The organism is Enhygromyxa salina, assembly GCF_002994615.1.
GTDB classification, from domain to species: domain Bacteria; phylum Myxococcota_A; class Polyangia; order Nannocystales; family Nannocystaceae; genus Plesiocystis; species Plesiocystis salina_A.
In genome coordinates this window covers 1-57,671 of sequence record NZ_PVNK01000148.1, presented here as the reverse complement: position 1 = coordinate 57,671, position 57,671 = coordinate 1, and the positions used below count along the sequence as shown (strand labels likewise).

Sequence of the window (57,671 nt, the reverse complement as noted above, 5' to 3'; positions counted from 1 at the left end):
GGGATGACGCAGCGAAGCAAGCCCGTCGACATCGTGCTGTGGCTCGCCACGATCTTCGTGGCCATGCTGTTCTTCACGCTCGGCGCCTACAAGCTCGGCGACGGGATGCAGGCGCAATTCGAGGAGTGGGGCTACCCGCCCGGGGTTGACGCCGGGATCGGCATCCTCGAGATGGCCGGCGCGGTCGGCTTGCTGTTCAAGCGCACCGCTGGCTGGTCGGCGGTCGGCTTGATGGTCATCATGCTCGGCGCGGCCGCGACCCATCTGTGGTTCTACGATGGCCTGGGCATGATCGCGCCCCTGGGCATGCTCGTCGTCCTCGGGCTGATCGCGTGGGGCCGCGGGCTGCCGGTGAGGACCCGGGCTCCAAGCTCGCCGGGCACCGCCGACGCCCGAGGCCAGCTGCGGAGGATCCCGCACAATTGAGCGCGCGGCGGGTAGCTTTCCCCGCCCGCACCACGGGCTGCTCGCACCCCGGGCTGCTAGGAGCCCGCCCGCACGAAGCTCCACTCGCCGAGGCCCTCGGTTGCGACTCCGTAGCCAAAGGATCCGGTCAGCGCCGTGTCTTCGCGGTTGATCAGCAGCCAGCCCTTGCCGCGGCTGCCGAGGCCGTCTTGCCAGGTGAAGGTCGCGCGGTTGCTCGGGACCTCGCCGCCCTCGTCGGTGTCGACGTGGGTGTGCGCGAGCAGCAGCGTGTACTCGGTCGCGCCGTCGTCGGTCACGAAGGAGCCGAACAGCGCGCGCTCGTCGAGCTCGCCGATGTTGAGCGTGCCCCGGAGCCCGTCGACGTCGCCGGTCCACTCGCCCGAGAATTGCGGATCGATCTCGTAGACCGAGGCCGGGGGATACTTGGTCGCCTCCGCGGCGCCGCCCCCCGTGCCGCTCGGGCCCGGGCAGCCGAGCGCGAGCGCGGTGGCGACCAAGACCACCGGGCGTGAGGTCCTCGTCCTCAGTAGCCTACTCGCTGCGTGCGCTCGGCCCACGGGTAGGTGCATAGCATTTGTGAGCTGCGACGGACACGCGTGGGGGCTTTGCCGCGCCCGAGCGGGCCGCTATTCTCCCGCCGGCATGCTCGCCCCGCCGATCGAAGGCCCCAGGGTCCTGGGCGCCGCCGGCCCGCTCCGACGCCGACGAGCGCGTGTCGCTGTCGCGGCGCTCGCGTTGGCGGTGGCCATGGCCCCGCTGCCGTCGGTGGCTGCGCCCGCCGCGGACCCGGCCGCGGATGGGTCACAGCCCGAGGCCGAGCCGGGCGCGGGCGACCCCGCGAGCGGGGCCGAGCCGGGCGCCGAGGGGGACACCCCGGGCGACCTCCAGCCGACGGTCACCGAGCTCGAGCCGAGCGGGGTCCCGACCGGCGGCGGCGTGGCCGGAGCCGTCGTCGATCCCGACGACCCCAACGCCGCGCGAGCCCAGTCCGACCTCGAGGGCGAGAGCCTCGACAGCGATCTCGCTGGTGTGCCCGAGCGCGTGCCCAAGCTCCAGGCGGCGGGCTGGTGGACGACCTTCTCGGCGGTCGCGCTCGCGACGACCGGCGGGATCTTGGCCGGCATCGCCGAGACCCGGCAGGACGAGGCCGAGCGCATGGCCTACAGCTTCGACCTCGACACCGGCCGCACGACCCTCTACGGCCCCGTGGCCGCCGATTACGAGGGTCTGCTCAGCCAGGGCCAGACCTACCAGTGGATCGCGCGGGGCTTCATCATCGCGGGCGGGGCCACGCTGATCGCAGGCATCGCCCTGTTCTCGGTCGACGGGGTCCGCCGCCGCCGAGCCGCCCGCTCCGAGAGCGCGCGCGTGCGGCTCGACCCGGGCCTCGGAGGGCTCGGCCTCCGCTTTTGACATGGCCATGTTCGTCATCGCACGCAGCTCACGGTCGACGCGCGCGCGCCTGGGATCGGGCCTCGGGCTGGGCCTGGGCCTGGGCCTCGCGCTTGGCCTGGGCCTCGCGGCCTGCTTCACGCCGCCGTCCGACGACGTGCTGTTCTCCTGCGAGTTTGACGGCGACGACAGCTGCCCGCCGGACTACAAGTGCGAGGCCGACAACTGCTGCCACCGGATTGGCTCCGACATCGAGGCCGCGCTCGGGAGCTGCGCGCTCGGCGGGAACTCGGCCGGCACCGAGACCACGGGCGCGACGGGGTCCGAAACGGACACCACGGACACCACAGAGGGCGGCACGGACACCGGGACCGAGACTGGCACGGACGCCGGGACCGAGACCGGCTGATGCTTGCCGGGCCGGGGTCCAAGAGGTAAAAGCCGAGAATTCGGCACGAGAGCTCCGTCCGACGCATCCGCGCCCGAGGGGCATCCAAGCAATCGACGCAGCGAGGCAGCCGTGGGACTCAAAGACATGTTGTTCGGATCCGGTCGCGGTAAGACTCGGGTCGAGAAGCTGACCAAGCGCATCACGAACCAGTACAACCAGTCCGTCGATCGCTACGGCGCGATGGAAGACCTGCTCAAGCTCGGCGCCCAGAGCTGGGAGAAGGCCGAGAAGCTGGCCGAGGGGTCACCCGAGCGCGAGGCGCTCGAGCGCCAGAGCGAGGACGCCTACGTCGCGCTGCTCAAGCGCTTCGAGATGAACGCGAGCAAGAGCATCGACGACGAGGAGGAGAAGGGCTGGCTCTACAACCGGCTCTCGGCGATCGGCAAGCCCTTGCTCGGGCCGATCAAGCGCTTTTGCAAGGACGCCGACGGCATCGCCTGGGCCCTGCGCATCGTCGAGGACGTCGCCAACGAGCGCGAAGAGTGGGAGATCCTCGACGCGCTGCTCGAGTTCCACCCGCCGGTCTACGAGCGAGACCCCAGCGCCAAGCTCCAGATGCTGACCCACATCAAGGAGATCGAGGACGAGCGCGTCCGCGAGATCCTCAGCTCCTACCTCGACGACCCCGACGAGAACGTGCGCTTCTTCTGCGTCGACGCGCTGATCACCAACGCCGAGGAGCAGGCCAAGGGCGCGCTCATCAAACACCTCGACGCCGCGGGCGAGGACTCGGTCCGGCTGTGCTCGCGGATCCTCGACGGGTTCGCGGATCTGGGCTGGGACCTGTCGGAGCACGCGGCGGTGATCCGCAAGCACCTCGACGACGACCACGCCTTCGACGGCAAGATGCTCACGCGGCGCTAGCAGCCCGGGGTGCAATGCGCCACAGGCTGCTCGCGGACACGGAGGTAGCGCCGTTGCGCGTGGTCCTTTGACCAGGTAAGTAGCGCGCGATCGAGCGAGCCTCCATGCCCCGTCGCGCCGACATCAAGCGAATCTGCGTCCTTGGCTCCGGCCCGATCGTCATCGGTCAGGCCTGCGAGTTCGACTACTCTGGCACTCAGGCGATCAAGGCCCTCCGCGAAGAGGGCTACGAGGTCGTGCTGATCAATTCCAACCCGGCCACGATCATGACCGATCCGGAGCTGGCCGACGAGACCTACATCCGGCCGCTGACGCCCGAGGATCTCGATCAGGTCCTGCGCAAGGCCAAGCCCGACGCGGTCCTGCCGACCGTCGGGGGCCAGACCGCGCTCAACCTCGCGCTCGAGGCCGGGCGCCGGGGGATCTTCGAGCACCACGGCGTCGAGCTGCTCGGGGCCCCGCTCGAGGTGATCGAGAAGGCCGAAGACCGCGATCGCTTCAAGGCCGCGATGATCGAGATCGGCCTCGACGTGCCGCGCTCGGCCTACGTCCACACGATGCAGGAGGCGCGCGCGGCCCTCGACGAGATCGGCTTCCCGGCGATCATCCGCCCGAGCTTCACGATGGGCGGGGCCGGGGCCGCGATCGCCTACAACCGCGAGGAGTTCGAGCACATGGCCGGGCACGCGCTGTCGGAGTCGCTCCGGTCCGAGGCCCTGATCGAGGAGTCGGTCCTCGGCTGGAAGGAGTACGAGCTCGAGGTCATGCGCGACCAAAGCGGCAATTTCGTCGTCATCTGCGCGATCGAGAACCTCGACCCGATGGGCGTCCACACCGGCGACTCGATCACGATGGCGCCGGCCCTGACCCTGACCGACAAGGAGTACCAGGCCATGCGCGACGCGGCCCGGGCCGTGGTCGACGAGATCGGGGTGACGACCGGGGGCTGCAACATCCAGTTCGCGCTCGAGCCGAGCTCGGGCCGGATGATCGTGATCGAGATGAACCCCCGGGTCAGCCGCTCGTCGGCGCTCGCGTCGAAGGCGACCGGGTTCCCGATCGCCAAGTTCGCGGCCAAGCTCGCCGTCGGCTACACCCTCGACGAGCTCGACAACGACATCACCAAGGTCACGCCGGCCAGCTTCGAGCCGAGCATCGACTACATCGTGACCAAGATCCCGCGCTTCACCTTCGAGAAGTTCAAGGGCGCCGACGACACCCTCACGATCCAGATGAAGTCCGTCGGCGAGGCCATGGCGATCGGCCGCACGGTCCGCGAGTCGCTCGGCAAGGCCATGCGGAGCATGGAGACCGAGACCTGGGGCTTTGACGTCGAGCTCGGCTCGCGCGACCTCGATCGGCTCGAGTCGCTGATCAGCCGGCCGACGCCGCAGCGCCTGTGGCTGATCGGCGAGGCCCTGCGCCAGGGCATGAGCATCGACACCGTCCACGAGCGGACCGGCATCGACCCGTGGTTCCTGCATCACGTCGCCGCGATCGTCGAGCTCGAGCAGCGCATCGCAAGGGGCAAGCGCGGGCAGGTCTGCAGGGCCGAGCTGCTGCTCGAGGCCAAGCGCGCGGGCCTGGCCGATCCGCGGATCGCCGCGCTGTGCCAGACCTCCGAAGACGCGGTCCGCGAGCGCCGGCTGCAGGTTGGGATCCGCCCGGTCTACAAGGTCATCGACACCTGCGCGGCCGAGTTCGAGGCCCACACGCCCTATCTGTACTCGTGCTACGAAGACGAGGACGAGTCGGCGGTCTCGGATCGCAAGAAGGTCGTGATCCTCGGCGGCGGGCCCAACCGCATCGGTCAGGGCATCGAGTTCGACTACTGCTGCTGTCACGCCGCGTTCGCCCTGCGCGACGCCGGGTTCGAGACCATCATGGTCAACTGCAACCCCGAGACGGTCTCGACCGACTACGACACCAGCGACCGGCTCTACTTCGAGCCGCTCACGCGCGAGAACGTGCTCGACATCCTCGACACCGAGCGCGCGCGCGGTGAGATCGTCGGGGTGCTCGTGCAATTCGGCGGCCAGACCCCGCTCAAGCTGGCCTCGGCGATCGAGCGCGCCGGCTACCGCCTGCTCGGGACCGCCGCCGACTCGATCGACCGGGCCGAGGATCGCGGCCGCTTCGGCGAGCTCGTCAGCCGCCTCGGCCTCCACGCGCCGCGCTGGGGCGTCGCGCGCTCGTCCGACGAGGCGTTCACGATCGCCCACCAGATCGGCTACCCGGTCCTCGTCCGGCCCAGCTACGTGCTCGGCGGCCGGGCCATGGAGATCGTCCACTCCGACGCGCAGCTGACCAACTACATGAACCTCGCGGTCCGGGCCTCGCCCGATCACCCGGTCCTGATCGACGAGTTCTTGGCCAACGCGATCGAGTTTGACGTCGACGCGGTCGCCGACGGCAAGGACGTGGTCATCGCCGGGGTCATGGAGCACGTCGAGGAGGCCGGGATCCACTCGGGCGACTCGACCTGCTGCATGCCGCCCGTCTCGGTCTCGGCCGCGATCGTCACGGCGATCCGCGAGACGACCGTGGCCCTCGCCCGCGAGCTCGGCGTCGTCGGCCTGATGAACGTTCAATACGCCCTCAAGGGCGAGCGCCTCTACATCATCGAGGTCAACCCGCGTGGGTCACGGACGGTGCCGTTCGTGTCGAAGGCGACCGGCACGCCCTTCGCCAAGATCGCCGCGTTGGTCGGGACCGGGGCGACCCTCGCCGAGCTCGGCGTCCGCGAGCGCGTGCCCGAGCACGTCTCGGTCAAGGTCCCGGTGTTCCCATTCATGAAGTTCCCCGGCGTCGACGTGTTGCTGTCGCCGGAGATGCGCAGCACCGGTGAGGTCATGGGCATCGCCATGGACTTCGGCGCGGCCTTTCACGCGGGCATGGCCGGGGCCGGGGTCAACTTGCCCCAAGCGGGGGTCGTGTTCGTGAGCGTGGGCGATCCCCACAAGCAGGCCGTGATCCCGGTGACCAAGCACCTGCGCCGCCTCGGCTTCTCGCTCCTGGCCACGCGCGGGACCGCGGCCGAGCTGCGTGGGGCCGGGATCGAGTGCGAGACCGTCAACAAGGTGCTCGAGGGCCGGCCGCACATCGTCGATTGCATGGTCAACGGCGAGGTCGCGCTGGTCATCAACACCAGCCAGGGTGAGCAGGCGATCCGCGACTCGCTGTCGATTCGGCGCACGGCCCTGGGCGCGAACATCCCCTACTTCACGACGATCGCCGGGGCCCACGCGGCGACCTACGCGATCGAGTCGGCCCGCGTCGGCGGCCGCGTGCTCGAGGCGGTCTCGCTTCAGGAGTATCACCAGCGGCCCCAGTTTCTGGCCGGCGAGGAGCCGAGCGAGCGCGAGGTCTACCGGCCGATGTCCTGATCGTCTGGCCGCGACCCGAAGAGCTCGGCCGTGCTCGACGCTGTGAGCGCTCGGTCGAGCCAAGTCTCCAGGGTTGATAGATCGCTGGCGGTCTCGATCCGGTGGCGTTGGTCCTCGTCGAGGGCTACGCTCCGGCGCTCGAGCACGCGCAAGATCAGCTTGCGTGCCTCCGCACAGCGGCCTTCTTCGCGGCCTTCGCGGTGACCCCGGACGTAGTAGGCGCCGGTCAACTCCATCGGGCCGAGCGGGGCCTCGTCGTCGATCTCGAACAGGCGCTCGGGGATCTGTTCGAGTTGTTCCTCGGTCATCATCGCGCGCATGAGGTCACCATAGACCCTTCGGTGTTTGTGCGCCACTTTCCTCATGGCCTCGAGGGTGGCCCGAATACAGGCCACCCCGAGTTCGGAGCGCGCATGAAAGACCGCGGTGAGCACCGCCCGGTCGATGTCTTTGGCCGCCTGCTCCACGTCGTGGATCGGCGGGAGCATGTGAGGCTCCACGAACCACGGTGATGCGCGTGGTTCGGCTGCGAACATGTTCTGGGCGCGCCGCCGGACGTCGGCGTCGGGCGCGAACACGATCGTCCAGCCACGGCACCTGAACACGTTGCGGACGCCAGCGGCGTAGCTGAGCCAGCTGTAGAGCTTGAGCACGTCGTCGGTGGTTTGAACCTCGACCGCGAGACCCGCGACGCGGCGGAGGGCGGGCTGTTTCTCGCATACAGCGGCGACGAGCCAGTCGGCATGAAGAATGTTCCCATCTTTTGCTGGGCTGGGTATCTCGTTGGATGCAATTTCGAATTTGTTGTGTTGGGGAGGGATTTGGGTGTCGAAGTCATGGGCGAGATCGAATACCAGATATGGGTTTTGTTTGAGGAGAAAAAGGAGACCTTGGTGGATGGGGCCGGGCATGTTGATCCAATGCCATTTGAAGGGGAGTGCGGCAATGTTCTGAGGGTCCAATTGGGGTCTCGAGAGTGGCCGGGATTCGGGCCATTGTGGGGGTGGCCGGGGTTCGGGCCACGGTGGAGACCGTCGGTGTAGTGCACTCCGGGCATGTCGCTGACGCGCCTGCTCCTAGCAGCCCGGGGTGCAATGCCTCGCGCCGCCTCGCTTGGCCTTTTCGCCGAGGGCTTTGTCGCCAAAACTTGCAGTACGCCCGGTACAGCGGCGTTTTGGCTTCGCGCTCTCGGCGAAAATTCCGGCGCGAGGCGACACGATGCATTGCACCCCGGGCTGCTGGGCCTGGTCGCCTGCAACCCCAACGAGGGCGCGGCCCCGCCCGACACCGGCGACGGCGCTGCCGAGCACGCGGACGCCGTCGACCGCGAACTCGAGAGCGAGCTCGGACCGAGCGAGTGTGCGGCCGGGCGCGCGAGCGCGAACTTCGGCGAGCGGTGCGTGGTCGGCCGGACCCACTGCCACTGCACCAGCCCGTGCACGGGCGTCGAGCTGCTGCCCGAGGAAAGCTACCCGCGCTGGGCCTGCCGCGAGGTCGACCCCAAGTGCCCGGAGGCGGTCCCCGAGGACGGCACGCGCTGCAAGCCCGAGGGGCAGCGCTGCGGCTGGGGGACCTGTGGCGGGAGCTCGGCGGTGGGCGAGAACCGGAAGTGGTCGGTCGATCACCACCACGGACCGCGGCCCTGAGCCTCCGCGACGGCGTGGGCCAGGCCCCGTGACCCGGGGCGCCGCCAGGCGGTACGCTCCGGGCATGCGAATGCCTGTGATCTTCTCGAGCCCGAGCCTCAACCTGTGCTTCGGTCTGGCCGTCGCGTGCGCGGTCGCCGCCTGCGGTGACGACGGCGTCCAAGCTGACGAGGCCGGCGAGGGGACCGGCCTGACCACGGTCGGCGTGACCGCGGGCACCGAGGACTCGGGCAGCGCCGACGCCGAGACCTCGGACACCAGCGAGGACGACACCTCGGGCCCGATGTGCACCGAGGAGCAGCTCGAGTGCGGCGACGAGTGCTGCGAGGGCGGGCAGGTCTGCTTCGAGGGCGCCTGCGCCGACGACTGCGGCGGCGTGCCTGCTTGCGGGCCGGCCGACATCTGCTGCGAGGGCGACCAGGTCTGCTACCTCGGCGAGTGCGTGATCCCGGATGGACCGTGCGAGGAGTTCTCGTGCGCGACCAAGGAGGCGATGTCGACCTGCGAGCCCGGCTACACCTGCGACGGTGAGCTCGAGCTGTGCGTGCCCTCGCTGGCCGACCCCAACTGTCAGTACATCCCGCCGCCCAGCCAGTTCGCGCCGCGGCCCGAGTTCACCTGGGGCGAGCGCAAGCAGGTCGCGTGCGACGACGACGACGCGTGTCAGACCGCAGAGGTCTGCATGGACGGCACTTGCACGGTCACCTGGCCCCACCTGCCACCGGCCGACGCGCCGGCCAACGTCCACGTCTCGTCGATCCCCGTCGTCGCCGATCTCGACGGCGACTGCGTGCCCGAGATCATCTTCAACACCTACATCGCGAACACGATCAGCAGCCAGGGCGTGGTCCGGGCGATCAACGGCGCCACCGGTGAGCAGCTGTGGTCGGTGACCGACCCCGCCTTCCACAGCGACTCGACCGCCAACCCCGCCGTCGGCGACATCGACGAGGACGGGCTCCCCGAGGTCGTGGTGCAGGGCGCGGGCGGCTACCTCGTGGCGATCGACAACGACGGCACGCCGATGTGGACCTCCGACGCCTTCGTCGGCGGAGAGAACAGCGGCGCGGTAGCGATCGCCAACATGGACGGCTTCGGGCCGCCCGAGATCATCTTTGGCGCGGCGGTCTACTCGAACAACGGCGCGCTGCTGTGGGAGGGCGGGGCTGGGATCGGCCGCGACGGCCAGGGCCCGATCTCTTGCGTCGCCGACCTCGACGGCGACTTCCGGCCCGAGCTGATCGGCGGCAACACGGCCTACAAGACCACGGGCACGGTCGAAGGCGGCGACTTCAGCGGCTCGATCTGGTGGGAGGCGCAGGTCGGCGACGGTCGCTGCGGGGTCGCCGACTTCGACGACGACGGCATGGCCGAGGTCATCCTCGTCCGCGGCGGCAACATCTACGCGCTCGACGGCCAGACTGGGGCGACGATCGATCAGGCCAACATCCCTGGCTCCTCCGATCGCGGCGGCGCGCCCAACATCGCCGACTTCAACGGTGACGGCCAGCCCGACGTCGCGACCGCGGGCTCGACCAACTACATCGTCATGGAGTTCGACGGCGTGACCTTCACCGAGCTGTGGCGGGCCGCGACCGAGGACGACTCCTCGCGGGTGACCGGCTCCTCGGTGTTCGACTTCGACGGCGACGGCCGCAACGAGGTCATCTACAACGACGAGAAATTCATCCGCATCTACCCCGGCGTCGAGCCCGACTGCGAGCTCGATCCCCCGGGCCCGAACTGCGACGGGGTCATGGACGACTCCGAGGTCTTGTTTAAGGATCCCAACACTTCGCGCACGCGGACCGAGTACCCGGTCGTCGCCGACGTCGACGGCGACTTCAAGGCCGAGCTGGTGTTCTCGACCAACTCCGACGTCTCCTGGGGCCTCGACGCTGGCATCGAGATCTGGGGCGACGCGCTCGACAACTGGGTCAGCACCCGCCCGGTCTGGAACCAGCACAGCTACCACATCACCAATGTTGGGATCGACGGCTCGATCCCGGTGCACGAGGAGAGCTCGTGGCTGTTCCCGATGGACGATCCCTACAATGGCTACCGCCGCAACGTGCAGGGCGCCTCGGACTTCTGCGCGCCGAACCTCGTGCTCTTCGACATGCGCGCGGAGCTGCTGATGTGCCCCAACCTCGTGCTCTCGGTCGACGTCGCCAACCTCGGCTGCCTCGGCGTCGGGGCCGGGGTCAACGTCTCGTTCTATGAGGAGACCCTCGGCTACCTCGGCACGGTCGAGACCCAAAACCAGCTCCCGGCCGGGGCCAAGGAGACCGTGACCCTCGACAGCGGGCAGGCCCTCGAGGGCGCGGTCGTGTGGGCGGTCGTCGACGACGACGGCATGGGCCAGGGCGAGCTCAACGAGTGCGACGAGGCCAACGACTCCGACAAAGCGCCGGTCTGCATCCCGATCAGGTGAGGACCCCCTTCGCGGGCAGGCCAGGCGTGGGTAGGCGTCGACCACGCGATTGTGGTTGATCGGTCATAGCTGTACGAATCGGGACAGTTGCGGCTGTACGGTGGTACAGGCGCGGCGCGATTTCGCACACGGTATCCAGTGCTAACAGAATTGTAATTCCAGCATTTGTGGAATCTGGCTGGGTGTGGAGGTCGGCGTGATGTGCTCATTATCGAGCTCGTGGTGAGCTGATCGTCAAATCCGGTTTATTTAGCGGCATATGTGCAAGATCGCGCGATGTGCACGTACAAAAATCCATAAATCCTGGATTTATTACCGCAAAAGTGTTGACCGGGGTGTCTCCTCAGATTACAGTGTCACTGGAATCACTCCTCTTGTACGGAAAGGGACGCCATGTCGGTTCATGTAAAGATTGCGCGCTCAGCCACGGATATCGACCAACTGTTCCGCCTGCGGCACAAGGTGTACGTCGACGAGGGGGGCTACATGGAGCCCCGTCCCCACGGACGCTTGTACGACCACTTCGACGCGCTCCCGGGCACGATCCTCATGCTTGCTGAGGTCGACGGGCGGGCGGTCGGGACCGTGCGCTTCGGCCGTGATCTGGGAGCCGGCACCCACGCCAACGAGTACTTCGACTTTGCGCCCTACCTGCCCGCCGACGCCCAGGTCGGCAGCGGCTCGATGCTGGCTGTCGAGCGCGAGTGGCAAGGGATGCCGCGCCTGACCACCTCCTTGCTGGGGATGTGCATCTACCAAGCCGTTCACAGCGGGCTGACCCACCTGCTCGGTACGGTCAACCCGGAGGTCCTCGACGGTTTCCTCGAGCTGGGTTTTCAGCCCCTCGCCGGGGTCCTGACCCACGAGCCGACCAACATTCCCTTCGTCCCGGTCATCCTGAAGCTGGACAAGCTCGCGGGTCGCCTCGGCGCCTTCGTCGACCGCCACACCGCGTGGTCGGTCCTTCCTGGCTGCGAACGCGTGTTCTTGTGTCCGGGGGAGCGCGTCCCCGAGCCCCGGCAAGCCGAGGCCCACATCGTGGTCCGCGGCGAGGTCGAGGTGTTCGGTGACCGGGGCTCGCTGACCGTGTTTGGCCCCGGAGACCTCGTCCACCTCGGTGCGTGGCCGGCCGTCACCCGTGCGACCGCGATCGCCACGTCCAAAGTGGATCTGTTGGTCGTGCCCATGCACAGCGACGCGCCCGGGCTGGGCGCGGTCGCGCCCGCGCGTCCGCGCTCGCTCTACGCCGTCGGCGGCGGATCCATGGCGGCGTCATGAGCGAGGGTCAGGTGATGAAGGTGATGACCCCCAGGACTTCGGATGACGCGTGGCTGCGGGCGTGCGCAGGGTGGACGGAGCTGCTCGGCCCCGAGCAGGTGCTGACGGATCCCGACCAACGCCGCGCGGCCCAGACGGCGACCTTCGCGACCGATCAGCGCGTCCCGGTCATCCTGAGGCCGGCCACCCGAGCCGAGGTTCAGGGCTGCCTGCGCGTCGCGACCGCGTGCGGCGTTGCGCTCTACCCGAGCAGCCGCGGGTGCAACTGGGGCCTCGGCAGCAGGGTCCCGGTCGAGGATCGATGCGGCGTGCTCGACCTCGGCCGGATGAACCGAATCGTCGACTTCTGCGAAGACATGGGGACGCTCACGATCGAGCCGGGCGTCACCTTCGAGCAGGTCGTCGAGTTCTTGGATCAGCAGGGCTCGCGCTACTTCTTCAACATCACGGGATCGTCGCCGTGGTCGAGTCCGCTGGCCAACGCCCTCGAGCGTGGCGACGGGGTCGGCCCCTACGGAGACCGCGTCGCCCACACCTGCGGTCTGGAGGTCGTGCTGCCCGACGGTCGGGTGGTCCACACGGGGATGTCGCGCTTCGATCGGGCGGCCACCGCCACGCTCCATCGCTGGGGGGTCGGGCCGAGCCTCGACGGCCTCTTCGCCCAGTCGAACCTGGGGGTCGTCACGCGCATGACCTTCTGGCTCAAGCCCCGGCCCGGGGTCTTGCAGATCGCTCGCTTCCGCGTGGATGACCCCGCTGGCCTGGCGCCGCTCATCGATGCGATGCGCCAGCTCCGGCTCGAGGGGACGCTCGGCGCAGGGGCTGGAATTTGGAACGATTTTCGAGCGTTCTCCGCCCGCGGTCTGTTCCCATGGGAACACCAAACCCCACCTCTGACGCGGGAGGACCTCGGCGCGCTCATGCCCGAAGGCGGCGCATGGTTCGGGTTGACGACGCTCTACTCCGCCCACATCAAGCAGGCCGAGGGCAACGCCGCGCGACTTCACGAGGTCCTCGGACCCGTCACCGACACCCTGGCCGTGGCCTTCCAGACCCAGGGCAGCGAGGAGATCCGCGACCTGCTGCTCGAGGGATCGCCCTCGACCCTCGCGCCCTTCGGCGACGTGAGCACGGCCTTCGCGATGATGAGCGGTCGGCCTTCGGTCGCGAGCCAGCGCAGCATGTATTGGCGCAAGCGGGACGCGACGCCGGGCTTTCAGAGCCCCGAACGCGACCGCTGCGGGGTGATCTGGGCGTGCCCGCTGATCCCGCTTCACGGCCCGCAGGTCGCCGAGGCGTCCAGGATCGTCGAGCAGCTCATCAGCGCGCACGGCTTCGAGCCGCTGTTTAGCTGGGTCGTCCAGCACGAGCGCGTCGCCTACTTCATCATCTTGCTCATCTACGACCGCGACGTCGAGGGCGATGACGCCCGCGCCATGGCGTGCCACGACGCGATCCTCGACGCGTGTATCGCCCGCGGTTGGATCCCGTGGCGGCTCGGCATCCACTCCATGGACGCCCTGCCCGAAGGTCGTGGCGACACCGATGCGCTCGTCCGCGAGCTCAAGCAGCTGCTCGATCCGAGCGGTGTGCTCGCCCCGGGACGCTACATCGGCGGCTGAGGGGGGCAGCTTCGCTCCGCGTCTTTGGCGCGGTTTCGCCGGGGGGCCCCTTCCCCGTTTCGTCGTCGGGTGCGATGCTGGATCCACTCATGACGATCGAATACGCATCGCCGAGGCTCGCGTGCGCGGTCGTGGACGACGTACACCTCGCGGTCCACGGTCCCGATGACCCCGACGCTACCGACTGGGAGGGCTACCTCGGCGCGGCGAGGAAGATCCTCGAGACCTACGAGACGCCCCGAGTGCTGGTCTACACCCTCGGCGGCGGCCCGAGCGGGACCCAGCGCAGCATGCTCAACAAGATCAATGAGGGGCTGTCACCGCGGGTGGCGGTGATGCTCGAGTCGCGCATGGCTCGGGGGACGGTGACGGCGCTGTCGTGGTTCAACCCGAGCATCAAGGCCTTCTCCCTGACCGAAATTGACAAGGCCTTGGCTCACCTCGAGTTGACCGGGGACGTCGCTGGCCGGGTGAAGCGACAGTTGGACAGGCTCAAGATCGCGCTGAACGAGTCGTCGCGGGGTTGAGCTCGGGCCCAAGGCTCTGGCGCGGCTCGTGACGCGCTCGCGTCGCGCGAGGAGCCGCGCAGCGCCGCGCAGCCGTGGCCGGAGGTCAGCGGCGAGGCCCCGAGCGTCCAATGATGTGATGATGTGCTGGCTGCATGTGGAGGGGCGCGCGAAAACCTTGTGTCGTCGCGCCAATCTCGTGGGGTCGATGAGGCGTATTGGTGTCGCGGCATTGTGGTGATGTTGCCGAGGCTCAGTCATCGCGGAGGGCGAAGCTGGGCGCCACCCGAGCATTTTCGCGCCCGCTGAATGCGTCGGCAATCCGTTCACGGCCAATTGGGTCGCGCTGAATTTTCTGCGGCTTCGAACATGGGGCCGGGTCCCGGCCTCCTGGGTCCCGGCTGATACGTTAGGTAGCGTGGATGCCGCTGATGTCGACACCAAGGTCATCCGGACCTCGGGCTCGAGGGACACGACCTCGGCGAGCGGGAGCCAGGCCGGCAGCATCGGCGGGTTGGTCGGTCTGATCGATCGCCTCGGCCGCTACGTGCTCCTCGATTGTCTCGGTCGTGGGGGCTTCGGGACGGTGTGGACGGCCTACGACCCCCAGCTCGATCGCCGCGTGGCGATCAAGGTCGTCCACGGTCGCGCGCGGCCAGGAGACGCGGACGAGGCGACCCGCGACGAGCTCCTGTCCGAGGCCCAGCTCCTCGCTCAGCTGTCCCATCCGAACGTCGTTGCGATCCACGATGTCGGCCGCCTCGAAGACACGCTGGGCTCGGCCAACGCGGGGCTGCTCGGGGCCGAGGATGAGGCCGAGGCCGACCGGGCCGCGGTCGTCGGGGTGTTCATCGTCATGGAGCATCTCGCTGGCCCGACGGTCGCCGAGTGGATCGCGAGCGAGCCGAGGCCGGCGGCAAAAGAGGTGCTGCGGGTGTTCACCGAGGCCGGCCGCGGGATCGCGGCCGCCCACGCGCGCGGGCTCATCCACCTCGACTTCAAGCCCCGCAACCTGATGTTCGGCGCCGACGGCCGGGTCCGGGTGCTCGATTTTGGCCTCGCCGAGGTCGGCCGGGGGCTCGGCGGAGGCGCGGACAGCCAGGCCAGCGCGCGCGTGGTCGGGACGCCTGCGTACATGGCTCCGGAGCAGCACCAGGGCCTCGGCGCCGACGGCCGGGCCGACCAGTACGCGTTTTGCGTGTCGCTGTGGGAGGCGCTCCACGGGAGCCGCCCCTTCGAGGGCAAGGACTCCAAGAGCCTGTTCGTGGCCAAGTACGCCGGGCCGCCCCGCTTCGCGCCAGCGCCGACCCGCTACCCGCACGTGCACGCGGCGCTCGTGCGGGGGCTGGCCTTCGACGCCGAGCGGCGCTTTGCGAGCATGGACGAGCTGCTCGCGGTGTTGAACGACGACCCCCGCGTGCGCCGGCGCAGGTGGGTCGCGGGGATCGGGCTGGTCGGGGGCTTGCTCGGGGCGGGCGTTGGTCTGGCTCAGGCCGGCCAGGACCAGGCCGACCCGTGCGCGCTGCCAGACGATCAGTTCGAGGGGGTCTGGGACGAGAGACGGCGGGCCGAGGTCGAGGCGGCGTTCGAGGCGACGGGGGTCGCGTTCGCGGCCGAGACCTTCGAGCAGGTCGCGGTCGAGCTCGACGAGGAGCTCGTCCACTGGGCGGCGGTCCGGCGCGAGGTCTGTCGCGCGACGATGATCGAAGGTGAGGTGCCGGTCGAGCGCATGAGCGAGGAGCTGCTGTGCCTCGACCGGCGGCTGCAGAGCATCGCCGGGCTCAGCGAGACCCTGCTCGGGGCCGACGCAGAGCTCATCGCGCGGGCGCGGGACTCGATCCTCGCGCTCGACGACCCCGAGAGCTGTCGGATCGACGCACAGGAGGGCCGGGCGGTGCTCGGGGATGAGCGCCGCCTCGCGCTGCTGAGCGTCGAGGAGCCCCTGGCCCAGGCGCGGGTCCTCGGTGAGCTCGGCCGCTACGCCGCGGGGCTCGAGGCCGCCGAGCAAGCCCGCGCCCGGGCGGCCGCGCTCGACGACCTCGCCGGGCTCGGGCGAGCGCAGCGCGAGCGCGGGCACTTGCTGTACGAGCTCGGCCGCCCCGACGAGGCCTACGACGCGAGCATGGAGGCGCTCGCGGGCGCGTCGCGGGCCGACGACCCCGAGCTCGAGACCCTGATCCTCACCGACCTGGTCTCGATCGACACGGCCCGCGGAGAGTTCGACCAGGCCCTGGCGATCCGCGAGCTGCTCGAGACCCGCGTCGATCCGGAGCGCGCGCCGGCGCAGGCCGTGCGCGTGCACCTTTGCGCCTCGGCCCTGCACGAGCGCCAGCAGCACTGGGATCAGGCCCTGGCCGAGCTCGACGCCGCGAGCGCGCTGATCGAGGCGCGTGAGCTCGGTGTGGTCTCGCTCCGGGGCCAGGTCCACGTCAGCTACGGCAACGTGCTGGTCGGATCGGGTCGGGACTACGCCCGCGGCGGGGCCGAGTACCGCCGCGCGATCGAGCTGTGGACCGAGGCCTATGGCCCGCACCACCCGCTGATCGCAAAGACCCGGATCAACCTCAGCTCCGTGCGCTTTCGCCTCCACGACGTGCGTGGCGCGATCGAGCTGCTCGAGTCGGCGCTGGCCGAGCTCGAAGGCCTCTACGGCGCCGATCACCCGCACGTGAGCGCGTGCCGCCAGAACCTGGGGGCGCTGCGCTCGGTCACCGGTGAGTTTCGCGAGGCGATCCGACACACCCGCGCGAGCCTCGAGGTCAGCGCGGCCAAGCTCGGGACCGAGCACCCGGACTACGCGACGACCGAGTGCAACCTCGCCCTGCTCTTGACCTGGGTCGGCGAGCATCGCCAGGCCTGGGCGCACCTCGTCCACGCCGCCGCGGTCTACGAGCAGAGCTTCGATCGCGAGGATACGCGGCGCATGGCCGTCCACGGCCAGCTCGCCCGGGTCGCGTGGTGGCTCGGAGACGAAGAGGGCATGCGCCGCCACGTGGCGGAGGCCGAGTACGGGCTCGCCGAGGCCGAGGCCGTCGACCTGCGCCGGGTCGGACCGCTCGCGGCGCTCGTGAGGGTCTCGCTCCACGACGGCGATCTCGACGCGGCCTACGACCACGCCCGCGAGCTCGTCGAGTCTGGCGAGACGGTGTTTGGTTCCAAGAGCCCCGAGCTCGCCCGGTGCCGCGCGCTGCTGGCTGCGGCCTTGCGCGAGCTCGGTCGTCGCGACGAGGCTCACGCGCAGCTCGAGCTCGGGCTGCAAGGGGTCACGCGCGAGGACGGCAGCGTCCACCCCTTCGCATGGATGCTTCGGATCGAGCTCGGCCGCCTCGCGCTCGACGAGGGTGAGCAGCAGCGCGCGGTCGAGGAGCTCGAGGCCGCGCTGGCGCTGGCGCAGGGGCCCGAGGGCGCGGAGGTCCACGCGGCGATCATCGAGCTCGAGCTCGCTCGGGCGCTGGCCCACGACGCGCCCGAGCGATCCGAGGCCCTGCGCGAGCGTGGGACCGCGACCTTGGTGAGCTACGGGGTCCGCCCGGACCTGGTCGCGGAGCCAGACTCGCGCTCGCCCTGAACCGAGCGCCGCGCTCGACTCAGGCTGGGCCGGCTTCGCCTCGCGACGACCGTAAGCCCGGGCGCGCGACGATCGAGGCCAGGAGCTTCAAGACCTCCGGCGCCACGCCGAGCTCGAGGTGAGTGCAGACCCTCCCGCTCGCCTGGGCGGCGTGCTCGACGAATTCGAGCGTGCGATCGAGGGGCGTACCTGCGCTGCGGCATCCTCGAGCATGGCCTCGCCCACTTTGTTTGCCGCCGCTGCGCCGAGTCGACGGTCGTGGCGCATTCGTGCAAAAAAATGCGGACTCTGCCCGTCATGCACGGGCAGAATCCGTGCACACAGCGCGGTCGCTCAGGGGCTGACCGCGCTCGTGCTCGGCGACCCTACATGAAGGCCAACCCCCAGCCGGTGCCGTTGCTCATGGTGACGTCCTGGACGTTGCTACCGTCAGCGAGGTTGGCGCTGCGGATCATGCTCGCGAACGGTGCAACCCAGTAGATCAGCCCCGACTCCGTGTCGATGTCGAGGCCCTGGACGCTCGATTGCCCGCTGAGCAGCACGCTGGGGTTGGCCCCATCGAGGTCGGCGACGAAGATGTTGTCGGCCCGGTTCGAGTAGTACACCAGGCCGGCCGCGGGATTGACCGCGACCGCGACCCCTTGTCCGCCCAGGTTCGGAACGATGACCTCTTGGTCGCTGCCGTCGTAGTTGACCCGATAAAGCTGGGTGTTGTTGTAGGTGATGAAGTACAGCTTCTGGTTGACCGGGTCGGCGGCCATCCCCGAGGGGCTGCCGGCCACGCCGACCTCCATCACGTTGTCGCCGTCGAGATCGGCGCGCATGACCTGGTCGAGGTCGAACTCCGACCAAAACAGGTAGCCGGCGCTCGAGTCCACGGCCAGGCCGAAGACGTTGTTACCCGCGATGATGTCGACCGGGTTGGCCCCGTCGGCGTCCAACCGGGTGATGGTGGCACTATGATCGTAGTAGATGTGTCCGTTGGCCGGATCCGTGGCGACCACGAAGTTGCTCTGCAGGCCGTCGACAAGCTCCGTCGGGTTGGCGCCGTCCGCCTCCACGCTCCACACTGAGGAGTTCGCGGTGGCCCAGTACAGCCGGCTCGGCTCGACGCCGAAGCCGTTGAGGTTGAGGCACCAACGGTCGAGCGCGCCGAGCTCACCCTCGTTGGCGTCGCTGATCGAGAGGGTCCATGAGCCCGAGACGTCGGCGTTGTTGAAGGCCGACAGGCTCTCGGCGGGAGCGTAGCGGCCGTCGATCGCGGGCGGGCCCGGCTCGACGCACGCCGCCTCGAGGGAGATGTTCGCGTCGTCGTCGACGATGGCGAGCATGTCGTCGCCGGTGCAGGCGTTGCCGGGGCCCATCTGGTTGTCGAAGTTGTCTGCGATCAGCACCGTGGTCGCCCCGTGCGTCACCTCGACGTCCAGGTCATCGAGCGAGCTGTGTGTGATGTCGATCGCGAGGTCGACGTCGGTGACGAGGTAGGGGAAGGGCGGGTCGATCATGGACATCACGGTCATGTTGTCGGTGATGTCGACGGGGACCTCGCTCGCGCACACCTGGAAGGGCTCGGCCGCGCACGCGTCGCAGCCGTCGCCCGCCATCTCGTTGCCGTCATCGCAGGTCTCGCCCGTGCTGAGGTCGAGGTGCAGGTTGCCGCAGGTCTCATCGGACTGGCAGGTCGCGCTGCAGCCGTCGAGGTCGTCGGTGTTGCTGTCGTCGCAGACCTCGCCCGCGCTGGCGTTGATAATGCCGTCACCGCAGGCGGCCGCCGTGCAGTCGTCGTTGCACTCGGCCGACTCCCCGCCGTCGTCGCAGCTCTCGCCTGCGCTGGCGTTGATGATGCCGTCACCGCAGGCGGCGCTCGTGCAGTCGGCGTTGCACTCGGCCGACTCCCCGCCATCGTCGCAGTCCTCGCCCTCATCTACGACACCGTCACCGCAGCTCGGTGGGGGATCGGTCGGATCGCCCGTCGGATCGCCCGTCGGATCGCCCGTCGGATCGTCGGTCGGATCGTCGGTCGGATCGTCGGTCGGATCGTCCGTCGTTCCTTCTGTAGTCTCGTCGTATCCGTCGCCGGTTTCGTCTTCGCATGGCGAGCTCGTGGCGTCGTCGCTGCAGCCAGTCACAGCGAGCGCGAGCGCCGTCAACAAGGTCGAAATTTTTGGATGTGTCATGGCGGCGGAGCGTAGTTCATCGCGGTGATCAGCGCAGAGGAGTTTCAAACGGTGGTCTGGTGACGAGAACCGGTTGTCGGAGTGACGCCAGTCACTCATCTGTGCCGGGTGAGCCAGACCTCGGTCAAGGATCAGTCGCCGAGCCCGGACGAGCGACCGGGGAGGGCGATGGGCGTGAACAACTTCGCACCTCACCTGGTCGAACTCGCGGTTCGAGACACGGCGAAGCCAACGCAAAGCTGGTTGGGATCGCGGCGCTCAGGCTGCGAATTTCAGCTCGAGCTGGCCGTGGAGCGGCGGCCCCGGCCGTGGTGGTGGCCTCGACCGTGGTGGTGGCCTCGACCCGAGCCGAGCGGTGGTGAGGACTCGCGCTATCGCGTCGCGCTCGTTGGTGATCTCGACCCGCTTCATCGAGCCGCGAGAACGCGAGTAGACCATGATGTCGACTGCGAACACCCGTTGCAGCAGCCACGTCCACGGGTGAGGGCTCTGGGGTTTCGTGCCGGGTTCGAGCGCGGTCGCTTCGCCAGCTACCTCGTCTACTTATTCGTGAGGTGATGCGTGCCCAGTTCTGAGTCCGGTTGCCAGCAGGCAACTACTCGATGAACACACCCGCGATGATGAACAGCCCCATCCCACGCGCAGGTCGACGTCGATGATCGCGTCGGCGGGGTTGTTTGGGTCGTATCGCACCAGGGTCGTGGCGCAGCTCGACAACGACGCCAGACGTCTGCTGCCACGCTCGCGCTCGACGAATGGTGCGGCGTCTCGACGAGCTCGACGCGGCCATGCGCGAGGTCGGGGGCCGGATCGTGCGCCGCTCGACCTTCGGCCTCGGGCGCGTGGCCCTGGTCGCCGACAACAGCTGCCCAGGGCGGGGACGCTGACCCACGCGTACTCCGTCAGCTATTCGGACGACGAGCCGCGAGCTCCGATCATCGTCATGCTCACCCAGAGTGAGGTCGAGGATCCCTGTGGGGACGACCTGCGCGGGTCGGGCCCCGTCATGTTCACCGCCTTCGTCCCGCCGACCGCGGGCGAGCACGAACTGCCGGTGGACTCCTCGCATCGCGTGACTCTCCAGGACGGCCGTTCCCGCGGGTTGGAATTGGAAGTGCTCACTCTTCACCGTGCTGGCGCCGAGGAGCTCCGGGTTCGTGTGCCAGCCGAGTGCTCCGGCGCCATCAGCGCGCGGCTCTCATCATCTCTGTCCCGTGATAGTCACGGGCCATGAGCTTTCGAGCGCTGTTGCTTCCGTGTCTGCTCTTGTCCGTGGCCTGTGACGGCGACGAGAAGGCCAAGTCTTCGGGCGAGCCCACGGCCGAGGCGAAGGCACCCGAGAAGCCGGTCGATGCGGGCAAGCAAGGCGAGGCCACCAAGGCGATGGACGCGATCGCCACGGTCGCCCCCGACATGCGGCCGGCGCTGGCCACCGCGGCCATCGTCGAGATCGACAAGGCTGCCCTCCCGCCATCGCTGGTCGAGGGGCTCGAGGCCATCACGGAGTCTGACCCCGACATGCACGAAGCGCTGCTCGCCAAGAGCCTCTTCGAGAACCCGGGATTGCTGAACGAGGTGTGTGGATCCGACGCGAAAGCACTGATGCAGTCGCTGGCCACGATGGACCCCGCGGGTCGCGACGCCGCCCTGTGGAAGGGCTGCAACATGGAGCGTCACGGGGTGATGACAGAGGCCGACCGCGCCGGCTCGGATCCGCTGCTTGCCCTGGTCGCGCACATGGTGTTCATCCACCTCAGCAAGACGCGGACCCTGTCCAGCGAGGAGCGGTCGCTGCTGACGACCATGATGCTCGAGGTCGAGGCGAGCCCGTAGTCCGCTGCAGTCACGGGTCGTCCCAGGTACCGGAGCCCACCGCGACGGACCGGCCGACGTGTCGTCATCGCCCCCACGATACGACGATCAACGCCCGGTCCGTCGCCGGCCGCGCCCCAACCGAGCCAGCGCCAGGCCTTGGGTCCTTCGGCAGTGGAACCTGCTCGCCATCGCCCAACACGATCACTTCTGCCCAGGCGGAGGCGGGCAGGCCCTCGGCCCGGAGCTCTCGCCGCACGCTCGTCGTTGACGAGGGCGTGGGCGTCAAAGTGCATGATCGAGGGTCCGCGCATCGTCGATGTCGCCCCCGAACTTGGCCAGCCCCGTGAGCCGAGGCTCGGCCGAGACACGGCTCGACCATCACGAGCTGTTCAGAGTCGGGTCGGTCACGCGGCGAAGTCGAGCGAACGCGGGCCAGCTGGGGCTGGCCTCGGCCGCGGTGGCGGGCGGTACCGCAGATCCTCGAACCGATCTATGATTGGTAACGTGAGATTCACTGCCCTTCTCCTCACCGCCGCGGTCGTCGGGGCGTGCTCACCTGCCGGGAACGAGGATGAGAGCGACTCCTCAACCTTCGAGTGTGCCGAGGAGTCGCTGTTCGTGCGCTTCGACAGCGAAGCCGTCGCCTACGCGGAACTCCACGATGCGATAGCCGAACTCCCAGGGACCCGTGTACATGCGGCGGTTTGGCTCGACGAAGACACGCCGACGCAGATCACCACGACCATCAACTTCGTTGGAGAGTCCTACGAGTTGACTGTCATCGACCAGGAACTAGCATGCTCGATGGTGGTCAGCGTCCCGGTACACGTCACTGTTGCGACGAACGATGGCTACCTGCTGGTGGACGAGCAGGCGGTCTGGGGCCAATCGGGCCTGACTCAGCCCTTCGATGTGGCTGCCGACATCGAACTCGGGGCCAAACTATCGACGGTGCCCGATGCGTCGGGTTGGCTCACGTTCGATGTCGCGCAGCTATGGCCCGATGTCGCTCAGCCGGACGACGATGCAGAGTTGGCGATGGAAGTCGCTCAGCGGGTCGGCGAGCTACGAGGGATCCTCTACTACTCAAGGCGAGAGATCGTGGACGGCACGACGGTGCTCTACTACCAGACACCGTTGCTCGAGTGGGGTCCAAAGTAGCGGTAGCAGTAGCGTGAGCTACGGGGTCCGCCCGGACCTGGTCGCGGAGCCAGACTCGAGCTCGCCCTGAACCGAGCGCCGCGCTCGACTCAGGCCGGGCCGGCTTCGCCTCGCGACGACCGCAAGCCCGAGCGCGCGACGATCGAGGCCAGGATCTTCAAGACCTGCGGCGCCACGCCGAGCTCGAGGTGAGTGGCGTCGACCTCGATGTACTCGACCTCGTTGGCGGGGTTGGGGTCGATGCACTGCTGCCACGGCACGACCGCGTCGCGCTTGCTGTAGATCGCCGTGATCGGAACGCCCAGCGCGCCCGCGCCCCCGCCGACGACGGGGGTCCCCAGGGTAGCGATCGCGGCGACGTGCCGCGGCTCGGCGCGGGTCGCCTCGCGGGCGAACATGCCCCCGAGGCTCCAGCCGATCAGCGTGATCGGCTGCGCGTGCGCTTCGGCGAGCTCGGCGACGCGCTCGATCAGCGGCGGCAGCAGCTTGGCGTGGTTGCCATGGTTGCGGCCGAGACCCCAGCCGTGAGTCGGGTGGCCGAGCCGCCCGAGCACGCCGCGGATGACCAGGGTCGAGGCGTCGGCGGCGGCGAAGCCCGGGATCACCAGGACCGGGGCGTGCCCGCGGGGGAGCGCGCGCCAGTCGAGGGCGAGGGACGGGGCGCGCGCGAGACCCCGGGCGTAGCCGCTGAGCTCGGCGATCATGCGGGCCCGAGGCCGTCGTGCCCGCCCTGCCTTGTCCTCGTTTGTCACGGTGTCGCTGGCCGCCTTCGGCCTCGGCCAGGCTCGCTACCATACTGCTCGCGCCCCCGCCCGTCCATGGACGAGGAGACCCTCCGGGCGCGGGTCGTCGAGCTTCCGCGAGGCGCCGCGAGCTCCCGCGAGGAAGCCTCGCCCGAAGGGTTGTTTGCAGCGGTGCATCCGGAGGATCGGGCCCGGGTTCAGGAGCTGGCATCGCGCCCGCGCTCACCCTCGACGGGCCCGTGCGGAGCGAGCCCTCGACCGTGACCGAGCCCCTGCGCCGCCTTCGAGCGCCTGCTGAGCTGATCCCCGGGAAAGTCTGTACACTCCCGTCCGTGCGCTTCTTCGACCCGGAGAGTCGTCCCGAGGAAGGGTGGCGTGCCCGCGTCTATACGGTCGTGTTCGAGACCGACACCCGCGCGGGGCTGCTGTTCGACATCGCCTTGCTCGTGGCGATCTTGCTCAGCATCGTGGCGATCAGCCTCGAGACCGTGACGATCTTCGAAGCGCGCCACCGCGACACCTTGCGCGTGCTCGAGTGGGTCCTGACCGCGCTGTTCACCGTCGAGTACGTCACCCGCCTGGTCGTCGTCCGCGAGCCCAAGCGCTACGCGCTCTCGTTCATGGGCCTGGTCGACCTGCTCTCGCTGCTGCCGACCTACCTGAGCCTGATCTTCGCCGACACCCAGGCGCTCCAGATCGTCCGGGCGCTGCGGCTGTTTCGCGTGTTCCGGGTGTTCCAGCTCGGGCAGATGGCGAGCGAGGGCGGGGGCTTGCTCCGGGCGCTGGTCGCCTCGCGCTACAAGGTCTCGGTGTTTCTGGGCACGCTGCTGATCATCGTCGTGATCCAGGGCGCGCTGCTCTACTTCCTCGAGCACGACGTCGAAGACAGCGGCTTCACCAGCATCCCGCGCTCGATCTACTGGGCGATCGTCACGCTCACGACCGTCGGCTACGGCGACATCTCCCCGGTGACCGTGCCCGGCCAGCTCATCGCGTCGCTGCTGATGTTGCTCGGCTACGGGATCATCGCGGTCCCAACCGGGATCGTGACGGCCGAGGTCGCCCTGCAAGAGATCACCAAGCGAAACGCCGGCGCCTCGCGTTCCGAGCGGATCGTGATCCCCGGGCCGCGCGCCGACGCGTGCGGGGGCGGGGTCCCTGCCGCGGTGATCGTGGATGGCGCGACCCACGCTGGGAGCACGGTTCGGGCCGAGGCCGAGAACCACAAGAACGACAAGAAGGAGGCGAGCTGAGATGGACGTCACCAACGAAGCGGTCGAGAACCTCGTCACCCAGTTCTCGTCGGCCCTCGATTTTTACCGCGAGCTGGTCCAAAACAGCATCGACGCCGGGAGCTCGGCGATCGAGATCTGGCTCGACTTCATCCCCGACGAGGCTGGCGGCGCGGGCGGGGTCATCGAGATCCACGTCGACGACGCGGGCGAGGGCATGAACGAGGCGGTCATCGACGAGCAGCTCACGACCCTGTTCTCGTCGGGCAAAGAGCACGACCTGACCAAGATCGGCAAGTTCGGCATCGGCTTCGTCTCGGTCTTCGCGCTCCGGCCCCGGGGCGTGCTCGTCCAGACCGGCCGCGACGGCGAGTACTGGGAGGTGTTCTTCGATCAGGATCGCAGCTTCTTCAAGTCGCCCTGCTCGACCCCGATCGAGGGCACGCAGATCACCTTGTTCCTCGAGGGCGACCGCGCGCGCTACACCGATCTGGTCGCGCGCAGCGTCGAGACGATCGACCACTGGTGCCGCCACAGCGAGGCCGAGATCAACTTCGAGGATCGGGCCTCGGTCGAGGGCGGGTACGTGCAGATCAACAAGCCCTTCTCGGTCGAGGGCGAGTGCGTGACCTCGGTCGAGCACGAGGGCGGGCACATCGTCCTGGCCTACTCGCGCGCCCCGGTCTGGGGCTTTTACAACAAGGGCCTCGCGCTCGCGGTCGTCAGGGGCAAGACCGACCTCGTGCCCGCGGGCCTGGCCCACGTCGCGTTCCGGATCAAGTCGCGCTACCTCGAGCACACGCTCTCGCGCGAGACCGTGATGCGCGACGAGAACTACGACAAGGCCATGGCCAGGATCATCCGCGCGGCCGCCGGGCCCCTGCGTCAGCGCCTGGTAAAGGAGATCTGCGCGCTCGTCCGCTCGGTCAGCGAGGCCACGGGCGGGCCCAAGCGCTGGACCACGAGCGAGCGCGGGCGCTACTTCGAGCTCATGGGCTACCTCGCGCGCGAGGGCGCCGACGCGCTCGAGGGCCTCGGCGCGGCGCCGCTGCTGCTCGGGCTCGACGGGCGCGCCTACACCCTCGATCAGCTGTGCGAGCGCGCCGCGGGCGACGGGCGGGTCTACGTCGACACCGAGCCCTCGGCGCTGGTCGAGCAGCTGCTCGGGCAGGGGACGCCCGTGATCATGATCCCCGGCGCCAACGAGCTCGGCGGGGCCAACTCGGTCGAGATCGCTGGCCCGGTCACGCGGGTGCTGGCCAACGGCCTGTCGCGCGAGTTCGTGAGCACGGGCGTGTTCGCGCAGCTGCGCGACAAGCTGCGCGGGGCGCCCGAGGTCGACGCGTGGGTCAAGGCCGGCGAGATGATCGCCCGCCCCGTCGACGTGCTCGTCGGCGTCGAGCTCATCGAGGACCAGGCCCAGGCCCAGGCCAGGGCTCTGGTCGCGCGGGCCTGGTCGGTGCTCGAGCGCGGCCTCGGCCCGCGGCCCAACCTGTTCGCGCGGGCCGTCACCTTCTTGCGTCGGCTCGAGCCGACGGTCGGCTACAGCGGGCTGGTCTGCGCCCGCTTTCACGGAGCGCCCGGTGGCCGCCAGCCGCTGTTCGTCGTCGCCCACGAGGTCGCGCCGCTGATGGCGATTCCGACCGCGGAGATCATGCTCAACGAGCGGCCCGAGCGGCCCGAGGCCGCCGTCAATTGCGAGCACAGCCACTTTCGCGGGCTCTCGCGCCTCGCCGAACACGAGCCCGAGATGGCCGCCTACTGCCTGGCCAAGGCGCTGCTGCTCGACGAGAACCGCGGGCTCGAGCTCGACACCTCGCTGATCGCCGCCGCGCTCGATCCGGCCTTCGTCAGCGCCGCGGGGGGGGGCCGCTGATGTCCGGGATCGACGAGGTCATCGCGCGCGCGCGCCAGGGCGAGGGCGGCTTCTCCGAGCGCAAGCAGTTCAAGCTCGCCCGCCGCCGCGCGATCGAGAAGCTGCGCCGCTTCGCGCTGGCCGATCCCTATTTTTACATCCTCGAGATCATCCAGGCCGCGATCGCGGGCGGGGCCGACTACGTCGACATCTCCTGCGCTGACGGCGACGTGCTGATCTCGTGGACCGGCGGCTCGCTGCGCGAGGACGAGCTCGCCCAGCTGTTCGACTTCTTGTTCGCGTCAAAAGAGCGCCTCGACCTCGCCCACGTCCGCTCGCTGGCGCTGGGCGTCAACGCGCTGATGCTCTTCGAGCCCGAGCAGGTCGTGATCGAGTCCGGCGACGGCACGCCCGGGGGGACCGCGCGGATGGTCGTGCGCGCGGGCGCCGAACAGGTCGACGTCGGTCGGGCCGAGGGCGCGCTCAACGGGACCTACGTCCGGGCCAGGAAGCTCAACCGGTCCAAGGTCGCGGCCGGGACCGGGCGCCACGGCGACGAGGACGGCGGGCTCGAGTACGCGACCGTCGAGCTGCGCTGCCTCGGGGCCCCGGTCCCGCTGGTGTTCAACAGCCAGCCGCTGTTCGGCTGGGCCCGCCAGCGCGTGCCCAACCTGTTCGGCTACAAGCAGGTCCGCAGCGTCGACGAGGGCGACCTCTACGGGACGATCGGGCTCAAGCCGAACGGCGGCGAGCCGGGCTTTCAGATCCTGACCCAGGGGGTCTGGATCCAGAGCTATCACTACGAGCTCATCAAGGGCCACAAGATCGGCGGGATCATCTGCTTCGATCGCCTGCACAAGACCGTCGACCACTCGGGCTTCGTCCGTGACGACCGCTTCGAAGAGATGTGGCTGCGCCTGCGGCCCTACGCCGAGGCGCTGGTCGGCGGCAAGGCGGCCGAGGCGCCCAAGATCACCGGGGTCGACGGCCTCGCCTACAGCCCCGCGCAGCTGCGCGAGTCTCTGCGCGAGCATCCCCGGGTCGTGATCGTGCCGCCCGCGGATCGCAAGCTGCCCACGGGCGACGACGAGGCGATCGGTCGCCGGGCCAAGAGCATCGCGCGGAGGCTCGACGCTCAGGTCTTGCGGGTGCCCGGGGCCCAGGTCGCCGCGGTCCGGGTCCTCGGCGGGCGCGAGCTGCAGATCTGGCGGCCCCAGGTCGGCGACGCCGCGGATCAGCGCTTCTATGACCAAGCCGAGCTCGAGCCCCCGGCCGAGCCCTACCTGCTGCCGCCGGTCGAACTCGAGGTGCCGCCGGTCGACAGCCTCGTCGATCAGATCGTCAAACATGGCGCCAACCTGCGCTTGCGCGCGGAGGTCGACGAGGAGGGCGAGGCCACGGCCACGCTCTCGGACTTCGACAAGGTCGCGTGGGCGCGGGTCTGGTCCGAGCTGCGCGACGCCGGCTTCCTCGCGCCCGAGGCGAATGAAGGCGAGCTCCTGGCCCGGATCACGACGCAGCTGCGCGTGATGATCGGTGAGACCGGGACCATCCGCGCGACCCTCTACAGCCCGGCCGAGCCCGGCGCGGCCGCCCGCGGCCTGCTCGTGCGCGTGACCACGACGGGGCGGCTGCTCGGGCAGCAGCTGTTCGCGTCGGCCTACCCCGGGCGGGTGCTCGACGTCGAGCTGCCGACGGCCCAGCCGACGGGGCTGCGCTCGCAGCAGCTGCCCGAGCGCGTGGCCGAGCGCCTCGCCGCGCTCGCGGTGCCGCTGCTGCGCGAGCAAGATCAGCGCGCGCTCGCGGGCCTGGCCGTCGGCAAGATCGAGCCCAACACCGCCGCCGCGCGCCTCGCCCTGCAGGTGCTGTCGCGGGTGACCGTCACCCGCCTGCGCGCGGCCCGGCCGGGGCGCGTGGCCCCGGGCCTGAGCTTCTCGCTGTTGCGCGCGGTCGCGGGCTTCGATCCCTTCTCGCTGAACTTGCTGCGCACGGTCTCGGGGCGGGCGATCAGCTTACGCGAGCTGGCGCTGCTGACCGACCAGACCGCCGGCCTCGTCTACGGCACGATCCCCGAGGTCCCGGCCGACCTCGACGGTCTCGATCTCGATCGCATCTTGGCCCTCGACGCGGGGACCGAGCGGATCTTGATCTCGATGCTCGGCGAGGCCGGCTACGTGCGCGTGGACGCCCGCGACGTGCTGACCGAGGAGCTGGGCGGGCGCGTGCGTGTGCGCGACGTGGCCCTGGGCCTGCGCGAGTACCCAGACTTTCCGCTGTTGATCGAGGGCGAGGTCGGCGAGGTCGACGAGCTCGACGAGGACGCCCGCGGCGAGCTCCTCGCCAGCTTGGTCGACGGCCTGAAGCGCCGGATGCTCGGCGAGGCCGACGAGCCCGGCGCCGACCCGCGCGAGCTCGAGGAGCACCGTCGCCAGGCCGTGCGCCAGCTGCAGTGCTACGGGTGTCGGGCGCTCGCAAGCGGCAAGGCCGAGGCCCTCGAGACCCACGAGCTGCTGGACTTCCCGCTGTTTCTCGATCTCGACGGCGAGGTCTGGGGTCTGGGCCAGGTCCACGCCGCGCTGCGTTCGGACGAGGGCTTGCTCGTCCACTACGGTCACGTGCTTGGCTCGGCCGAGCTCGGCGCGCTGACCAACGCCGCGCTCGCCGGTCGCCGTCCGCCCGCGGGGCGCCCGAGCTCGCTCGCGGTCTCGGCCTTCAGCTATCGCCTGCTCGTGCCGCTCGGCCGCGTGCGCCTGGCCTTCGACTTCGACCTCGACGACGTCGAGGCCGCGCGCAACCCGATGACCGCGGGCGTGGCGTTCTTGGTCCGCGAGTCGTTCGAGCGCGAGTGGGGGGGCGTGCTCGGGATCCCGGCCACGCGCCTGCCCGAGTATCGGATCCAGCTGCGCGCCCGCGGCGGGGGCTCGGTCGCGGCCCTCGACGAGCTCGCGCATCTCTATGGCGTCGTCGGCTCGATCACGATCGACGACTCGAACTGGGACGCGAGCACGCACGAGCTCCTGCTCGGTGCGATCGACGAGCAGGCCGCAGGGTTGCTCGGGCGCTTGATCGGGCGGCTGCCCGAGCTCGGCGACGACCGCGGGCGCTACGAGGCCGCGCTGCGCGTGCTCCTGACCTACGCCGGGGAGCAGCTCACGCTGATCGCCGGGACGATCGGGCTCTCGGCCAGCGTCTCGACCGAGCTCGCCGAGCGCATCTTGAGCCTGCCGCTGTTCGACACCGGGGCCGCGACCTTGGTCTCGGGCCACCGGATGATCGAGCTGTTTCGCCGCCACTTCGAGCATCACGACGCCGTCGGCGAGGAGATCCCAGCCTTCGATTGGTCGGCGGTCCTGGCGGCCGGCGACGCCACACCTGCGCTCATCCGCGACTGGCTCGACGCCCACCTCCAGGCGTCGCGGGTGGTCATGCCGGCCTCGGCCAGCGGGGCCTCGGGGGCGGCCTCGGGCGAGGAGGCCGAGTCAGGCTCGGATGCGGGCGTCGAGCTCCAGGTCTGGGACGTGACCCGGGTGATGTCGTCGGACCTGCTCGCGTGGAACCTCGAGCATTGGCTGTCCGAGCTGCGCCCCGACCCCCGCGTGCTCGGCGATCTCCCGCTGCCGCCGACGCGGGTGTGGGTGTCGCCGCACGAGCTCGTGGGTGGCGGGCTGATCGAGGGCGGCGACACGCGCGTCGCTGTGTACGGCGCGGACCCGCTGGTCCTGCGCGCGATCAACTCGCCGACGGCGGCGAACTTCGCGTGGTTGATGTTGGCCGTGTACGCCCACCTGAACGCGGTGACCGGGCTGATCACCAATGAGCACGAGGCGCAGTTTCAGCTGATCATCGGCGAAGCCCTGACCGAGGGCCGCCTGAAGCCCCTCGAGCGCGTGGCTAGGGGCTGAGTTCGAACACGTCGCGTACGCGACGGAGCAGCTCGTCGGGAGAGAAGGGCTTCTCGATCACCTCGGTGGGTGCCATCTCGAGGGCCTGATTCGGCGCGTAGCCGCTCATGAGCAAGATCTGGGTGGAAGGCCAGCGCTCTCGGCAGCGACGCGCGAGCTCGACGCCGCTGGTTTCGGGCATGACGATGTCCGAGAGCAGGAGGTCGAAGGGCTGCTCGGCGGCCTCGAGCGCGGCCAGGGCCTCGGCCGCGCTCAGGGCCCCCTCGACCACGTGGCCGGCCGCCTCGAGCACGCGCGTGACGATCACGGCGACCGACATCTCGTCGTCGACGACGAGGATCCGCTTGGTCGGGCCGACCTCGGTCGGCGCCGGGGCGACGGGGGCGGGCGCCTCATGCAGCGGCAGGACAACGCGGACCCGGGTCCCCCGGCCGAGCTCGCTGTCGATGTCGATGGTGCCGCCGAGTTGCTTGACGATGCCGTACACGGTCGACAGGCCCAGCCCGGTCCCGGCGCCGGCCGCCTTGGTCGTGAAGAAGGGCTCGTACACCCGATCCAGGAGCTCGGGGGGAATCCCGCTGCCGTCGTCGGTGACCTCGAGCAGCGCGCGCTCGTCTGCTTCGGTGTCGCCCGCCTCGCCCGTCTCGCCCGCCTCGCCCGCCTCGCCCGCCTCGACCGTCTCGACGGTGGCGGTCCGCACGGTGATCGTACCCCGGCTACCCACGGCGTCGCTGGCGTTGGTCACGAGGTTGATGACAACCTGCTCGATCTCGCCTGGATCGGCGAACACGCCCAGGCTCTCGGGGTGAAGTTCGGTGCGCAATTCAATGTTGTCATCGAGCACCCGACCGAGGAGCGCGGCGCAGTCCCGTGTGGCGTCGTTGAGGTCCATGCGCACGGGCGAGGTCATCTGTCGCCGACTAAAGGCGAGCAGCTTTTGGGTCAGGCTCGCGGCCCACTGCCCTGCGTGGCGAATGCCCTCGACATCCTCGTACGCCGTGGGGTCGTGCTTGACCGACTCGGCGAGCAGATCCGCGTGACCGAGGATCGCGACCAGGAGGTTGTTGAAGTCGTGGGCGATGCCGCCGGCGAGCTTGCCGACGGCGTCCATCTTTTGGGCGTGGCGAAGCTGCTCTTCGAGCTCGAGGCGGTGGGTGATGTCGCGATCGACGCCCCGATAGCCGCGGAGCTCTCCGCTGGGGTCGAGGATCGCTTCGGCCGAGCTCTCGACGTAACGGTAGCGCCCGTCTTTGTGGCGCCAGCGGACCAGCCATCCTCGCCAGCCCTGCTTGTTCGCCATCAACGCGGGGAGCTTGTTGCCGACCTCCTCGGCGTCCTCGGGGTGCATCAGCGTCAGGGTGTCGAGGGCCAGGAACTGCTCCGCCGTGTAGCCCAAGATCCGCTCGACCGCGCGGTTCGAGAAGGTGTGCTTCAGGGCCAGGTTGAGCTCCCAGATCCACTCGCCCGTGGTCTCGACCACGGATCGGTAGCGCTGCTCACTCTCGCGCAGCGCGTCCGCGGCGCGGGCTTGGTCCGTGATGTCTTCGGCCGACGACCAGATCAGGCGCTGGCCGTCGTGTTCGACGACCCGCCCGCTGAGGCGGACCGCGACGATGTGACCGTCGCGATGGAAGTAGTGCTTGGTGTAGGGACCGTAGCGACCGGTGCGCTCGAGCAAGTCGAGCTGCTGGGCCTCGTCTGCGTCGTAGGTTGGCGGCGTGATGTCCCAGTAGGTCAGCGCGAGGGTGTCTTCGACGGTCCGGCCGAGGATCGCGGCGAAGGCCGGGTTGACGTCGATGAACCGCCCGTCCATTCGGCACAGCGCGAGCCCGACCGGGCAGTCTTCGTAGAGTCTGCGCGCGCTCATTGGGCCGATCTGCGTTGATCCTCGCGGCCCGGGTTCGCCACGAAGGGCCGAGAGCTCCGCCTCGAGCTGGGCGATCCGCGCCTCTCGTTCAGGTCCGCTGAGCGCCACTACGCGAGATGGTATCAGCCAGGCGGCGCGAGTGGCGTTGGGCGCTTGCGCTGATGTGACCCGGCTAACGGACCTCACGCTCGCGAGCGAAAGCGTGACCACTTCATCCTCTGCCCGGTCGTACTCGACGGGGGCGGGGTTGACCGAGCGCGACCTCGTCGGCGTGCCCGAGGAGGACGTCGCGGTCGAGGGGGCGGCGAAGTGTCCGGGCGCGAACCACGGGACGGGGTCGTGGCCTCGCAACCTGAGCGGCCGTGCAGGCCCCCAAAGGCGAAATCTTTCGGTCCGCAGCGCCGCCGTGCTAGCGCCGAAGACGGTGTCCAAGCAGCGTCAAACTCGGCGACCCGCCTCCCGATCCGGTGCGCACAAGCGCAGCGCGGGCCGCTCGGGCCAGGGGCGGGCTCGGTCGCGGGCCAAGGCCAAGCGCAAACCCGCGGCCAAGTCGGCCAAGACGCGGCGCTCGAAGTCGAAGGGCAACCGTCGGGTCGAGCCTGGCAAGCGCGAGGCTGGCGGGCGCGGGCGCGGGCGCGGCAAGGCTCGGGATCCCAAGGAATTCAAGGCTCGCAACCGCACGATCTTGCTGCTCCTGGTCCTCGCCTTCATCAACGCGTGGATCTTCGTGTGGCGCGACGAGGGCGGGCTCGACTCCTTTGATGCCAAGGCCGCGGTGATCGGCGGTGGCGTCGACGGGCAGGGCTTCGCCGCGCCGCTCGAGGCCGCCTGCGGCGGCGATCCGGTCCAGGTCTTCGCCAACCTCGACGACCGCCTCCGGCTCGAGACCAAGCTCGACCAGGGCCGGACGCTGCGCCTCGCGCTGCTCGAGCTCGGGCTCGCGGCCGAGCCGATCGACGAGCTCGAGGCCGAGATCCGCGGCACCATGGATCTCGGCATGCTGACCGGCAGCGGCGCGCCCGTGCGGATCGCCGGCGACCGCGAGGGCGGGCTCCAGGCGCTCGAGATCGAGGTCTCGGAGGGCCACCTGATCCAGGCCTGCCGGACCCCGACGGGGCTCGAGGTCCGCAACATTCAGCACCCGCTGCGCGTCGACGTCGCGGTCATCGCCGTCGAGCTGCCCAAGAACGGCAGCTTGCTCGAGGCCGTGGTCGAGGCCGAGCAGACCTCCGAGCTCGCGCGGATGATCGCCAACTCCCTCGCCGCCGAGGTCGACTTCACCGCCGACACGCGGCCCGGCGATAAGATCCAGGTCCTGGTCGAGAAGCGCTACCTCGGGCGCAACTTCCACCGCTACGGCAAGCTGCTGGCGATCCGCTACATCGGCGCGGCCGGGCGCATGGCCTTTTACCGCTACAAGCCCAAGGGCGCCGACGAGGGCTTCTTCGACCACGGGGGCCAGCCGATGCGGCGCGCGCTGCTGCGCACACCCTTCGCCTGGCACCCGATCGACCCCGAGGCGCGGGCTTCGCTCGCGCCCGCGATCGAGTTCATCGACGGGCGCATGGGCGCGGTCTATCGCCGGCCCCTCGGCGCGCCGGTCGTGGCCGTCGCCGACGGCACGATCCGCGGCGTCGGGCTCGAGGGCGACGACGGCTTGATCGTCGAGCTCGAGCTCGATGACGGTCGCCGGGTTCGCTACGCCAACTTGATGCGGACGATCGGCGACCGCGCCCCGGGGGACCGGGTCGAGCAGGGCGCGGTCCTCGGGCTCGTCGGCCAGACCGGCAAGACCCCCGTCCCGCGCCTGCGCCTCGAGCTGATCGATCGCGCGGGTGAGCGCCTCGATCCGATGGCCCTCGGCGAGCGCCGCAGTCGCGTCGACCGGGTCGGGGATCCGATCCCCGAGGACCAGCTCGGGCAGTTCGAGGACGACATCCAAAGCTGGCGCCGAGCGATGCGCAAAGCGGCCGAGTAGGCCTGCTAGCAGCCCGGGGTGCAATGCCTCGCGCCGCCTCGCTTGGCCTTTTCGCCGAGGGCTTTGTCGCCAAAACTTGCAGTACGCCCGGTACAGCGGCGTTTTGGCTTCGCGCCCTCGGCGAACATTCCGGCGCGAGTCGACACGATGCATTGCACCCCGGGCTGCTAGGACTCCGCTCGCCCGACCCCGTGCTCGTCGGCCTCGAGCCCGAGCTCCTCGAGGACCTCGCGCTCGCTGTCGTCGGGCTCGTTGGCGCCCCGCTCCGCCCGCTCCTCGCGTCGCCTCCGACGATAAAACACGACCTCCTCGGCGAGCCCGAGGACTACGAACAAGCTCAACATTGCAATGAGCACCGCCGGGCCATTGATGCGCACAAAGGTCAGGACCGCGACCGCGATCACCAGCACGATCACGGCCACGCTGCGCTTGTTGAGGGTGAGGTCCTTGAATGAGCGAAACCGGACCCGGCTGATCATCAGGTAGCTCAGCACGATCACGAACACCGCGATCGCGGCGTGGTTGCTGATCTCGGTCACGCCGATTGCGTGATTGGCGAGGACCAGCGCGACGATCATGTTGGCGGCGATCGGGATCGGTAGACCGATGAACTGGGCCGGCTTCTGCTTGGCGCCTGCGGGCGCGGAGAGCTCGGCCCCGGGCTCGGCCTCGGCCTGCGCCTCGTCGGGCTCGGGGGTGGGCTTGGCCTGGGCCTCGCGCATCGCGAGCACGTTGAAGCGAGCGAGGCGCAGGGCGCCGCAGGCGGTGAACACGAAGGCCACGAACAGCCCGACGCGACCGAGCTCGAGCAGCCCCCAGCGGTAGACGAGGATCGCCGGGGCGACCCCGAAGGTGATGACATCGGCGAGGCTGTCGAGCTGGACGCCGAGGTCGGACTGGGTCTTGGTCAGCCGCGCGATGCGACCGTCGGCCCCGTCGAACAGCAGCCCGAGCACGATCGCCAGCGAGGCCTTGTAGAGCAGGTCGACGTCGCTCGCGCCCCCGTGCTCGCCGAGCCGAGCGGTGGTCACGATGCTGTAGAGCCCGCAGAACACGCTCGCGAGCGTGAACAGGTTGGGGAGGATGAAATAGGTCTTGCGGAAGTCCACGGCGGCCGGATTCAGGAATCTAGCAGCCTGGGGCATCATGCGCCCCATGGCCATGCTCTTGCGCCTCGCCTACGACGGCACCGACTTCCACGGCTTCGCTCGCCAGGTTGGCGTCCGGACCGTGCAGCGCGAGCTCGAGGCCGGGCTGGCGCGGCTCTACAAGCGGGAGATCAAGATCCGCGGCGCGAGTCGGACCGACGCCGGGGTCCACGCCCGCGGTCAGATCGTCGCCTTCGATCCGCCCTTCGAGATCCCCCCGCGTGGGGTCTTGCTCGGGCTCGCGGCGCAGCTGCCTCGGGACATGGTCGCGCTCGCGGCCTGGGCGGCCGAGGCGCCCGACGACCGGCCGCTCAACCCGCGCTTTCACACCCTCGGCAAGCTCTATCGCTACCGTCTCCGGATCACATCCCTGCGCGATCCTCTGAGTGAGCGCTACGAGTGGCACCTGCCGCGGCCGCTCGAGCTCGCGCGCATGCGTGACGCCGCGCCCGCGCTCGTCGGCGAGCACGACTTCAGGGCGTTTCGGTCCGCGGACTGTCAGGCCCGGACCACGGTCCGGCGCGTGCGGGCGATCGAGCTCCGGGTTCGGACGCTGGCCGAGCTCGATCCCCTCGCCCACGACGCCGGGCGGATCGACGACCCCGACGAGCCCGCGGTGATCGAGATCGATGTCCGCGGCGACGCCTTCTTGAAGAACATGGTCCGGATCCTCGCGGGCACGCTGGTCGCGATCGGGCGCGGGCAATTTGGCGCCGAGCGCATCGCCGAGCTCCTGCGTGACGGCGATCGGGCCCGCGCAGGCCTGACCGCCCCGGCCCAGGGCCTGACCCTGGTCGAGGTCCTGTGGCCGGCCGCGCTCGGCGGCAGGCGAGAGGCGTAGCGCTCGTGGCCGAGACCCTGCGCAGCTCTGGCAAGCTCTCGATCGCCGTCGCGGCGTCGCGGGTGCTCGGGCTCGTGCGCGAGGTCCTGTTCGCTCACCTGTTCGGGGTCGGGGCGATCGCCGACGCCTACCAGGTCGCCTTTCGGATCCCCAACCTCCTGCGCGACCTGTTCGCCGAGGGGGCTCTGTCGAGCGCGTTCGTGCCGACTTTTTTGGCCGAGATCGTCAGCAAGGGCGAGGGGCGGGGCGAGGGCGAGGGCGAGCGCGCGGCCTACCACCTCGGCAACCTGATCTTCGCCGGGGTCCTGCTCACGACCGGGACCCTCAGCGTGCTCGGCGTCGTGTTCGCCGAGGAGCTCGTGGGCTTGATCGCCAACGACTTCGCGGGCGGCGAGCTGAGCCCGGCCGCGGCGGCCGAGAAGCTGCGCCTGGCCACGCTGTTGACCCGCCTGATGATGCCGCTGCTGACCGTGATCAGCGTGAGCGCGGTCTGGATGGGCATGCTCAACGCCCAGAAGCACTTCACGGCTCCGGCCTGGGCGCCCGCGAGCTTCAACGTTGCGAGCATCCTGACCGGGGCCACACTGTTGATCCTCGACCCCGCCGACGCGACCGGGATCGTGATCTGGAGCGCGGGCACCCTCGGCGCCGGGCTCGTCCAGGCCTGCGTGCAGCTGCCCGCGCTGTGGCGCCTCGGCTACCGGCCGATCCCCCGCCTGCGCGGGCTCGCGTCGCACCCCGGCGTGCGCCGGGTCTTGTGGCTGATGGCGCCCGCGGTCGTCGGGCTCGCGGCGGTGCAGATCAACATCTTCGTCAACACCCGCTTCGCCGCCTCGCTCGGCGACGGACCGATCGCCCAGCTGAGCTACGCCTTTCGGATCTTCTACCTGCCGATCGGCGTGTTCTCGGTCGCGCTGGCCACGGTCACGACCACGCGGGTCAGCGAAGACGCGGCCAACAACGATCTCCGCGCGCTCGCGGCCAGCGCGGGCGAGGGCGTCAGCGCGGTGTGGATGTTGATGAGCGCGAGCACGGTCGGCCTGATCGTGCTCGCCGAGCCGATCGTCCGGGTGCTGTACTTCTCGTTTTCCGACGCCGAGGCGAAGGCGACGGCGACGGTCCTGGCCGCCTACGTGATCGGGCTGCTGCCCTACGGGCTGGTCAAGATCCTCGCGCCAGCCTTCTACAGCGTCGACCGCCCGCGGATCCCCTTGCTCGCCTCCTTCGCCGCGGTCGCCGTCAACATCGTGTTCAACGCGGCGACCTACCGCGTGCTCGGGGCGCCGGGGCTGGCCCTCGGCACCGCGCTCGGGGCCCTCGCCAACATCTTGGTCTTGCGCACGAGCTTCGCCCGCGTGATCGGCTCGCTGCCGGGGGTCGGGCTCGCCCAGCTCGGGGCCTTGGCGCTCGCCAACGCGGCGCTCGGGGCCGCGGTGTTCGGGGCGTGGTTTGGGGTCGAGCTGGGGATCGCGCGCGTGGGCTTTGCGTGGCCGCTGCGCGTGGTCGGGCTTGGGCTTGTGGTCCCCGCGGGGTTCTTTGCGTATGTCGGGATCCTCCGCGCGCTCGGATACCCGGGCGCGAGCTTGTTGTGGGGGCTGCCTGGGAAGATCTTGGGCCGGCTGCGACAGCCCTGAACAGGGGCTGGGAGGCCTGCCGGGGGGATGCGAATTTTCGCAATGGTGGCGTGTGCTTGGCACGCATCCCACCGCGCCCTGGTGCCGATCCAGTCGACCGCGAAGCCCGGCGCTTGGGGCATGTCAGCGGGGTCCGGCTCGCGCTCGATCGCCTGGTCGCGTGGTCGTCGGCCCGCGCCTGCGGCCTGCCCCCCCCCGGGCGCCTGGTCGTCGGCAGCGTCGTCGACCTGAGCCACTGCTGGGTCGAGTTCCCCTCGCTCGGCATCGGCACCGACCCCGTCGCGCGTCTGCTGTGGCACAACCTTGGCCGCCCCGTCGAGCTGCACGCCTGGCTGCGGGTTCGACCGCCGACTCGCCGAGGACGCATGCAGGTCGAGCACGGCCACTGAGACCCAGGTGAGACCGAATGAAGATCGAGCGCAACCGGGCTGCTAGAGCCAGAGCGATCACGAGCGCGACATTTCCTTCATATCCACGACTTCAGCCCGCGCAACTTTTGCGGTTTGCCGTGTGCGCGATAAGCAGCATCTTGTGCGCATGAATTTTACTGGCCTGCTCCCTAAATTCCTGGCGACGCCCCTTGTCATCCTCACTGTCGCCGCGGTCACTGGCTGCGGCACCACCGAGCCCGAGCCCGAGCCCCTCGAGCCCCGGGCGCTCTACGGCTTCGACAGCTGCAACGCGATGCTGGCCTACACCCAGGCCCACGCCCTCGAGATGCTCGACACCGCCAACGGCGAGTACGGCTTCGAGATCTTCGACCTCGGTGGTTTCGGTGGGACTGACCTGGCTGGTGAAGATAGCGGTGACGGTGAACCCGGCACCAATGGCCCGGCCCACTCCGAGACCAACGTCCAGGAGGCGGGCGTCGACGAGCCCGACCTGGTCAAGACCGACGGGGAGCGAATCCTCGCCCTCGCCCAGGGCCAGCTCCACTTCGTCGATGCCTCCGGGTTGGTCCCCGAGCTGCTTGGGTCGCTCGATCTGCCGGCCGGCTGGGATCCCCAGCTCTTCCTCAACGGCGACAAGGCCCTGGTGATGCTGCGCAGCGACCAGTGGGAGTCCGAGCTCGTCGAGATGCCCGAGCTGTGGCAGGGCGAGTACAGCTGGGTCCCGCTCACCCAGCTCATCGAGGTCGATCTCTCCGATCCAGGCGCCATGCAGATCACTCGGACCCTGACCGTGGGCGCCGACATGATCAGCGCGCGCATGGTCGACGACAGCGTCCGCGTGGTCCTGCGCTCGTGGCCCGTCGGCCTCGAGCTCAAGTCCTGGTACGAGTTCTATGATGGCGATGGCGAGGGCGAGAGCGAGCCAGGCAACCCGACGGCGGAGCCCGAGCCCGGCGAGCCGCCGCCCCCAGACGAGCCCGACACTGGCGATCCGGAGCCCGAGCCCGAGCCCGACCCCTTTCGTGCCGGCGAGCTCACCGAAGAAGAAGAAGCCAAGGCCGCGGCCAAGGCCCACAACGAGGCGGTCCTCGCCTCGACCTCCCCCGAGAACTGGCTGCCCCAGTACGTCCTCGACGTGGACGGCGAGGTCAGCATGGGCCTGCTCTACGACTGCTCCGACGCCATGCGGCCGGGGCTGGCATCGGGACTCGGCGTAGTCTCGGTCCTGACGATCTCGCTCGAGAATGACTTGGCCGTCGAGGATGGCACCGGCGTGTTCTCGACTGGCGAGACGGTCTACGCCTCCCAGGACAACCTCTACGTCGCGACCCACCCCTGGTACGGCGAGCTGTTCGCGGGTGGCGGTGACGCCGTCGTCGAAGAGGTGCCCAACCAGGGCGAGGGCGCGGGTGGCGAAGGCGACCCCAACGGCTTTCGTGCCAGCGAGGAGCCCGAGTTCACCAGCTACGTGCACAAGTTCGACACCAGCGATCCCACGAGCAGCGAGTACGTGGCCTCCGGTGAGGTTCGGGGCCTGCTGCTGAACCAGTTCGCGATGTCCGAGCACGAAGGTCAGCTGCGCGTCGCGTCGACCGACGGCTTCGCCTGGGACGAGCAGAACCCGAGCGAGAGCTTCGTCACCGTGCTCCACGAGGAGGACGGCGAGCTGGTGCTCACCGGCCAAGTCGGTGGGCTCGGAGCGGGCGAGCGCGTCTACGCGGTCCGCTTCGTCGGCGAGGTCGCCTACGTCGTCACCTTCCGCGAGACCGACCCGCTGTACACCGTCGACCTGTCCGATCCCACGGCCCCCGCGGTCCTCGGCGAGCTACACATCAACGGTTACTCCGCCTACCTGCACCCGATCGACGACACCCACCTCATCGGCATCGGCCAAGACGCAACCGATGGGGGACAGACCCTGGGCACCCAGGTCTCGATCTTCGACGTCAGCGACCTCGCCGCCCCGGTACGCACGCACCAGTACACCCTCGCCGAGGGGTACTCCGAGGCCGAGTACGATCACCACGCCTTCTTGTATTGGCAGCCCGAGAGCCTCGCCGTCTTCCCCATGACGGTGTGGAGCTGGGAAGAGCAGATCGACGAGGTCTTCACTGGGGTGATGGCCCTGCGCGTCGACCCTGACACCGGCATCGAGGAGCTCGCGGCGATCGGGCACCCGGCGCCCATGGATGAGTACTGGGCCGCGCAGCCGCGGCGCTCGATCGTCATCGAGGACTCGCTCTACACGGTGTCCGAGCTGGGCCTGAAGGCCTCGAGCCTCGACGACTTCAGCGACCTCGCCTGGATCACCTTCTAGACCGAAATCAAGCGCTGAATTCAAAGTGAGCGGAGGGGGCTGCTAGCAGCCCGGGGTGCAATGCCTCGCGCCGCCTCGCTTGGCCTTTTCGCCGATGGCTTTGTCGCCAAAACTTGCAGTACGCCCGGTACAGCGGCGTTTTGGCTTCGCGCCCTCGGCGAAGATTCCGGCGCGAGGCGACACGATGCATTGCACCCCGGGCTGCTAGCGCGGCGAACAGTGGCTTTGCGCTTCCGCTGACTCTCTTGGGCGGATGCACGTGACGAGCGATCAACGCTTGCGCAGGTGCTCGTCGAACAGGCGGGGATCGTGGGCGGTCCGCCGCGCGACCTCCTCGGACAGCCTCCGCTCGCGGACCAGCCGCGCGAGGGTGAGTTCGAGGGGGATCATGCCGTCGCTTCGCCCCTTTTGGATCTCGCTGCGCAGCTGGTGCCCTCGGCCATCGCGGATCTTGGCGGCGACCGGGGTGTTGACCCTCATCAGCTCGTAGGCAGCGACGCGGCGGGGCGCGTGGATCCCCGGGATTAGGCTCTGGGTGACGACGGCGCGGAGCGAGGCGGCGAGCTGCTCGCGGACCTGGGTCTGTCGGTGCTCGGGGAACACGTCGATGATCCGGTTGACGGCCGAGCTCGCGTCGGAGCAGTGGAGCGTCGAGAGCACGAGGTGCCCGGTCTCGGCGGCCGTCAGCGCGGCGGCGACGGTCTCGCGATCGCGCATCTCCCCGACCAGGATCATGTCGGGGCACTCGCGCAGGGCCGCCCGCAGCCCGGCGCTGAAGCTGTCTACGTGGACCCCGAGCTCGCGCTGGTGGACGAGGGCGCGACCCGGCGGGTAGACGTACTCGATCGGATCCTCGATGGTGATGATGTGCTTGGGCTGGGTCTGGTTGACGCGCTCGAGCAGCGCGACGAGGGTCGTCGACTTGCCCGATCCGGTCGGGCCGGTCATGAGCACGAGGCCGTGGCGAAAGGCGGTGAGGGCGTGGAGCTCGGCGCCGAGCCCGAGCTCTTCGAGGGTCGGGAGCTCACGGCGGATCGGGCGAAAGGCCGCCGCGAGGCCGCCGATCTGGCGAAACAAATTGACGCGAAAGCGCGGCGCGTTGGGCCCGGAGCCGAGCTCGATCGCAAAGTCGGCGCTGCCGCTGGCCGCGAGCGCGGGCGCGATGCGAGGCCACTGCACGCCGAAGTAGGCGCGGAGCTGATCGCTGCTGACCTCGGCGCCGCCGATCTCGACCAGGTCGCCGCCGATCCGCAGGTGCGGGCTGCGGCCATGCGAGATCAGCACGTCGGAGGCGCGCTCGAGCAGGCCGCGCTCGAGCAGGCCGTCGATGGTCGGATCGCCGCCCACGCTCGTGGAGGTCGCGAGCTCGTCGAGCGTCGGAGGAGGGGAGGCGGCCGGGGTCGCAAGGACCGCGCGGGGCTCGAGCTTCACGCTTGGCGCCAAGGTGAGGCGGGGAGGCTCGACCGCCGCGCTCGCGGTCTCGGCCCTGATCGCCGGCGCGCGGTTCGAACGGAACACCAGCTGGTAGCTCGATCCCGCGGGTTTGACCGCAACCGCAAACTCGAGCCCGCTCCCGGTCTCGTGCTGCGTCTCGAGCGAGCCCTCGCGCTCGAGCACGGCCCTGTCCGCGTCGTTCGTGAACTCGGCGAGGATCTCCGCGAGCATCTCTGGGCCGAGCCCGGGCATCGAGAGCGCTCGTCGCTCGCCCGCGCGGGAGAGCACCGGGGGGCTCGACGGCTGAAGGATCAGGGTGTCGGCACCTTGGGATTGCAGCATCTCGAGCAGGCCGTCGACGATCATGGCCAAGCTTGATGCATGGCGCGTGCCGCTAAAATGCCGCGTCGGTGATCACGGCCGACCGAGGCTCGTGACGACCTGGCGCGGCCAGCCTCGCTCAGCTCGCCGAGTCGTCTTCGCCACCCGCGCGCGCAGCCGCACACAAAGGGCCCCGTGACCGCCCGCTGAGCCCGCGCTTCACTGGCGATGGAGCAGCTCGCGCCGTCGCTTCTTGCGGGCCTGGGCCTCGGCGAGGACCTCGTCGCGGAGCCGGTTGAGGGTCTGCTTGACCCCGTCCTTGCGATCGCCGAGGGCGAGCTTGTCCAGCGCCCGGTCGATGTCCTTCCACGGGAAGGACTGGGCGTTGGCGCCCAGCCACGAGACGGCCGTGACCACTCCGCGCACGAGCATGTCGTCGGTGATGATCGCTACGGTGACCTTGGTGCGGCGTATCGCGGCCGCGGCCTGCTTGCGCTGTGTCGCCGTGACCTCGAGGACCCCGAGGCTCGCGCCGATGTAGTGGGTGTAGTCACCGGCTTCAAACTCCGCCATGAAGCTGGCCCAAGCCTCATCGTTGAGGTTGCCCGCCGTGTTGACCGCGACCATCAGGCCGCCGTCCTTGATCCATTTGAAGACGCTCTCCGCCACGTGCTGCCGGTCTTTCGTCCGGGGGAGTTTGCCAGACAATGCGCGCGCGCGTCGTCATCAGATCGTCTGTTTTGATCACTTTCGAGGATGGGTCGAGATCACATGGTTGAGCGCAATTAGAGCAAAATTGTCGGCGAGCACCGGCACGTCGTACGCGATCGGCCGTGGACCTGAACCATCAGGTTTTGATAGGTATCCGCCATTACCTTGTTGCTGCTGGATGAAGTAGTCGACCCCGCGCCCGATCGTAAACTCGGCGTCGAAGTGGCTGAGCGTGATTAGCGCATACGCGCTGCTGATCGCGTCGCTCTCGTCGCCGATCACGTGGCCCCATCCGCCGTCGTTGTTCTGAGACAAGCGCAGGTAGGACATCGCGCGGCGCTCGGCCGTGACCCGCTCGGCCTCGGACATGCCCTCGCGCAGGGCCTGGATCGCGAGCAGCGCGCGGAAGATCGCGTTGGAGTGGGCGCAGCTCCAGCTGCGTTCGAAGGTTCCGTCGGGCGCCTGGTTGTCGAGGATGTACTTGATGCCGCGGCGCAGCACCTCGGGGTAGCGCTGCTTGCTGGGCGCGAGCGCGTTGAGGGCGGCGGCGGTCATCGCGACCTCCGAGCTGCTGCCGGTGACAAAGGTGGGGAAGCCGCCGTCGGGGCTCTGCATCCCGAGCAGGTAGTGCTCGGCTCGGGAGATCGCGTGGCGATAGCGGCGCGGATCGAGCGAGCGGAGAAACTCGACGCAGTAGGAGGTGTCGTCGATGTCGGTCTGGCGCACGCCGATCGCGTAGCCCCAGCCGCCGTCGGGCTGCTGATGGCGGACGAGGAAGTCACCCGCCGGGTAGAGCGACGCGGCCTCGCAGCCGGCCCCGACGAGGCCGAGCCCGGCCGTCGATGTCGCGAAGACCTCCATGCTGGTGATGAACGCGAAGCCGCCGTCGGGCCGCTGGTGCTCGAGCAGGTGGTCGACGCGTCGGACGACCTCCCCCGCGTGCTTGGGGATCTGGCTCAGGGCCAGCAGCGCGACGAGGTGGCCGAGCAGGTACTGCTCCCAGGTGCCGTTGGGATCTGGCTCGGTCGTCTCGAGCAGCGCGCGGAGGTCGGCGTCGCGGACTCGCTCGGGCTGGCCGCGGCCGACGAAGTACAGGACCTCGAGCGCGCGCATCAACATCATGACCCAGCGCTGGTGCTTGGGGCCCGTGGCGAAGTCCCGCTCGGACAGGCCGAGCGCGAGGTCCTCACCGCTGACGGCCTCGAGCACGACGTTGAAGAAGATCCGCTTGCGCCGCGAGGTGAAGTGCTCGAAGCCGTCGAGGTAGGCGTTGACGGCCTCGGGCAGGGTGACCTGCGCGGACCACCCCAAGACGCTGGCGGTCAGGGCGTGGTGGAAAGGATCGAGGCGCTGCTCGAACCACTGCGACTGGAGGTAGCCGACGATGCGCTCGCGCGCGACCGGGTGGACGTCGAGGCGCTGCATCAGACACAGGGCCAGGACCGACTCGAGCACGCGGCTCTCACACTCGCCGCGGATCGCTCCTTCGGCGTTGATGCTGTGCAGGACCCGCTCGGCGAGGCGATCGCGAGCGTCGAGGACGGGTCGGGCGAGGACGGGACGGGCGGGGACGGCCCGGACACAGACAAGTGATGAAGTAAGCATGGCGAGTTAAATGGGGCGGTTGGACGGGGACAGGGAGCTCAGGAGCGCGCGGGTGCGCGCGACGACGTCGTCGCGGGTCGCCGTGGCCCAGCCGCGCTCGCTGGCGAGGGCCGCGAGCTCGGGTCCAGGCTCGAAGGCCAGGGCAAGTCCGACGCGCTCGAACAGGGCGGCGTCGGTGATCGAGTCGCCGAGCGCGAAGCAACGCTCGACACACAGCTCGCGGCCGCGCGTGGCGGCTGCGAAGATCTTGGCCTTCTCGCCGGGCACGCCCGACGACAGGGCGACGGTCCCGGTGTAGCGACCCTCTTCGCGGCCGAACACGGCGCCGTGGGCCGCCGCGATCTCGAACTCGTCGGCGACCGGCCTGACGATCTCGATCGGGCTGCCCGAGATCAGCATGAGCTCGAAGCCGTGGGCGCGGAGGGTCGAGATCAGCTCGGGCACGAACGCGAACAGCTCGGCGCGGCGCTCGGCCCAGACCTCGCGGGCGAGCTGCTCGACGGTCGAGACCTCGCGGCCCGCGAGCGCGCGGGCGTAGGCCGAGTAGGCCCGGGCGGCCATCGTCGAAAACTCGACCTGGCCGCCTCGGTGTTCGCTCAGGACCTCGAGGACCGCGTCGACCGGCTTCGGGTCACAGACCCCGGCCTCGAGGAGCGCACCCAGAAGCTCGATTCCGAGCGCCCCCGGTTTGAGGGTCCCGTCGACGTCGAGAATCGCGATATCTAAATGTGCGCTCATTACGCGTATCTCGAAGGAAGTGCGGAAAATGCGTGCAGTCGTGATCCCATTCGTCATACTGGCAAGCTGGTGGGGCAGCTTGGGCCAGTGCTGAAGATGAGCCGAGGGTGCGTGAACCGCGGACGATCACCGAAGACGTAGAAATGGCCTTGAACGGCTGAATTTGACCGTCTCGAGGCCGCGGCTTGATATCACATCGGTGGTTTTCGTCTATCCTGGCGCCGAGGTTGGGCTCTGTAGTCAACATCAGTGGTGTGGCATTTTCGGTCGAAATCGAGCACAGTGATGTTCTTAAGAACAGTTAACTTATCACCAGGGGTGTAGCTAAAGTATCTAGATAGAAGGGGCCTGCTTCTCATGGCAATGCGTGTCGCTTTGGCTCCTACATGTAGTTTCACGGGCGCGCTCGGAGCGTGATCTCGAGGTGCGCAATGTGGGACATGACCATTCACGCCATGACCAGACCCGTGATGGTTATGTAGCGAACCTCACGCCGAAAATCTCAGCGCGCAGGCCTGGCTGTGAGCGGTCAAGCGTCTCGGAGCTCGATACCGACCGCGACCAAGTTGGTCACGAACTCGTCGAGCACGGCCTCGGTCTGGGCGGGATTGATGAGCACCAGGCGGACCGTCGAGCGCTCGCCGACCTGGCCATGCCCGACGACGGCGAGACCCCGGGCGTTGAGCTGGGCGCACAGCTCCTCGCTCGACACGCCGGCCATCTCGAAGCACACGTTGAGGCTCTCGGGCGTGTGGCGCATGCACAGCTCGGGGTGCTGGTCGATCCGCGCGACGACGTGGTCGCGCAGCTCGAGCAGCCGCTGGAGGCGCGCGCGATAGCCCGCGTCACCGTGGCGTTGCCAGGCCGCCCACAGCTTGAGCGGGTCGTTGCGGCGGCCGCACTGGATCGAGCGGAGGCCGGGATTGACCTCCGGCCCGTGGGTCTGGAACAGGTAGTCGGCGTCCTCGCCGAGGTGGCGCTCGAGGGCCCCGCGCTCGCGCAGGAGCAGCGCCGAGCAGGTCAGGGGGACGCCCATCATCTTGTGCGCGTCCCAGGTCAGCGAGTCGCAGCGCTCGAGCCCGGCGAACAGCTGCTGCCCGCGCTCGTGGAGCAGCAGCGAGCCGCCGAAGGCGCCGTCGACGTGGATCCAGATCCCGTGCTCGTGGGCGATGTCGGCGAGGGCCTCGATCGGATCGAAGGCGCCCATGACCGTGGTCCCCGCGGTCGCGTTGATCATCACGGGCCGGACGCCGCGCTCGAGGTCGGCGCGGAGCTGGTCCGCGAGCGCCTCGGGTCGCATCCGGCCCTGCTCGTCGACCTCGATCCTGCGCACCGCCTGGCGCCCGAGCCCGAGGATCGAGGCCGCCTTGGGCATCGAGTAGTGGGCCGCGCTCGAGGTGTAGAGCGCCCACTGTCGGGCCTCGCCCCCGCGGGCCTGGGCCTCGTTGCGGGCGATCGCCACGGCGAGCAGGTTCGAGAGCGAGCCGCCGGTCGTGAAGGTGCCCTCGCCCGCGCGAAAGCCCGCGACGCCGAGCATGTGGTCGAGCAGGGCGTTCTCGACCAGGACCATCGGGCCCGCGGCCTTGTAGGTGTACATCGAGACGTTGAGGTGCGCGGCGAGCATCTCGGCGGCCGTGGCCGCGGGGTCGCGCCCACTAAACAGCTGGTTGAAGAAGCGCGGCGTCGTCGTCAGGGGCGTGCGCAGGGCCAGCTCGCGCAAGGTCGCGAGGACCTCGCTGAGGGGGCGGCCGTCGTCGGAGATCGCGGGGACCAGCGCGGCCGCCTCGGCCAGCGGCAGCGGCGGGCGGACGGGGGTCTCAGCCTCGGACGCCGCGAGCTCGGGCAGCAGCGTGGCGAGGAATTCGAGGGCCTCGAGGTAGCTCGGATCCGTCATGCCGGCGCTGTCTACCACTATCCGTCTATCCGTGAAGCCCGGGGACGCGGAGGGTCGCTAGAGACTGCTAGCAGCCCGTGGTGCAATGCCTCGCGCCGCCTCGCTTGGCCTTTTCGCCGAGGGCTTTGTCGCCAAAATTCGCAGTACGCCCGGTACAGCGGCGTTTTGGCTTCGCGCCCTCGGCGAACATTCCGGCGCGAGGCGACACGATGCATTGCACCACGGGCTGCTAGGGTCTGTGACGGGGTGCGAAGAAGCGTAACGATGGCGCGGGATTGGCACGTGTCCCGTTGGAATTGCCTGGGGTTCTCGTGCCGTTTGGTGCCGTGGGGGTCCGTGTCCGCCGCATGCGCGGCTTGAGCTCTGTCCACGCGAGCGGGTTCGCGGCGATTCGAGCGAAGGTGTGATCGAGTTCCTGCGCGAAGCGAAGCCCGACATCGATCCCTCCCTCTTCGAGGTGCCAAGCCGTCGCCTCCATGGCCTCCGCCCTCGCTCGGGGCGACAAGTCCACGCGCATGCTCAACCAGTGGCTTGCTGCGCGCGGGCGCGCTCAACCATGTCGAAGATCTCGCGACGAACGTCCTGCCACGGCACGGCTGTGGTTCGTCCTGCCCGTAGCTCTTCGCGCCGTCGCTCCGCCTCCGTGATCCAGGCCGCTTCGATCTCCTCGAGCGAGGACCCGTCGCCAACGCTGTCCTTGAGCACAGAGGCGAGCGCAGCACGCTCCGCGTCGGGGAGTTGCATCGCAGCTTCGAAGATACGCCTGGCTTCGTCGCTCACGCCCGACAGTGTGGCGCAACCTTGGGGAGAGGCCGCTCGCGGCCGGGCGATGCGCTGGCAGGTCCAGAGCGGGAGCGTAGCCGAGTTTCGGTCGAGTCAGCTCTCGTCTTCACCGTCCTCATCAGCCTCATCAGCCTCATCAGCTTCAGCGGTGTTGATGCTCCCCCCACACAGCTCGAGGGCGCCTGCGTCGGCCAGCACCTCGAGCTTCCCGAACCACCAACCGACGAGTTCGTCTTGGGTGCTCAGCTTTGCCAGTGCGAGGCTGACGCCACGAGCCTCCATCGGACCAGCGTCGACCAGTCCGAAGGTCGGCTCGGCGATGGTGTCGAGGACCGCCCAGACCTTCTTGCGCGTTTGGACGTGAGACTTTCGGGTCTTGATCATCACGAATGCCTCGGGACCCTCGCTTGTGGCGCGGACGCCAAGTTGAAGTCGAGGCCCGACCCGGTAACCGCCGATGACGAAGCCCGAGCCACGGCGGAAGGTCGTTGCGACCAGGTTGAGGATCTTCTGCTCCTTGTTGGGGAAGCCTTTCGGCCACAGGGCCGACTGTCCTCCCTGCTTCGCCTTGGCGAGCCTTCGACTGAGCTCGGCCATGGCCCGCGCGACCTTGCGCAGCACGACCCGTGCCGGGTCGACCATGGCAAACTCGTGAACGGTCAACCCCTCGTCATAGATATCGGCCACCTGCTTCTCCTCCAAGAACACCCGTAGATCGAGCCAGTGTGAGTGGGCGTCGGCGGGGATCATCGCGCGTACCTGTTGCCAACGAAGGTTGTCTCGGGCTGGCCCCTCGGGGGTGCAGCTCAACACCAACAGGCGCCATGGCTCGCCACCGTGCACGCGCTCGAGTTCTTTGGCGTACGACTCGAGCTGCCCGGTGCGGAGCCCAGTTCCGACCTTGACCTCGATCCACACCGCAGCCCGCTTGCCACCAGCGAGCCTGAGGGTGAGCTGGAGGTCGACGAGCTTTCCAGTCTCGGTCGGCCCCTGCGTCGAGACGCGGAGCTCCTCGACCTGGGCGGCCGTGACTTGCGCCGGCAGCATCTCGGCGCACTCGAGTAGGTCGAGAAAGGGCCCCGGCTGCGAGACGATCGCCGAAGCCAACGCCTCGGTACAGAAGTTCTCCAGCTGGGAGCGCTTGCCCGACTGCCAGCGGAACAAGGCAGACAGATGACCGCCTCGCTCGTCGAGCGTTCTTGGGATTCGAGGGCTGAGCTCCCCCGACACAGCTCCAGTCATCTCGGTATCATAAGCCAAGATGATCGTGCTCGATACCCAAACGTCGGCCATCAACCTCGTCAACTCGGGGGTCGACACCCGGGCGCCCGAAACTCGGGTCTCCGGGGGCTCTGTGGCTCGTCTTCGCTCTGGTCGCCCTGCCCGTGACCGTCGTACCATCGTCACCGGTCTCCATGCCCAAGCCCAAGAAACGCAGCGCGCTCGGCAGCTCCAAGAAGGCCGGCTTCGCGGCGATCCTCGGCGAGCTCAACCGCGCCGAACCCAACGACATCTGCCGCGTGCACGATCTCGGCGAGCACGAGGGCTGGCTGTACTCGACGCTGGAGCTGTGCGACACAAACCAACACGCCTGGCGCCCGAGAAGCCGTGGCAGAACGTGCTCGATCGGCTCATCGAGGCGGGCCGCGGTCTGGAGGCCATCCACGCCGAGGGTCTGGAGCCCCGGCTGGAGGACCGCATGAGCCTCACCGAACTACTCGAGCTACTTGTCGCGGAGCGGCCCGAGGGGCTTGCTCGGTGTAAGGTGACGGTGAAGGCATCTTGCAGACGCACGGAGCATGTGGCAGCGCCCAGCTCCGCAGCTCGAGGCTCTGGGCCCCGACCTCGGCACGACGCTGCTGAGCCTCGGCCAGAGCGTGCTCGCGCTCGAGCGCCCAGGCCCGACCTCCTCAGGCTGCCGAAGCGACGGTGTCCGGCGACCAGTTCTGCGGCAGCAGCTCAGCCAGCGCTCCTGCGGCCACCCATCGGCGATCCGCGTCAAGACGTCACACAGGCAGGCCCACGGCTCGACGCCGTTGACGACAATGTGATGTCCATCGGTAGAGGAGGCTGAGCGCGAGCGGCTAGCCCTTGATCAAGCGCTGCGGGCTGAGCGGCGGCGAGTGGCGCAGGGCAGACGCAGGTCACCGTCGGCGGGCGTCGGTGCTCCCCGCGGACCTCGTGTCGTGCGACTCAAACCTCCTTCTTGGGTGAGGGATCAAAAGCTACAAGGGTCCCAAGGGCTGATCTCGGCAGGTCGGTAGACCCTGCTAGGGTCTCCAGCGGGGTGCGAAGAACGTGAATGATGGCGCGGACTTGGCACGCATCCCGTTGGAATTGTTTGGGTTTCTCGTCCCGTCTGGTGCCCTGGAGTTCCGGGGGACGGAGGCTGTTGGCGCAGACTCACAGCACACCCACAGCACCAAGACCCAACAGAGGTGCAGGCGAGTTCAACTCCAAGTAGGCGGCTCGAGCAGCTGGCGCCACCTGCTCTTGACGGCTAGCCGTACTTACTCGGTTGGCTCGTCCCGCGTTGGAAGGTCCCACTCCGTCGCTATTGCTCGCGCAATTATCTCCTGATCTTCCTCCTCGAAGTCACCAACATCTTCGACCATCAGACCACCATCACTTGTGGCTTGAGACCCCTCACCGGCCAGCCACCGGGCTTCGGATGTCATCAGGCCATCCAATTCACGATCTAGTAACATCTCCCAAACTTGCTGCGATAGGCCGAGGAAGAAGAAGTCGAAGCTACGGCTCTCAAGTGTGCGCAGGACGTCTGCCCGTGTGAGGTTCTCGCGCACCCAATCTGAAACTAGAGGACTGTAAAAACGTCCTATGTACGTATCCTGGTGATGGGTAAACTTCGGCAGGTTTCGGCTTGCCGCCAGAGCCTTGTCCCGTAGGCGCGCGAGTTCTGGTTCGGGTGCATTGTCGAGGACTGCGAGAAGGAACGCACGGCTTTCCCACATCCCAATCCGCCCCATTAGTCCAACGTAGTGGCTGATTATGATCTTTTGAAGCTCACTGTCTCCGACATGTGAGGCGCTCGTGTTTTCTGGATCTCCAACAATAAGGCGGGTCAATCGAGGCCCGTAGGATAGGTAGACTGCCACTACACTCGAAAATGGGCGGGGGTAGTAAGTCCTAAACCCTTTGCTCTTCTTGACAGCGACAGATTTTTTCCGCTGGAGTTGAGCTCGGTCTCGTTTGTGTATGCTGGCCCACGAATCCCGACTCCGGCATTCGAGGGCAAGACGATGGCCCTTGCCCGTCACCGCCGCCGTAGCTAGAGCTCCTCCGCCCGGCTCAACAAGGAAGTCCGGGCGAGCTGCATTGCTTCGATAAAAGTAGAAACGGTTGGCCGAAATGCTCAGGCGCTCCTCAAGCAAGAGAATCGCAACTCCTTCCGCGATGAGTTCCCCCACCCTCCGGGGGTGCTCAGAAGAATACGTCCGAGTTCCGACTTCGTCATCGAGCGTGGACTTGCAAGTCCAGAAAGTCTGAGCTTCCCAGCGGAGCATGTGAAGCCAGTCAGCCACGATTTTTGCTGGAGGGCTGTTCTTGCCGACTTCATCATCTGTAATGTAAAGGTGTCGAACAGCGCGCTTGAGGGCATCGTCAACGCAGAATGTAAAAGTCGAGGGCGAGAGGAGACTCTTGTATTCTTGGGCGATCGGAAGTTCGGTATCCTCGGTCACATTCACGGTGAGCGGGGTAAGGAAATCAGAGTACTTGTCGAGTACTATCCTCCTGGGACTTGACATGGTTACCTTATCAGGGTTGTGGACTCCACCGTAACACTAGGTTCGCCGCAATCAGGCCCAGCCACTGACGCTCGAGGTGCTTGGCAAAGGTCGAGTCGTGGAGCAACACGCCGGTCTCGAAATTCCTCTCCTGAGCCCGCCGGGTCCAGTTCGCGCTGGACACGAAGGCACGCTGACCGTCAACGGCTACACACTTGGAGTGCAAGCTGCTCCAGGGCGGCCCAGGCCGCAGCGCACGTCGATCGCAGTAGGCCTCGGGATAGGGCGCGCCGAACTTCCAGTTCTTGTCCATGAACTCCTGCAGCTCAGCCTGACCGTAGGCATCGGGATCGGCGACGGCGTGTTCGAGTTGGTCGACCTGCACGAAGAAGGTCGCCTTCACACCGCGTCGCTTCATCGACGTGTAGAGCGGCCCCAACACAGCCGGAGCATTGTAGAAGCTGTAGCCCGCGAGCACGATGCGATCCTGAGCGCCCTCGAACAGCGTCCGCAAGACAACTGCGGTGTCCCGTGCGGTGGGGTTGCTGCCCTCAGGCCCGGTCCACACGAGCTCCGGGGCTGGCCGCTCGAGCTTCTCTCGTTCAGCCAGGACCGCGTCCACAATCGACAGACACGCCTCGCGGGAGTGGCCCCCCAACGCAGCCGTGAGCGCGTCCAGCTGCTCTCGCACCCCAAACGCGACCAGCTCAGAACGTGTCAGCGGTGCGCGAAGTCGGCCGATCTCGAGCCCCGTGCGCAGCCGTTCGAGGCTGGCGTTGCTGACGGCGGTCAGACCCCCACTCATGGTCGCTCCCGGAAAAACGCGAGCGCGGGGTCGTTGCCGATCGTCGGGACCACGAGCGCGCGGTCGAGGTAGCGGTTGAAGCGCTCGCAGGAACACTCGGCGACATACAGGCACCCATGACAAGCAGCTCCTTCGAGGCGCCTATCGCTGGCCTCGGCGGCCGGGTCGTGGGCAGCGCAGACAGGATCGTTGGAGCACAGGCGCCCAAGCTCCCATGCTTGTCGCAGATGATGTCGCAGTCGGCGTCCCTCCTCGACCAGTCCACCCAGCGTGCCCTCGGAGCCCGTGGTCCCGGTCGTCAGGAGCACTCCGGCCATCCCCTTGTCCTCGTCGTCGACCGCTGGTGCACAATAAATCCTCTCCCGGATCGAGCTCGCAGCGTAGCCGCACTCGAGACTGACCGCGGTGAGCAGGAGGTGGGACAGGGAGTGCAACAGGTAAAAGCGCGCGCCCGGAAAATCGTCTCCACGACCATCGGCCTCGAAGGCTCGCAACAAGAGTTCGGTCCGCTCTTTGACTTCGTCTCGTTGCTCCCAGTCGATGACCGCGTCGAGATCCAGCTCGAAGAACACCCCCTCACCGCGGACCTCGGCCGCGGGCAGCCACTTCTCGTTTCCGGTGGGCAGGGTCAAGACAGCTGGATGCACCGAGTAGCGTCCATAGTCGTACTCGCCCTGGAGGTTGGCGCTCACCGAGTCAAACCTGCTGAACGACACCTGCACCCGGATCTCACGGTACTCAGGGACAATCACGAGCCGCTGAGCTCCGGCCGGTAGATCAGCACGCTCCGGTGGGATCTCGAAGGCGGCGAATTCGGCGCCCTCGTCAGCCAGTAGCCCAGGTCGTTCGGTAGGGGCATTCGTCAGGCGCTCGTACTCCGCCGATCGAAGCGGTCGCTCTGACGCGGTCGTCCCCGCCCCACGCTCCTTCTCGAGTGCCGCGAACACCTTCTCCATGCTGTGTCCCTCGATCGCGCTGGCGATACGTGGAATCCCGGCGAAGGACTGAACCTGCTCGATGCTGGTCGCGTGCTGAAGGATGTCCCAGATATCCTTTTGCCGCAGTCGAAGCGTCAGTGGATCGGGGTCGGGCTCCGGCAGACGCACCGCGCTGACGACCTGGGCGAAATAGGCGTTGGAAGCCGTGCGCACGAGGAGCTTGAGCTTGAGCCTACAGGGCTCGTTGGCGGCCCGCCCACCGAGCCAGGGCCGGTCACCAGAGCACTCGAAGGGGAGGACCGTCGCCTGGCTCAGCGGTCGTCGGCTGTCGCAGTTGCGGCACTCCACGATGATGCGCGCCACGTCGCCAGTGGCCCCCTCGATCAAGTAGAGCTCAGGCCGATCACAGATCCCCTCTTCGTGGGCAAAAGAGGCCCAGGGAAAGTCGCTGAGGTGCCCGCGCTTGCACGCGGCTACGAAGCGAACGGGCACGGCGTGGGCGGTCTTGTTGCGCGAGCATTGGTGGCGATAGCGGCCCGACTTTTGCTCGAAGCCCTCGGCCGCCCGCGCCAGGCGTCGGCAGCCCTGGCAGACGAACCAACGGGGAAACTCCAGCGCCCGCACCCCGACGCGCGGCGAGGCATCCATGTGGTCGCACTCGGGGGCCATGCGGAAGTAGCCCGAGGGCGCCAGGTCGAGGTTGGGATCGAGGGCCTTGAGTCGGGGGATCAGCGAGCGCCGCAGCCGAGCGTCGTCGAGTGCGTCAAAGCCATCCCTGCCGTAGCCCCAGTGCTCGAGGCCGCCGATCACTACCGAACGATTGACGAGGTCGACCATGGCGCCGGGTCCGTAGGTCGTGATCATCTGGCTCTGGCGGATCTGGCCGTCGGCCCGCTTGGGGGCGCTGCCCTTGGTCTTCTTGTAGCGAGCCATCAGTATCAGCGCCTCTCGTCCAGTTGAGCGAAGCGAATCCAGATGTGGGTGTTGGGCTCGACGTCACGCATCGAGGTGGGCGCCATGAAGCGCCGCTCATCGAGATCGTCGGGGGGATCATCGGTGGCGGTGAACATCACGGAGGTCCCCTCGTCCCTCGCGCGATCCATCACGCTGTAGGTTCGGTTGACTGTCGCCGTGTTGGCCCGTTCGACGACGCGCTCCCATGCGTCCAGGAAGTGCTTGCCGCGCGCGCGCAGCTCATCCCGGATCCGCTTCTCTGCGTCGTCGTCGTACCACTCGCGGTGCTTGCGGCCGCGGGTCACGAGCGCCTCGAGGATCTTGTCGGCCCTAGACCGGTTGTCGTGCAGGTGCATCATTCCGGTTGGCCCGGCCATCTCGAGGATGCCGTGGCGGATCATCGACAAGAGCGTACCGACCATCCCGCGCTGGAGGGTCTGGATCGAGAAGGGGGTCACGCTGGTCGCCTCGACCTCGCGGTAGAAGCTCTCGTGGTAGGCGACGAAGCGCTCGTAGTGGGAGCGATCGCGTGGGCGTGAGGCGTTGAGGCAGGTGACGACCAGGCCGGGGTAGTTGCGCCCGACGCGGCTGGTGGCCTGGATGTACTCGCTGGAGGTCTTGGGTTGGCCGGTGACCACCATGAGACCGAGGCGGTCGACGTCGAGGCCAACGGAGATCATGTTGGACGCGAGCACGACGTCGAGGGGCTCGCCTCCCCGCTCCTTGTTGGTGTTGGGGTCGGCCCGGCGAGCGCCGAGCCGTTGCTTGGTCTCCTTGATCCGATCGGTCGACTCCCGCGAGGTTAGCTCCGCAGGTAGGGTGAGCTTGCGGTTGGCAGCCCACGGGTGTGGACCCACGAAGTAGTGGGGGCGCTTGGCGTAGCCTCCGTCCGCGAAGTCGGCGACGCGGGTCCTGACCTCGTCCTCTACGAGGCGGCGCATGCCGCCGAGCTCGCGCAGCGAGTTGAAGTAGCCAACCAGGGTCATGTAGGGGTCGGCGGGCTGGTCGAGCGCGCCCTTGGGGTCGAAGTGCTTCTGTGCGGCGGCGAGGAGCGTGGCGTAGGTGCGCACGGAGACCGCACGCAAGGCCCGGCCAGGCGCGGCGACGCCGATGTACATGCGGCCCGGGTCTTTGTCGTTGATCGTCGAGAAGAAGTTGTTGCCGTCGTTGATCCCACGCGGCGGGAAGATCGCCATCTCTCGCTGAAACAGAGCACGGATCTGCTCGCGTGCCCGTCGCACCGTCGCGGTCGAGCAGACGACTTTGGGCACGCGCGTCTCCCCATCGATCTTTCGCGCGCACAGATAGTCGATCGCGGTCTCGTAGAGCCCGACCATGGTACCGAGGGGGCCCGAGATGAGGTGCAACTCATCCTGAATGATCAGCTCGGGTGGATAGAGGCCCTGCGTCAGCGGTCGGGCGCCCTTGGGCGGATCGTGCATCACCCCGTAGGCGCGGCCGTCGTCGAGGTGTGAGGCACGTCCAAACAACATGCCCGCGTCGCCCCGCCAGGGCATCATTGCGAACTTGTCGACGGTAGCGACGAGGAAGTCTGGGAGCTCCTTGTAGATCTGCTCGTCGACGAACAGGACAGGCAGCCCCTGGCCTGGCCGCTTGCGCTCGGTGTACAGGCAGTCGCGGTCGTCGCAGTAGACGACGGCCCGAATGTACTTGGTCTTGCTCGGCTTGCCCTTGGCGTCGACGAGCTTGATGTTGTGGATCTTGATGTCCGCGCCGCACCAGGGGCAGGTGGGCAGCGGGAAGGGCGAGTCGGTCCGACCAGGGGTGAAGTCGTGGAGGGTCTGGTGGACCTCCTTGAGCCGATTGGCCGTCGCGCTCTTGCCGACCCACAGCCCGACCGAGAAGCGAGTGTTGCCCAGCAGCTTGGGCTTGCGGCGGCGAAGCTCCTCGAGCGCGCACATCAAGGTGGCCGCGCGGCCGAGTTGGTCGAGAGTCAGCAACCGCAGCGTGTAGCGCAAGATGACAGCGACGCCGCGCCCCTCATCGGGGCGAGCCTTGCCGCGTATCCGTCGCAAGATCAGCGTGTAGGCGATCAGGCCCAGGTAGGCCTCGGTCTTGCCACCTCCGGTGGGGAAGTAGATGAGGTCGGCTACGCGGCGGTCTTTGTCGGCGGGGTCGGCGACGGAGGCGAGGTTGATGAGCACGAAGGCGAGCTGGAAGGGGCGCCACTTGGGCTTCTTGCCCTTGGTGTAGCGCTTGTCCTCTCGCCACTTGTCGGCCTGGAGCGCCTGGATGTGCATGGCGCGGTTGGCGATCTGAAACGACTCGCGCACCTCATCGTCGGTGGCCAACAGCTGGATGCCCTCGCGCATCCGGTCTCGAACCCGGTCGGCCTCGCCCATCAGCCCATCGCGGGTCTGCTCGAGCTCGTCACGGTCGAGCTGTGCGCGGCGCTGCTTCTCGATCCACCCTTCGTAGGCCTCTACCAGCGGTGAGAGGGCCCTGCCCAGGCCGACGCCGTCCAGCTGCGCGAGGCGTTCCATCTCGGTCACGATGCCGGGCACGGCCTCGTGCTTGACGTCGCGGACCTCGTGGCGAGGGAGCTGGGTGGTCCGCAGCTCTCGGACCTCTCCGTCGTCGTCGGGTTTGGGTGCTTCGACGCTGGTGTTGTGGCCGACGGCCCATTCGAAGCGGTCGCGGAACATGAGGGCGAGCACGCGCTGGTCGCTGTCGTCGGCGCTCTCGCCTCGCCGGTTGGGGCGGGCCAGGAAGCCGGCGGCGTAGCGCATGGTCAGCTTGACCTGGAAGATGAAGTTGAGGTCGCGGTCGCGCTCGAGGGGGCGGCGCTCGTTGACCAAAAACAGGCTGAGTACGCGGGCGCCGTCAGGGAGGCCGTCGATGTCCGTGCTTCGCAGCTCGCCTCGCAGGCGCAGCGAGGTGCTGTCGGGCCAGCGGATGCCCTCGCGGCTGGAGAGCACCTTGGGGTCGAGGGGGACCTTGACCGGGTAGGGGCCGCGGGGACCCCGTCGCCAGGCGGTCTTGGCTCGCTTGTCGGTGTCCTCGGCGATCTCTTCCTTGACGTAGTCCGCGTAGCTGATCAGGACCTCGACGTGGTCGAGTTCGCCGTCGGGGGGCGGGGGCGGGAG

Annotated in this window: 40 protein-coding genes; 23 read left to right on the top strand and 17 right to left on the bottom strand. The window is 68.6% G+C overall.

Going from position 1 to position 57,671, the window contains the following annotated elements:
• Nucleotides 1–3: 3 nt before the first annotated feature.
• Entirely contained in the window at nt 4–426 is a 423-nt protein-coding gene (locus ENSA5_RS15785; protein ID WP_106392491.1) for a DoxX family protein, read from the top strand.
• A 56-nt stretch (nt 427–482) separates the two neighbouring features.
• Here ENSA5_RS15785 and ENSA5_RS15780 read toward each other — a convergent pair whose 3' ends face one another.
• Nucleotides 483–929, bottom strand: coding sequence for a hypothetical protein (locus ENSA5_RS15780; protein ID WP_106392490.1), 447 nt, complete (start codon nt 927–929; stop codon nt 483–485).
• Between the two features lie 244 nt (nt 930–1,173).
• Between ENSA5_RS15780 and ENSA5_RS15775 the strand changes: the two genes are divergently transcribed.
• The 4 genes from ENSA5_RS15775 to carB all read left to right on the top strand — a co-directional run bounded on the left by ENSA5_RS15775 (nt 1,174) and on the right by carB (nt 6,519).
• Nucleotides 1,174–1,839, top strand: coding sequence for a hypothetical protein (locus tag ENSA5_RS15775; protein ID WP_146155744.1), 666 nt, complete (start codon nt 1,174–1,176; stop codon nt 1,837–1,839).
• Between the two features lies 1 nt (nt 1,840).
• Nucleotides 1,841–2,227: a hypothetical protein gene (locus ENSA5_RS15770; RefSeq protein WP_106392488.1), complete on the top strand. Its 387-nt coding sequence runs from the start codon at nt 1,841–1,843 to the stop codon at nt 2,225–2,227.
• A 111-nt stretch (nt 2,228–2,338) separates the two neighbouring features.
• Nucleotides 2,339–3,133 (top strand): HEAT repeat domain-containing protein, encoded by a 795-nt coding sequence (locus tag ENSA5_RS15765; protein ID WP_146155743.1) that lies wholly within the window; start codon nt 2,339–2,341, stop codon nt 3,131–3,133.
• A gap of 104 nt (nt 3,134–3,237) precedes the next feature.
• Nucleotides 3,238–6,519 (top strand): carbamoyl-phosphate synthase large subunit, encoded by a 3,282-nt coding sequence (gene carB, locus ENSA5_RS15760; RefSeq protein WP_106392486.1) that lies wholly within the window; start codon nt 3,238–3,240, stop codon nt 6,517–6,519.
• Here the strand turns inward: carB and ENSA5_RS15755 are convergent.
• Nucleotides 6,501–7,481, bottom strand: coding sequence for a hypothetical protein (locus ENSA5_RS15755; RefSeq protein ID WP_181197794.1), 981 nt, complete (start codon nt 7,479–7,481; stop codon nt 6,501–6,503). The genes carB and ENSA5_RS15755 overlap by 19 nt on opposite strands.
• A gap of 261 nt (nt 7,482–7,742) precedes the next feature.
• Between ENSA5_RS15755 and ENSA5_RS15750 the strand changes: the two genes are divergently transcribed.
• The 6 genes from ENSA5_RS15750 (at nt 7,743) to ENSA5_RS15725 (ending at nt 17,573) form a co-directional block, all read left to right on the top strand.
• Nucleotides 7,743–8,165, top strand: a complete 423-nt coding sequence (locus ENSA5_RS15750; RefSeq protein ID WP_106392485.1) for a hypothetical protein — start codon at nt 7,743–7,745, stop codon at nt 8,163–8,165.
• Nucleotides 8,166–8,229: 64 nt separating this feature from the next.
• Complete coding sequence (locus tag ENSA5_RS15745; protein WP_258182876.1) at nt 8,230–10,599, top strand: FG-GAP-like repeat-containing protein; 2,370 nt, start codon at nt 8,230–8,232, stop codon at nt 10,597–10,599.
• A 393-nt stretch (nt 10,600–10,992) separates the two neighbouring features.
• On the top strand, nt 10,993–11,877 hold the full coding sequence (locus ENSA5_RS15740; protein ID WP_146155742.1) for an N-acyl amino acid synthase FeeM domain-containing protein: 885 nt from the start codon (nt 10,993–10,995) through the stop codon (nt 11,875–11,877).
• Nucleotides 11,874–13,499: an FAD-binding oxidoreductase gene (locus ENSA5_RS15735; protein ID WP_106392483.1), complete on the top strand. Its 1,626-nt coding sequence runs from the start codon at nt 11,874–11,876 to the stop codon at nt 13,497–13,499. Before ENSA5_RS15740 ends, ENSA5_RS15735 begins: the two co-directional genes overlap by 4 nt.
• Nucleotides 13,500–13,630: 131 nt before the next feature.
• A complete protein-coding gene (locus ENSA5_RS15730) occupies nt 13,631–14,026 on the top strand; it encodes a SpoIIAA family protein (RefSeq protein WP_181197792.1) in 396 nt (131 codons plus the stop codon).
• A gap of 397 nt (nt 14,027–14,423) precedes the next feature.
• A complete protein-coding gene (locus tag ENSA5_RS15725) occupies nt 14,424–17,573 on the top strand; it encodes a serine/threonine-protein kinase (protein ID WP_106392481.1) in 3,150 nt (1,049 codons plus the stop codon).
• Between the two features lie 365 nt (nt 17,574–17,938).
• On the opposite strand, the gene ENSA5_RS15720 is transcribed toward ENSA5_RS15725, so the two are convergent.
• Entirely contained in the window at nt 17,939–19,750 is a 1,812-nt protein-coding gene (locus ENSA5_RS15720) for a DUF4215 domain-containing protein (protein WP_146155740.1), read from the bottom strand.
• Nucleotides 19,751–20,505: 755 nt separating this feature from the next.
• Between ENSA5_RS15720 and ENSA5_RS39200 the strand changes: the two genes are divergently transcribed.
• The 3 genes from ENSA5_RS39200 (at nt 20,506) to ENSA5_RS15705 (ending at nt 22,726) form a co-directional block, all read left to right on the top strand.
• Nucleotides 20,506–20,637 (top strand): hypothetical protein, encoded by a 132-nt coding sequence (locus tag ENSA5_RS39200; protein WP_258182875.1) that lies wholly within the window; start codon nt 20,506–20,508, stop codon nt 20,635–20,637.
• 343 nt (nt 20,638–20,980) lie between these two features.
• Nucleotides 20,981–21,583 carry a hypothetical protein gene (locus ENSA5_RS15710; RefSeq protein WP_146155739.1) on the top strand — a complete coding sequence of 201 codons (603 nt, stop codon included), beginning with the start codon at nt 20,981–20,983 and terminating at the stop codon, nt 21,581–21,583.
• Nucleotides 21,584–22,069: 486 nt separating this feature from the next.
• A complete protein-coding gene (locus tag ENSA5_RS15705; protein ID WP_146155738.1) occupies nt 22,070–22,726 on the top strand; it encodes a hypothetical protein in 657 nt (218 codons plus the stop codon).
• Between the two features lie 89 nt (nt 22,727–22,815).
• Here ENSA5_RS15705 and ENSA5_RS15700 read toward each other — a convergent pair whose 3' ends face one another.
• Nucleotides 22,816–23,430, bottom strand: coding sequence for an esterase/lipase family protein (locus tag ENSA5_RS15700; protein WP_106392476.1), 615 nt, complete (start codon nt 23,428–23,430; stop codon nt 22,816–22,818).
• Between the two features lie 371 nt (nt 23,431–23,801).
• Here ENSA5_RS15700 and ENSA5_RS15695 point away from each other — a divergent pair, with 371 nt between their 5' ends.
• From ENSA5_RS15695 to ENSA5_RS15685, 3 genes are read left to right on the top strand one after another with little or no spacing between them, the layout of a single operon-like run.
• Nucleotides 23,802–24,722: an ion transporter gene (locus ENSA5_RS15695; RefSeq protein ID WP_181197791.1), complete on the top strand. Its 921-nt coding sequence runs from the start codon at nt 23,802–23,804 to the stop codon at nt 24,720–24,722.
• A 1-nt stretch (nt 24,723) separates the two neighbouring features.
• Nucleotides 24,724–26,577 carry an ATP-binding protein gene (locus tag ENSA5_RS15690; protein WP_181197790.1) on the top strand — a complete coding sequence of 618 codons (1,854 nt, stop codon included), beginning with the start codon at nt 24,724–24,726 and terminating at the stop codon, nt 26,575–26,577.
• Nucleotides 26,577–30,458 (top strand): hypothetical protein, encoded by a 3,882-nt coding sequence (locus ENSA5_RS15685; protein ID WP_106392473.1) that lies wholly within the window; start codon nt 26,577–26,579, stop codon nt 30,456–30,458. The genes ENSA5_RS15690 and ENSA5_RS15685 overlap by 1 nt, the downstream gene beginning before the upstream one ends.
• On the opposite strand, the gene ENSA5_RS15680 is transcribed toward ENSA5_RS15685, so the two are convergent.
• On the bottom strand, nt 30,448–32,325 hold the full coding sequence (locus tag ENSA5_RS15680; RefSeq protein ID WP_106392472.1) for a hybrid sensor histidine kinase/response regulator: 1,878 nt from the start codon (nt 32,323–32,325) through the stop codon (nt 30,448–30,450). The two genes, ENSA5_RS15685 and ENSA5_RS15680, sit on opposite strands and share 11 nt — an antisense overlap.
• Before the next feature lie 424 nt (nt 32,326–32,749).
• Here ENSA5_RS15680 and ENSA5_RS15675 point away from each other — a divergent pair, with 424 nt between their 5' ends.
• Nucleotides 32,750–34,303 carry a M23 family metallopeptidase gene (locus tag ENSA5_RS15675; protein WP_146155737.1) on the top strand — a complete coding sequence of 518 codons (1,554 nt, stop codon included), beginning with the start codon at nt 32,750–32,752 and terminating at the stop codon, nt 34,301–34,303.
• 167 nt (nt 34,304–34,470) lie between these two features.
• Here the strand turns inward: ENSA5_RS15675 and ENSA5_RS15670 are convergent, their stop codons facing one another.
• Nucleotides 34,471–35,466 (bottom strand): CDP-alcohol phosphatidyltransferase family protein, encoded by a 996-nt coding sequence (locus ENSA5_RS15670; RefSeq protein WP_106392470.1) that lies wholly within the window; start codon nt 35,464–35,466, stop codon nt 34,471–34,473.
• Between ENSA5_RS15670 and truA the strand changes: the two genes are divergently transcribed.
• From truA to ENSA5_RS15650, 4 genes are all read left to right on the top strand, one after another.
• Nucleotides 35,459–36,292, top strand: coding sequence for a tRNA pseudouridine(38-40) synthase TruA (truA, locus tag ENSA5_RS15665; protein WP_181197789.1), 834 nt, complete (start codon nt 35,459–35,461; stop codon nt 36,290–36,292). The genes ENSA5_RS15670 and truA overlap by 8 nt on opposite strands.
• A gap of 5 nt (nt 36,293–36,297) precedes the next feature.
• Nucleotides 36,298–37,926 (top strand): murein biosynthesis integral membrane protein MurJ, encoded by a 1,629-nt coding sequence (gene murJ, locus ENSA5_RS15660; RefSeq protein ID WP_181197788.1) that lies wholly within the window; start codon nt 36,298–36,300, stop codon nt 37,924–37,926.
• 113 nt (nt 37,927–38,039) lie between these two features.
• Nucleotides 38,040–38,315 (top strand): hypothetical protein, encoded by a 276-nt coding sequence (locus ENSA5_RS15655; protein WP_106392468.1) that lies wholly within the window; start codon nt 38,040–38,042, stop codon nt 38,313–38,315.
• Nucleotides 38,316–38,463: 148 nt separating this feature from the next.
• Nucleotides 38,464–40,635 (top strand): beta-propeller domain-containing protein, encoded by a 2,172-nt coding sequence (locus ENSA5_RS15650; RefSeq protein WP_146155736.1) that lies wholly within the window; start codon nt 38,464–38,466, stop codon nt 40,633–40,635.
• Between the two features lie 270 nt (nt 40,636–40,905).
• Here the strand turns inward: ENSA5_RS15650 and ENSA5_RS15645 are convergent, their stop codons facing one another.
• The 7 genes from ENSA5_RS15645 to ENSA5_RS15610 form a co-directional block, all read right to left on the bottom strand.
• Complete coding sequence (locus ENSA5_RS15645; RefSeq protein WP_106392467.1) at nt 40,906–42,435, bottom strand: type IV pilus twitching motility protein PilT; 1,530 nt, start codon at nt 42,433–42,435, stop codon at nt 40,906–40,908.
• 174 nt (nt 42,436–42,609) lie between these two features.
• Nucleotides 42,610–43,059: a hypothetical protein gene (locus ENSA5_RS15640; protein ID WP_106392466.1), complete on the bottom strand. Its 450-nt coding sequence runs from the start codon at nt 43,057–43,059 to the stop codon at nt 42,610–42,612.
• Between the two features lie 75 nt (nt 43,060–43,134).
• Nucleotides 43,135–44,706 (bottom strand): prenyltransferase/squalene oxidase repeat-containing protein, encoded by a 1,572-nt coding sequence (locus ENSA5_RS15635; protein ID WP_146155734.1) that lies wholly within the window; start codon nt 44,704–44,706, stop codon nt 43,135–43,137.
• 6 nt (nt 44,707–44,712) lie between these two features.
• Nucleotides 44,713–45,444 (bottom strand): HAD family hydrolase, encoded by a 732-nt coding sequence (locus tag ENSA5_RS15625; protein ID WP_181197787.1) that lies wholly within the window; start codon nt 45,442–45,444, stop codon nt 44,713–44,715.
• A 529-nt stretch (nt 45,445–45,973) separates the two neighbouring features.
• On the bottom strand, nt 45,974–47,338 hold the full coding sequence (locus ENSA5_RS15620; RefSeq protein ID WP_106392462.1) for a pyridoxal phosphate-dependent decarboxylase family protein: 1,365 nt from the start codon (nt 47,336–47,338) through the stop codon (nt 45,974–45,976).
• Nucleotides 47,339–47,857: 519 nt separating this feature from the next.
• Nucleotides 47,858–48,118 carry an addiction module protein gene (locus ENSA5_RS15615; protein WP_146155733.1) on the bottom strand — a complete coding sequence of 87 codons (261 nt, stop codon included), beginning with the start codon at nt 48,116–48,118 and terminating at the stop codon, nt 47,858–47,860.
• Between the two features lie 96 nt (nt 48,119–48,214).
• Nucleotides 48,215–49,441 carry a PDDEXK-like family protein gene (locus ENSA5_RS15610; protein ID WP_181197786.1) on the bottom strand — a complete coding sequence of 409 codons (1,227 nt, stop codon included), beginning with the start codon at nt 49,439–49,441 and terminating at the stop codon, nt 48,215–48,217.
• 95 nt (nt 49,442–49,536) lie between these two features.
• On the opposite strand from ENSA5_RS15610, the gene ENSA5_RS36020 reads away from it, so the two are divergent.
• Nucleotides 49,537–49,824 (top strand): hypothetical protein, encoded by a 288-nt coding sequence (locus ENSA5_RS36020; RefSeq protein WP_146155731.1) that lies wholly within the window; start codon nt 49,537–49,539, stop codon nt 49,822–49,824.
• 807 nt (nt 49,825–50,631) lie between these two features.
• On the opposite strand, the gene ENSA5_RS36015 is transcribed toward ENSA5_RS36020, so the two are convergent.
• The 4 genes from ENSA5_RS36015 to drmA form a co-directional block, all read right to left on the bottom strand.
• Nucleotides 50,632–51,888: a hypothetical protein gene (locus tag ENSA5_RS36015; protein WP_146155730.1), complete on the bottom strand. Its 1,257-nt coding sequence runs from the start codon at nt 51,886–51,888 to the stop codon at nt 50,632–50,634.
• 10 nt (nt 51,889–51,898) lie between these two features.
• Nucleotides 51,899–52,672 carry a DISARM system phospholipase D-like protein DrmC gene (drmC, locus tag ENSA5_RS15600; protein WP_106392458.1) on the bottom strand — a complete coding sequence of 258 codons (774 nt, stop codon included), beginning with the start codon at nt 52,670–52,672 and terminating at the stop codon, nt 51,899–51,901.
• A complete protein-coding gene (drmB, locus tag ENSA5_RS15595) occupies nt 52,669–54,543 on the bottom strand; it encodes a DrmB family protein (RefSeq protein WP_106392457.1) in 1,875 nt (624 codons plus the stop codon). Before drmB ends, drmC begins: the two co-directional genes overlap by 4 nt.
• Nucleotides 54,544–54,548: 5 nt before the next feature.
• The coding region (gene drmA / locus ENSA5_RS15590) for a DISARM system helicase DrmA (protein WP_106392456.1) at nt 54,549–57,671 on the bottom strand (3,123 nt) is incomplete at its 5' end.

Coding starts and splice junctions, on each gene's coding strand:
- ENSA5_RS15785 (WP_106392491.1), top strand. CDS start 4: ATGACGCAGCGAAGCAAGCCCGTCGACATCGTGCTGTGGCTCGCCACG.
- ENSA5_RS15775 (WP_146155744.1), top strand. CDS start 1,174: ATGGCCCCGCTGCCGTCGGTGGCTGCGCCCGCCGCGGACCCGGCCGCG.
- ENSA5_RS15770 (WP_106392488.1), top strand. CDS start 1,841: ATGGCCATGTTCGTCATCGCACGCAGCTCACGGTCGACGCGCGCGCGC.
- carB (WP_106392486.1), top strand. CDS start 3,238: ATGCCCCGTCGCGCCGACATCAAGCGAATCTGCGTCCTTGGCTCCGGC.
- ENSA5_RS15745 (WP_258182876.1), top strand. CDS start 8,230: ATGCGAATGCCTGTGATCTTCTCGAGCCCGAGCCTCAACCTGTGCTTC.
- ENSA5_RS15740 (WP_146155742.1), top strand. CDS start 10,993: ATGTCGGTTCATGTAAAGATTGCGCGCTCAGCCACGGATATCGACCAA.
- ENSA5_RS15735 (WP_106392483.1), top strand. CDS start 11,874: ATGAGCGAGGGTCAGGTGATGAAGGTGATGACCCCCAGGACTTCGGAT.
- ENSA5_RS15720 (WP_146155740.1), bottom strand. CDS start 19,750: ATGACACATCCAAAAATTTCGACCTTGTTGACGGCGCTCGCGCTCGCT.
- ENSA5_RS39200 (WP_258182875.1), top strand. CDS start 20,506: ATGGTGCGGCGTCTCGACGAGCTCGACGCGGCCATGCGCGAGGTCGGG.
- ENSA5_RS15710 (WP_146155739.1), top strand. CDS start 20,981: ATGAGCTTTCGAGCGCTGTTGCTTCCGTGTCTGCTCTTGTCCGTGGCC.
- ENSA5_RS15700 (WP_106392476.1), bottom strand. CDS start 23,430: ATGATCGCCGAGCTCAGCGGCTACGCCCGGGGTCTCGCGCGCGCCCCG.
- ENSA5_RS15690 (WP_181197790.1), top strand. CDS start 24,724: ATGGACGTCACCAACGAAGCGGTCGAGAACCTCGTCACCCAGTTCTCG.
- ENSA5_RS15685 (WP_106392473.1), top strand. CDS start 26,577: ATGTCCGGGATCGACGAGGTCATCGCGCGCGCGCGCCAGGGCGAGGGC.
- ENSA5_RS15680 (WP_106392472.1), bottom strand. CDS start 32,325: ATGAGCGCGCGCAGACTCTACGAAGACTGCCCGGTCGGGCTCGCGCTG.
- truA (WP_181197789.1), top strand. CDS start 35,459: ATGGCCATGCTCTTGCGCCTCGCCTACGACGGCACCGACTTCCACGGC.
- ENSA5_RS15670 (WP_106392470.1), bottom strand. CDS start 35,466: ATGGCCATGGGGCGCATGATGCCCCAGGCTGCTAGATTCCTGAATCCG.
- ENSA5_RS15650 (WP_146155736.1), top strand. CDS start 38,464: ATGAATTTTACTGGCCTGCTCCCTAAATTCCTGGCGACGCCCCTTGTC.
- ENSA5_RS15645 (WP_106392467.1), bottom strand. CDS start 42,435: ATGATCGTCGACGGCCTGCTCGAGATGCTGCAATCCCAAGGTGCCGAC.
- ENSA5_RS15635 (WP_146155734.1), bottom strand. CDS start 44,706: ATGCTTACTTCATCACTTGTCTGTGTCCGGGCCGTCCCCGCCCGTCCC.
- ENSA5_RS15625 (WP_181197787.1), bottom strand. CDS start 45,444: ATGAGCGCACATTTAGATATCGCGATTCTCGACGTCGACGGGACCCTC.
- ENSA5_RS15620 (WP_106392462.1), bottom strand. CDS start 47,338: ATGACGGATCCGAGCTACCTCGAGGCCCTCGAATTCCTCGCCACGCTG.
- ENSA5_RS36020 (WP_146155731.1), top strand. CDS start 49,537: ATGCCCAAGCCCAAGAAACGCAGCGCGCTCGGCAGCTCCAAGAAGGCC.
- ENSA5_RS36015 (WP_146155730.1), bottom strand. CDS start 51,888: ATGTCAAGTCCCAGGAGGATAGTACTCGACAAGTACTCTGATTTCCTT.
- drmC (WP_106392458.1), bottom strand. CDS start 52,672: ATGAGTGGGGGTCTGACCGCCGTCAGCAACGCCAGCCTCGAACGGCTG.
- drmB (WP_106392457.1), bottom strand. CDS start 54,543: ATGGCTCGCTACAAGAAGACCAAGGGCAGCGCCCCCAAGCGGGCCGAC.